This window comes from Vibrio sp. 10N.222.49.C12, from assembly GCF_041475025.1.
GTDB lineage: Bacteria > Pseudomonadota > Gammaproteobacteria > Enterobacterales > Vibrionaceae > Vibrio > Vibrio crassostreae_C.
In genome coordinates this window covers 1-48,335 of record NZ_JBFRVF010000012.1, presented here as the reverse complement: position 1 = coordinate 48,335, position 48,335 = coordinate 1, and the positions used below count along the sequence as shown (strand labels likewise).

General features: G+C 43.7%; 43 protein-coding genes. 28 read left to right on the top strand and 15 right to left on the bottom strand.

From position 1 onward, the window contains the following. Nucleotides 1-148: 148 nt before the first annotated feature. Nucleotides 149-337 (bottom strand): DUF2065 domain-containing protein, encoded by a 189-nt coding sequence (locus AB4583_RS04000; protein ID WP_010434105.1) that lies wholly within the window; start codon nt 335-337, stop codon nt 149-151. Nucleotides 338-509: 172 nt separating this feature from the next. On the opposite strand from AB4583_RS04000, the gene AB4583_RS03995 reads away from it, so the two are divergent. Continuing rightward, on the top strand, nt 510-1,826 hold the full coding sequence (locus AB4583_RS03995; RefSeq protein WP_010434108.1) for an adenylosuccinate synthase: 1,317 nt from the start codon (nt 510-512) through the stop codon (nt 1,824-1,826). 298 nt (nt 1,827-2,124) lie between these two features. After that, a complete protein-coding gene (motX, locus tag AB4583_RS03990; RefSeq protein ID WP_017063177.1) occupies nt 2,125-2,760 on the top strand; it encodes a flagellar protein MotX in 636 nt (211 codons plus the stop codon). Between the two features lie 143 nt (nt 2,761-2,903). Here the strand turns inward: motX and AB4583_RS03985 are convergent, their stop codons facing one another. Further along, nucleotides 2,904-4,313, bottom strand: coding sequence for an amidohydrolase (locus AB4583_RS03985; protein WP_372116520.1), 1,410 nt, complete (start codon nt 4,311-4,313; stop codon nt 2,904-2,906). 247 nt (nt 4,314-4,560) lie between these two features. Here AB4583_RS03985 and rnr point away from each other — a divergent pair, with 247 nt between their 5' ends. The 5 genes from rnr to rplI all read left to right on the top strand — a co-directional run bounded on the left by rnr (nt 4,561) and on the right by rplI (nt 9,488). Beyond that, a complete protein-coding gene (rnr, locus tag AB4583_RS03980; protein ID WP_372116518.1) occupies nt 4,561-7,062 on the top strand; it encodes a ribonuclease R in 2,502 nt (833 codons plus the stop codon). Between the two features lie 187 nt (nt 7,063-7,249). Further along, nucleotides 7,250-7,990 (top strand): 23S rRNA (guanosine(2251)-2'-O)-methyltransferase RlmB, encoded by a 741-nt coding sequence (rlmB, locus tag AB4583_RS03975; RefSeq protein ID WP_017063180.1) that lies wholly within the window; start codon nt 7,250-7,252, stop codon nt 7,988-7,990. 277 nt (nt 7,991-8,267) lie between these two features. Further along, nucleotides 8,268-8,657, top strand: a complete 390-nt coding sequence (gene rpsF / locus AB4583_RS03970) for a 30S ribosomal protein S6 (RefSeq protein WP_004741278.1) — start codon at nt 8,268-8,270, stop codon at nt 8,655-8,657. A 112-nt stretch (nt 8,658-8,769) separates the two neighbouring features. Further along, nucleotides 8,770-8,997 carry a 30S ribosomal protein S18 gene (gene rpsR / locus AB4583_RS03965; protein WP_000090472.1) on the top strand — a complete coding sequence of 76 codons (228 nt, stop codon included), beginning with the start codon at nt 8,770-8,772 and terminating at the stop codon, nt 8,995-8,997. Between the two features lie 38 nt (nt 8,998-9,035). After that, nucleotides 9,036-9,488 carry a 50S ribosomal protein L9 gene (gene rplI, locus AB4583_RS03960; RefSeq protein WP_017069041.1) on the top strand — a complete coding sequence of 151 codons (453 nt, stop codon included), beginning with the start codon at nt 9,036-9,038 and terminating at the stop codon, nt 9,486-9,488. A gap of 162 nt (nt 9,489-9,650) precedes the next feature. Here the strand turns inward: rplI and AB4583_RS03955 are convergent, their stop codons facing one another. Continuing rightward, complete coding sequence (locus AB4583_RS03955; protein WP_372116516.1) at nt 9,651-10,568, bottom strand: DUF481 domain-containing protein; 918 nt, start codon at nt 10,566-10,568, stop codon at nt 9,651-9,653. Nucleotides 10,569-10,744: 176 nt separating this feature from the next. On the opposite strand from AB4583_RS03955, the gene AB4583_RS03950 reads away from it, so the two are divergent. Genes AB4583_RS03950 through AB4583_RS03940 form a run of 3 tightly spaced genes read left to right on the top strand, consistent with a single transcriptional unit; the run spans nt 10,745 to nt 14,457 of the window. Further along, nucleotides 10,745-12,136, top strand: coding sequence for a replicative DNA helicase (locus AB4583_RS03950; RefSeq protein ID WP_016767560.1), 1,392 nt, complete (start codon nt 10,745-10,747; stop codon nt 12,134-12,136). Between the two features lie 6 nt (nt 12,137-12,142). After that, on the top strand, nt 12,143-13,228 hold the full coding sequence (alr, locus tag AB4583_RS03945; protein WP_372116514.1) for an alanine racemase: 1,086 nt from the start codon (nt 12,143-12,145) through the stop codon (nt 13,226-13,228). 23 nt (nt 13,229-13,251) lie between these two features. Then, nucleotides 13,252-14,457: a BamA/TamA family outer membrane protein gene (locus AB4583_RS03940; RefSeq protein ID WP_372116512.1), complete on the top strand. Its 1,206-nt coding sequence runs from the start codon at nt 13,252-13,254 to the stop codon at nt 14,455-14,457. 117 nt (nt 14,458-14,574) lie between these two features. Here the strand turns inward: AB4583_RS03940 and AB4583_RS03935 are convergent, their stop codons facing one another. After that, nucleotides 14,575-14,994, bottom strand: coding sequence for a secondary thiamine-phosphate synthase enzyme YjbQ (locus AB4583_RS03935; RefSeq protein ID WP_017059938.1), 420 nt, complete (start codon nt 14,992-14,994; stop codon nt 14,575-14,577). A gap of 326 nt (nt 14,995-15,320) precedes the next feature. Between AB4583_RS03935 and pgi the strand changes: the two genes are divergently transcribed. Beyond that, nucleotides 15,321-16,973, top strand: a complete 1,653-nt coding sequence (gene pgi / locus AB4583_RS03930) for a glucose-6-phosphate isomerase (RefSeq protein WP_017065622.1) — start codon at nt 15,321-15,323, stop codon at nt 16,971-16,973. Nucleotides 16,974-17,126: 153 nt separating this feature from the next. On the opposite strand, the gene AB4583_RS03925 is transcribed toward pgi, so the two are convergent. Together AB4583_RS03925 and zur are read right to left on the bottom strand one after the other, a co-directional pair. Next, nucleotides 17,127-17,588: a chemotaxis protein CheX gene (locus AB4583_RS03925; protein WP_017059940.1), complete on the bottom strand. Its 462-nt coding sequence runs from the start codon at nt 17,586-17,588 to the stop codon at nt 17,127-17,129. A 17-nt stretch (nt 17,589-17,605) separates the two neighbouring features. Beyond that, entirely contained in the window at nt 17,606-18,064 is a 459-nt protein-coding gene (gene zur, locus AB4583_RS03920; RefSeq protein ID WP_372116510.1) for a zinc uptake transcriptional repressor Zur, read from the bottom strand. Between the two features lie 433 nt (nt 18,065-18,497). On the opposite strand from zur, the gene AB4583_RS03915 reads away from it, so the two are divergent. The 5 genes from AB4583_RS03915 to AB4583_RS03895 all read left to right on the top strand — a co-directional run bounded on the left by AB4583_RS03915 (nt 18,498) and on the right by AB4583_RS03895 (nt 24,205). Then, nucleotides 18,498-18,707, top strand: coding sequence for a hypothetical protein (locus tag AB4583_RS03915; protein WP_017059942.1), 210 nt, complete (start codon nt 18,498-18,500; stop codon nt 18,705-18,707). Nucleotides 18,708-18,731: 24 nt separating this feature from the next. After that, nucleotides 18,732-19,886, top strand: a complete 1,155-nt coding sequence (locus tag AB4583_RS03910; protein WP_017059943.1) for a hypothetical protein — start codon at nt 18,732-18,734, stop codon at nt 19,884-19,886. A gap of 216 nt (nt 19,887-20,102) precedes the next feature. Next, nucleotides 20,103-21,578, top strand: a complete 1,476-nt coding sequence (locus AB4583_RS03905) for a glycerophosphodiester phosphodiesterase (protein ID WP_372116508.1) — start codon at nt 20,103-20,105, stop codon at nt 21,576-21,578. A gap of 43 nt (nt 21,579-21,621) precedes the next feature. Beyond that, nucleotides 21,622-23,985, top strand: a complete 2,364-nt coding sequence (locus tag AB4583_RS03900; RefSeq protein WP_372116506.1) for a hypothetical protein — start codon at nt 21,622-21,624, stop codon at nt 23,983-23,985. An 85-nt stretch (nt 23,986-24,070) separates the two neighbouring features. Beyond that, the gene (locus AB4583_RS03895) at nt 24,071-24,205 is read left to right on the top strand and encodes a hypothetical protein (RefSeq protein WP_346762954.1); all 135 of its coding nucleotides are present in this window, start codon (nt 24,071-24,073) and stop codon (nt 24,203-24,205) included. Between the two features lie 191 nt (nt 24,206-24,396). On the opposite strand, the gene AB4583_RS03890 is transcribed toward AB4583_RS03895, so the two are convergent. Then, nucleotides 24,397-26,409, bottom strand: coding sequence for an RNA-binding domain-containing protein (locus AB4583_RS03890; RefSeq protein WP_372116504.1), 2,013 nt, complete (start codon nt 26,407-26,409; stop codon nt 24,397-24,399). Nucleotides 26,410-26,454: 45 nt separating this feature from the next. Then, complete coding sequence (locus AB4583_RS03885; protein WP_372116502.1) at nt 26,455-27,516, bottom strand: site-specific integrase; 1,062 nt, start codon at nt 27,514-27,516, stop codon at nt 26,455-26,457. Between the two features lie 411 nt (nt 27,517-27,927). Between AB4583_RS03885 and AB4583_RS03880 the strand changes: the two genes are divergently transcribed. Further along, nucleotides 27,928-28,194, top strand: coding sequence for a pyocin activator PrtN family protein (locus tag AB4583_RS03880; RefSeq protein ID WP_240698174.1), 267 nt, complete (start codon nt 27,928-27,930; stop codon nt 28,192-28,194). A 13-nt stretch (nt 28,195-28,207) separates the two neighbouring features. Here AB4583_RS03880 and AB4583_RS03875 read toward each other — a convergent pair whose 3' ends face one another. Together AB4583_RS03875 and AB4583_RS03870 are read right to left on the bottom strand one after the other, a co-directional pair. Then, complete coding sequence (locus AB4583_RS03875) at nt 28,208-28,534, bottom strand: hypothetical protein (protein ID WP_136977481.1); 327 nt, start codon at nt 28,532-28,534, stop codon at nt 28,208-28,210. Between the two features lie 5 nt (nt 28,535-28,539). Beyond that, nucleotides 28,540-29,370, bottom strand: a complete 831-nt coding sequence (locus tag AB4583_RS03870; RefSeq protein ID WP_372116500.1) for a hypothetical protein — start codon at nt 29,368-29,370, stop codon at nt 28,540-28,542. 173 nt (nt 29,371-29,543) lie between these two features. Here AB4583_RS03870 and AB4583_RS03865 point away from each other — a divergent pair, with 173 nt between their 5' ends. The 4 genes from AB4583_RS03865 (at nt 29,544) to AB4583_RS03850 (ending at nt 36,711) form a co-directional block, all read left to right on the top strand. Continuing rightward, nucleotides 29,544-29,930, top strand: coding sequence for a hypothetical protein (locus tag AB4583_RS03865; protein WP_372116498.1), 387 nt, complete (start codon nt 29,544-29,546; stop codon nt 29,928-29,930). Between the two features lie 114 nt (nt 29,931-30,044). Further along, nucleotides 30,045-32,108 (top strand): N-6 DNA methylase, encoded by a 2,064-nt coding sequence (locus AB4583_RS03860; protein WP_372116496.1) that lies wholly within the window; start codon nt 30,045-30,047, stop codon nt 32,106-32,108. Beyond that, entirely contained in the window at nt 32,108-33,472 is a 1,365-nt protein-coding gene (locus tag AB4583_RS03855) for a restriction endonuclease subunit S (protein ID WP_372116494.1), read from the top strand. Before AB4583_RS03860 ends, AB4583_RS03855 begins: the two co-directional genes overlap by 1 nt. Then, nucleotides 33,472-36,711: a type I restriction endonuclease subunit R gene (locus tag AB4583_RS03850; protein WP_372116493.1), complete on the top strand. Its 3,240-nt coding sequence runs from the start codon at nt 33,472-33,474 to the stop codon at nt 36,709-36,711. The genes AB4583_RS03855 and AB4583_RS03850 overlap by 1 nt, the downstream gene beginning before the upstream one ends. A 112-nt stretch (nt 36,712-36,823) precedes the next feature. Here AB4583_RS03850 and AB4583_RS03845 read toward each other — a convergent pair whose 3' ends face one another. The 4 genes from AB4583_RS03845 to AB4583_RS03830 form a co-directional block, all read right to left on the bottom strand. After that, nucleotides 36,824-37,843, bottom strand: coding sequence for an AAA family ATPase (locus AB4583_RS03845; RefSeq protein WP_240698173.1), 1,020 nt, complete (start codon nt 37,841-37,843; stop codon nt 36,824-36,826). Between the two features lie 172 nt (nt 37,844-38,015). Continuing rightward, on the bottom strand, nt 38,016-38,237 hold the full coding sequence (locus AB4583_RS03840; RefSeq protein ID WP_136977473.1) for a hypothetical protein: 222 nt from the start codon (nt 38,235-38,237) through the stop codon (nt 38,016-38,018). A gap of 77 nt (nt 38,238-38,314) precedes the next feature. Beyond that, nucleotides 38,315-39,400, bottom strand: coding sequence for a site-specific integrase (locus tag AB4583_RS03835; RefSeq protein ID WP_136977472.1), 1,086 nt, complete (start codon nt 39,398-39,400; stop codon nt 38,315-38,317). A 271-nt stretch (nt 39,401-39,671) separates the two neighbouring features. Next, nucleotides 39,672-40,739 (bottom strand): site-specific integrase, encoded by a 1,068-nt coding sequence (locus AB4583_RS03830; protein ID WP_136977471.1) that lies wholly within the window; start codon nt 40,737-40,739, stop codon nt 39,672-39,674. Between the two features lie 243 nt (nt 40,740-40,982). Between AB4583_RS03830 and dusA the strand changes: the two genes are divergently transcribed. The 7 genes from dusA (at nt 40,983) to AB4583_RS03795 (ending at nt 48,115) form a co-directional block, all read left to right on the top strand. Next, nucleotides 40,983-41,963, top strand: coding sequence for a tRNA dihydrouridine(20/20a) synthase DusA (gene dusA / locus AB4583_RS03825; RefSeq protein WP_136977470.1), 981 nt, complete (start codon nt 40,983-40,985; stop codon nt 41,961-41,963). Nucleotides 41,964-42,169: 206 nt separating this feature from the next. Next, nucleotides 42,170-42,391, top strand: a complete 222-nt coding sequence (gene pspG / locus AB4583_RS03820) for an envelope stress response protein PspG (RefSeq protein WP_017059950.1) — start codon at nt 42,170-42,172, stop codon at nt 42,389-42,391. Between the two features lie 135 nt (nt 42,392-42,526). Continuing rightward, a complete protein-coding gene (locus AB4583_RS03815; RefSeq protein ID WP_017069029.1) occupies nt 42,527-43,198 on the top strand; it encodes a TIGR04219 family outer membrane beta-barrel protein in 672 nt (223 codons plus the stop codon). Between the two features lie 201 nt (nt 43,199-43,399). Continuing rightward, complete coding sequence (locus AB4583_RS03810) at nt 43,400-43,630, top strand: hypothetical protein (protein ID WP_004735813.1); 231 nt, start codon at nt 43,400-43,402, stop codon at nt 43,628-43,630. A 123-nt stretch (nt 43,631-43,753) separates the two neighbouring features. Then, nucleotides 43,754-45,619 carry an assimilatory sulfite reductase (NADPH) flavoprotein subunit gene (locus AB4583_RS03805; RefSeq protein WP_017059952.1) on the top strand — a complete coding sequence of 622 codons (1,866 nt, stop codon included), beginning with the start codon at nt 43,754-43,756 and terminating at the stop codon, nt 45,617-45,619. After that, nucleotides 45,619-47,346: an assimilatory sulfite reductase (NADPH) hemoprotein subunit gene (cysI, locus tag AB4583_RS03800; protein WP_372116489.1), complete on the top strand. Its 1,728-nt coding sequence runs from the start codon at nt 45,619-45,621 to the stop codon at nt 47,344-47,346. The genes AB4583_RS03805 and cysI overlap by 1 nt, the downstream gene beginning before the upstream one ends. Then, on the top strand, nt 47,339-48,115 hold the full coding sequence (locus AB4583_RS03795; RefSeq protein WP_017059954.1) for a phosphoadenylyl-sulfate reductase: 777 nt from the start codon (nt 47,339-47,341) through the stop codon (nt 48,113-48,115). Before cysI ends, AB4583_RS03795 begins: the two co-directional genes overlap by 8 nt. Nucleotides 48,116-48,127: 12 nt before the next feature. On the opposite strand, the gene AB4583_RS03790 is transcribed toward AB4583_RS03795, so the two are convergent. Then, nucleotides 48,128-48,335 (bottom strand): hypothetical protein (locus AB4583_RS03790; RefSeq protein ID WP_206361182.1); only part of this gene is annotated, 208 nt, incomplete at its 5' end.

Sequence of the window (48,335 nt, the reverse complement as noted above, 5' to 3'; positions counted from 1 at the left end):
TTGTGATCAAGAGACAGCCCATTGTGGGAGCCTTTTTGTTTTCTATGACTTCTTTCAGGAGGAGACATGTTTGTGGATTCACTATTGGGGCGCGAGGGAAGGCGCTTAACAGAGTGGTACTTATAAACAGATTAGTACTTATAGAAACCTAGCGGTAGGTCATGAAAGCGATAACCGCTCCAGCCACCACAAGACAGCCTCCAATGCGGCGCAGTTGCGTGTCTGGTTGCTCGCTCAGTTGCGCGACCATGTTTCTCCAGCCATTGGGTGCAATCAAGGGGCCGAGCCCTTCCACAATAAGTACGAGCCCAATAGCGAGCCAAATTGATTGAGACATGGTTCTGCCTTTTGTCTGTAAAAAAGCAATGATATCAGTATCTTTACACATCTGCCCCCAGTTATGGCTGGTTTATTTTTGTACAGCGTTAACGTTTATGAACAAAAAGTGACTGCAAGAAGTGTGATTCAGTGCTAGAATCCATTTTTAATTAGCAACAGAAATTGGAAAGATGGGAAATAACGTAGTCGTTCTAGGCACCCAATGGGGTGATGAAGGTAAAGGTAAAATCGTTGACCTTTTAACTGAAGATGCAAAATACGTGGTTCGCTACCAAGGCGGTCACAATGCAGGTCACACACTTGTAATTGACGGTGAAAAAACCGTTCTTCACTTAATTCCATCAGGCATCCTACGTAATAACGTTAAATGTGTTATTGGTAACGGTGTAGTATTATCGCCTGACGCACTTCTAAAAGAAATGAAGCCTCTTGAAGATCGCGGTATTCCAGTACGTGAACGTCTTTTCATCTCTGAAGCTTGTCCTCTAATTCTTCCGTACCACATTGCAATCGACAACGCGCGTGAAATCGCTCGTGGCGCTAAAGCTATCGGTACAACGGGTCGTGGTATCGGTCCTGCTTACGAAGATAAAGTTGCTCGTCGCGGTCTACGCGTTGGCGACCTTTTCGATAAAGAAGCATTTGCTGAGAAGCTAAAAGAAGTGATGGAATTCCACAACTTCCAACTAGAGCACTTCTACAAAGCTGAAACAGTAAGCTACGAAGAAGTTCTTGAGCAAGCGATGAGCTACGCAGACATGTTAACTGCGATGGTTATCGACGTAACTGACGAACTAGACGCAGCACGTAAGCGCGGCGACAAGATCATGTTCGAAGGTGCTCAAGGTACGCTACTAGATATCGACCACGGTACTTACCCATACGTAACGTCTTCTAACACGACTGCTGGTGGTGTTGCTGCAGGTTCTGGTTTCGGTCCTCGTCACATCGGTTACATCCTTGGTATTACTAAGGCTTACTGTACTCGTGTTGGTTCAGGTCCATTCCCTACTGAGCTATACGATGGCCTTGAGAAGCAAGACCCAGTTGGTAAACACCTAGGCGATGTTGGTCACGAGTTTGGCGCAACAACTGGTCGTCTACGTCGTACTGGTTGGTTCGATGCTGTTGCTATGCGTCGTGCAATCCAAATCAACTCTCTATCTGGTATGTGTCTAACTAAACTAGACGTTCTAGATGGCCTAGAAGAACTAAAAATCTGTACTGGTTACAAGATGAAAGATGGTTCTATCCTAGAAGTTTCTCCAATGGCTGCTGAGTCATTCGAAGAAGCGACGCCAATCTACGAAACAATGCCTGGTTGGTCTGAAAACACATTTGGTGCTAAATCTATCGACGCGCTTCCACAAGCTGCTCTAGATTACATCAAGCGTATCGAAGACCTAACTGGCGTTCCAATTGATATCGTATCAACTGGCCCAGATCGTAACGAAACTATCATCAAGGTTCACCCATACGGCGCATAATGCCTGCTGAGTGATTACCAGGCACGAACAGTGCTTTGATAATAAAATAGTTTTCTAAAAGCCGACTTTATTAAGTCGGCTTTTTAATACCTGCAATTTAGCCGTTCACTCTTTGATGGTGATCTTTTAAGCGTCATCAGGCAAAATATTGCCCATTAGCGGCAAGTTTTGTCTAAAGCCGTCGGGGTTATTGCCGATACAGATATCATGGAAAGTGAAGTTCACCCTGTTTTGTGCGTGTAGAAATCCTCTGCACCCCTCAATAGATAACTTTAGCGACAGATAATAGAGTGCAGGTATGAAGCTACGAATTGTGGCAGCTTCATTAATAATGGCGCTGAGCTCACCCTTGAGTCATGCTAATTTGGCTGATGTGGGAGAGCCCGTTCCAATATATACAGAAGCTGAACTGATTAATTTAATCGAAAATAATCAACATCTAGAGCGAGTGAAAGCTGATAAGTGCCAGTTAGTTGAAGATATCGTTGCTCGTGCAACGCGTATTAGCTTGCCTTCTTATGAGTTTTTATACGGTGATATGTTGGCTTGGGGTGTGTGTGTTCCACAAGATGTAGAGCTTGGCCTTTACTATATGGAAAACGCGGCACATCAAGGTTTACCCGCTGCATTAGAGCAGTTAGGTCGTTATTACTCTCGTGGTACTTTGGTACAACAAGATCAAGAGCGTGCGATTCCGTATCTACGTGAAGCGGCCTCTATGGGCAACTTAAGTGCGAGCATTCACTTAGCGGAACTCTTGTTACGTGACTACGGTAGCCCATTGGATTATGAAGATGCTTACCGTTGGTTGTATAACTCGGTAACCGCAGATCAAAGACAACACAGACGTATCACTGTGCTTCGTAGCGGACTGGAACAGAGAATGCCAGACAATATTATTGCTCGAGCAAAGCGTCGAGACGTGTTCTGGTAAGACAGATTATTGAATGAGCAATGATGATTAATGACTGCACTCGTTAATCATCTAAAAAACTCGTATTAAAAAGGCCTCGCTGAGATTCATCAGCGAGGCCTTTTTTGATCTGAACGGAAAACCGTTTATCTAATTCGGTAGCGTTATTGAACCACCTCACCAGACTCAATCACCGTTTCACGAACAACCTTGGTGAAATCGAGTGCTTCTTGACGAATCTTATCTTCGTCTACCGTTAGCATGTCGCGATCTTGCATGATGATCTTGCCATCAACGATGGAATGACGAACATTGCCTGAGTTAGCTGAGTACACCAGTGCTGAGTATGGGTTGTAGACCGGAACCATATTTGGCGCCTTAGTATCGATCACTATGATGTCAGCCAGTTTGCCTGCTTCAAGAGAACCGATCTTATCTTCCATGTGCAGCGCTTTTGCTGCGCCCATGGTCGCCATGTCGATCACTTTGATCGGCGGCATCGCAGCACGATCTTTGTTAACTGACTTGTGAACCTTAGCGACTTGGTTGAACTCATCAATGGTGCTCAGTGTGTTACCAGACATTGGGCCATCAGTACCTAAACCGATACGCACGTTCTCGTCATACATCTTAAGGGCAGGTGATACACCTTTTGCTGACTTGATGTTAGCACTCATGTTATGAGCTACACCCATATCCGATTTCTTCACCAGTTCGATATCATGATCGTCAACAAGGATCATGTGTGCACCCACCAAGTTCTTGTTGAGTGCGCCAATGCTGTCCATGTATTGAACCGGGGACAATCCATCAGAACGCTCTGCGATTTTCTCTTCTTCACGGTGTGATTCTGCAAGGTGAATCATTACTGGAACATCTAATTCTAGGGATAGTTTAGATATTTTCTGAAGGATCTCTGTGGTGTTGGTGTAAGGCGCATGCGGGGCAAACGCTGGTGTGATGCGTGGGTGATCTTTGTATTCTTCAATGAAGTTCAACGCGTACTTAATGCCTTCTTCGGCGTTGGCCGCATCGGCGACTGGGAACTTAATCACCGTTTCACCTAGGATGGCACGCATACCGATCTTATCGACGGTTTTTGCGACTTCATCTTCGAAGTAGTACATGTCGGCGTAAGTGGTCACACCGCCTTTCACCATTTCAACGTTACCTAGGTTGGCACCAATGCGTACCATGTCTCGCGATACTAGCTTCTTCTCTAGCGGGAAGATGTAGCGGTGTAGGCGATCTGGCACATCATCGGCCAACGAACGAAAAACTGTCATTGATACATGAGTATGGGTATTGATGAGACCTGGCATAACGATATCGCCATCAACGTCTAACACTTGCTTAGCTTGGTACTGCTTCTCTAGTGAAGCATCACCAACCGCAATGATTTTGTTGTCTTTGACGACAACAGTACCGCTTTCATAAACCGTTTTGTCTTGGTTCATGGTTAGAACCATCGCATCGGTAATCATCAGGTCAGCCTTTTCCATTGCCGAACTTGCGAATGGGAACAGCGCTAGGCTCGCCATAGCTGAAGCCAATAAAGTGCGTTTTAGTTTCATATCATACCCAGAACAGGAGTTGGTAAAGTGCGTGGATAATAGTGTATTTCATTCATGGCGCAAACGTTTGTTTTATCGTTTGCTTGAAATTTTGATGATAATCCACGTCTATGAAGCGATGTTTCATAAAGTGAAGATATGTATCAATCTGAGGTTATTTGAGTGTTTTCTAAAGCATATCTGTAGCTTACCCCTAGCATCAGATATACTAGGGGTATATACCTTCCTTGCTTAAGCAGGCCCGCCTATGTCAAAAAACACACCAACGTCAGAAAATACGACAGCGACAACCACTGTTGATCCTTTTGCCGACCGAGAGTCGAAAAATTACGATAACCCAGTACCAAGCCGAGAGTTCATTATTTCGTTTCTAACAGACGCGAATATTCCGATGAACCGCAACGATCTATTCGAAGCTTTGGGTCTTGCTGGAGAGGAACAATATGAAGGGCTGCGTCGTCGTTTACGTGCAATGGAGCGTGATGGACAGCTTATCTTTACTCGTCGTCAGTGCTACGCATTGCCTGAGAAGATGGAACTGATCAAAGGCTATGTGATTGGTCATAAAGACGGTCATGGTTGGGTTCGCCCAGACGGCAGTGTGGGTAAAGACAATGATATCGTGCTGCCGCATCATCAGATGAAAACCATCATGCACGGTGATTACGTATTGGTTCAGCCTACTGACAACAGTAAGCGTGGCCGTCGTGAAGGTCGCTTGGTTCGTGTGCTTGAAGAGCGTAAAACGCCACTTGTTGGTCGCTTCTTCCTAGAGTACGGCCATTCTTACGTTGTTGCTGATGATTCGCGTATTAGTCACGACATCCAGATCCCTACTGAGCATAAAGGCGGTGCTCGAATGGGTAATGTGGTTGTGATTGAAATTACGGATCGCGGTGGTCGTTCTCGTAACATGATGGGGAAAGTAACCGAAGTTCTTGGTGAAAACATGGCGCCGGGTATGGAAACGCAGATTGCGATCCGTACTCACCAGATCCCACAAGAGTGGCCTGAAGCGGTAGATAAGCAAATCGAAAACCTAGGTGAACATGTTCCTGAAGAAGCAAAAGAAGGACGTGTAGACCTGCGTAAACTGCCATTGGTTACCATTGATGGTGAAGATGCGCGTGACTTCGATGATGCGGTTTACTGTGAAGCGAAGAAAGGCGGCGGCTGGCGTCTATGGGTAGCGATTGCTGACGTAAGTTACTACGTTCGCCCAGATACAGCGCTAGACAAAGAAGCGATTAACCGTGGTAACTCGGTATACTTCCCGTCACAAGTCGTGCCAATGCTGCCAGAAGTGCTTTCAAATGGTTTGTGTTCATTGAACCCTCAGGTAGACCGTTTATGTATGGTGTGTGAGATGACTATCTCAGACAAAGGTAAACTGTCAGGCTACAAGCACTACGAAGCGGTAATGAATTCTCATGCTCGTCTTACTTATAACAAAGTAGGCGCGATCTTAGATGGCAATGAAGAATTACGTGAGCGTTACGAACCTGAAGTACCACATCTTGAAGAGCTTCATAAGATGTATAAGGTGCTTAAGAAAACGCGTGACGAACGTGGTGCGATTGAATTTGAAACGGTAGAAACTAAGTTTATCTTCAATGCGGATCGTAAGATCGACCGTATTGAACCGGTAATTCGTAACGATGCACACAAGATCATCGAAGAGTGTATGATTCTTGCGAATATCGCATCGGCATCTTACGTAGAAAAAGCGAAAGAGCCTGCGCTGTACCGTGTTCACGAAACTCCGGGCGAAGAGCGCTTAATGGGCTTCAAGAGCTTTTTAAGTGAATTAGGTTTAACACTGGAAGGTGGTCTGTCGCCATCACCAGTAGACTATGCACAACTGATGCAACAGATTAATGAACGTGAAGATCGTGAATTAATCCAAACTATGCTGCTACGCTCAATGAAGCAAGCGGTATACAACGCGGATAACGCGGGTCACTTTGGTTTAGCTCTTAAACGCTATGCTCACTTTACCTCGCCAATTCGTCGTTACCCAGATTTGCTATTGCACCGTGCGATTAAGTACCTTATTGCGAAAGAAGAAGGTCGTAACAGCGAACGTTGGACGCCAACTGGTGGTTACCACTACACTTTCGATGATATGGACTTCTACGGCGAGCAGTGTTCAATGACTGAACGTCGTGCTGATGACGCAACGCGTGAAGTAAACGACTGGTTGAAGTGTGAATACATGCAAGACCATGTCGGTGAGGTGATGGATGGTGTGATTGCCAACGTGACTGGTTTTGGCTTCTTTGTTCGTCTAACTGAACTGCACATTGATGGCTTGGTACACATCTCAGCGCTAGCGAATGATTACTACCAATTTGATGCTGTTGGTCAGCGTCTAGTGGGTGAAAGCTCAGGTAATATCTACCGCTTGGGTGATTCGGTTAAAGTGAAGGTTTCTGCGGTTAATTTAGAAACTCGCCAAATCGACTTTGACTTAGAAGACACTGATCGTCAGCCGCGTGGCAAAGGCAAAACAGCCAAGAAGCGTGCAGCAGAAGCGATGAAAAAGGCGAAAAGCAAGAAGCGCTCAGCAGTGAAGAGTAATAAGCCAGGTGTATCAGCGAAGCCTATGGTTGAGCCAACTAAGCGACCTGACGGAAGCAGCGAAGGCTCTGCTAAGAAGAAAAAGCCAGCGAATAAAACCGGTGCTGCTAAAGCTCGCGCTAAGAAAAAGCGTGCAGCAAGCCGTAAGCCAAAGGCTGATAACTCTTAAGACTGATAAATCTTAAGGCTAATAAGGCGCTCTGCTAATCAGGTTTAGCGCCTACTGATTTAGTGTGAAATGACTTTAATGCGAGAGTATCAGGCACAAGACGCATACTCTCGAAATGAACAACACAGAGGTGGACACATCGGCATTGATGTCATTCATCTCTGAGCAATAAGAGTAAGTTGAGACAATGAGTAACGAATTTATTTACGGTATTCACGCGGTGAAAGCCGTACTAGAAAAAGATCCTGCACGTTTTATCGAAGCGTATGTATTGAAAGGTCGCCAAGACGAGCGTCTTCTTCCATTACTGAACCAACTGCAACAGTTTGGTGTGTCGATTCAACAGATGGGTCGTAAGCCGTTGGATGAAAAAGCACAAGGTGCGAATCACCAAGGTCTTATTGCTAAGGTGAAGCCTGCTAAGCAGCTTAATGAAACTCACCTAGACGATATCCTAGCGCAGCACGAACAGCCTTTGCTGTTAGTTCTAGACGGCGTAACAGACCCTCATAACCTAGGCGCTTGTCTACGTAACGCGGATGCCGCAGGTGTCGCTGCTGTTATCGTACCTAAAGATCGCTCTTCGCCGTTAACAGCAACGGTAAGCAAGGTTGCATGTGGCGCAGCTGAAACGGTTCCTCTCGTGCGCGTAACCAACCTAGCTCGCACAATGCGTGCACTGCAAGAGCAGGGCGTATGGTTTGTGGGTACGGCAGGTGAAGCAACGCATGATATCTATCAAGCGAAGCTAACGGGTCCTCTTGCGGTAGTTATGGGTGCAGAAGGTGACGGTATGCGTCGTTTAACTCGTGAAACTTGCGATGATCTGATTAAGATTCCAATGGCAGGTAGCGTATCGAGCTTAAATGTTTCTGTGGCGTCGGGTATTTGCCTGTTCGAAGCGGTAAGACAGCGTTTAGCTCAGTAATGCGTTAACGCTGCTTTAAGTCTATGAATTTATTAGCGCTCACCACTTGCTGGTGGGCGTTTCTTTTTAGGCTGTTATAGCAAAATCCATCGGTTTGTCGGATGGCTAGATGGCGACAGAAAAACTGTTTCATTATTCACCAAATAGCGCTTGCCAATACCGGGTTCTTTCTATAACATTTGCCGTCCTTAAAACTCGGTCATTTATCTTTAGTTCCTTGCTTCCTCTGGACGACCGGGCCACTCGTGGAAGCTAATAATCCGTAAGGAGCAACCAAATGCGTCATTACGAAATCGTATTCATGGTTCACCCTGATCAAAGCGAGCAAGTTGCTGGCATGATCGAGCGTTACACTGGTTCTATCACTGAAGCTGGCGGTACTATCCACCGTCTAGAAGACTGGGGTCGTCGTCAAATGGCTTACCCAATCAACAAGCTTCACAAAGCTCACTACGTTCTTATGAACGTTGAAGCTGGTCAAGAAGTGATTGACGAGCTAGAAACTGCTTTCCGTTTCAACGATGCAGTTCTACGTAACATGATCATGCGCACTAAAGGCGCTGTGACTGAGCAATCTATTATGCTTAAGCAAAAAGAAGAGCGTGCAGAGCGTGCTCCTCGTCGCGAAGAGCGTACAGAAGCTAAACCAGAAGCAGCTGCTGAGTAATTCTTTTTTGGCTTAACGCCTTAAAAAATTCTCAACTTGTTTTAGGTCATTGATAGTTATTTCGATAATTGTGAAAGACCGCTTTACTAAATTTAAGATCAGGAGATAGCCCATGGCTCGTTTCTTCCGTCGTCGTAAATTCTGCCGTTTCACTGCAGAAGGCGTACAAGAGATTGACTACAAAGACGTAGCAACTCTTAAAAACTACATCACTGAAGCTGGTAAAATCGTACCTAGCCGTATCACTGGTACAAGCGCTAAGTACCAGCGTCAACTAGCTCGCGCTATCAAGCGTTCTCGTTACCTAGCTCTACTACCGTACACTGACAAGCATCAGTAATCGGTAATAGTTAATAATAGTTTAAGAGGACTAAGATAATGCAAGTTATTCTACTTGATAAGATCGGTAACCTAGGTGGCCTTGGCGACCAAGTAAACGTTAAATCTGGTTACGCTCGTAACTTCCTTATCCCACAGGGTAAAGCAGTTATGGCAACTAAAGACAACGTTGCTATGTTCGAAACTCGTCGTGCTGAACTAGAAGCTAAAGTTGCTGAGCAACTAGCTGCTGCTAAAGCTCGTGCAGAGAGCGTTAACACTCTAGAAGGCGTTACAATCGCTTCTAAAGCTGGTGACGAAGGTAAACTATTCGGTTCTATCGGTACTCGTGACATCGCTGACGCTATTACAGCGGCAGGTGTTGCAGTAGCTAAGAGCGAAGTACGCCTACCTGAAGGCGCTCTACGTAACATCGGCGAATTCGAAGTAAGCATCCAACTTCACTCTGAAGTTTTTGCTACTGCGAAAATCGCTATCGTTGCAGCTGAGTAATTTCAGTACCAAGACGAATTCTTTCTTTTGAAAGTTTTAAACACCAGCTTCGGCTGGTGTTTTTTTATGTCTGGAATATAGGAAAAGGTAAGAGAGGGTTACATTAGGTTAAAAGCCTACTATGATCCAAAAGCTCTGATGGCTGAACAGCCAGCTATGGAATTAGAATTGAAAGAGTAGGTTAATCGACAGCACAGAGTCTTGTTTGCTTAAGCCTTCAGGCACTTTATCGTGGTACTGGCGAGAGTGAGCGATCTTCAGCGCGATATTGTCAGTAATATCGTTGATGGCTTCTAACTCAGTATCAAACTTTAGGTTACTGTGACCAGATACAAGCGTCACGTCGGCCTTGAGCTGCAAGTTCTTCAATACCTGCCAAGACGTATTCACGTTGCCACGAAAAATCGCTTCTTCAACAATCTCAGGGAAGATGATGTCATCATCGTCGATCTCATCGAGGTTTGGCTCTTGGTAACGAAAACCTGGGCCCACTTCGACTTCCAATACAAACTCTTCGGTATTCGAAAACTGGTAACCCAGACCACTCGAAATTGTGTAGTCCTTAAAGTAAGCACTGTATCTCGAGTCGACTCCTTTGAAACTGCCGTAAAGGTAGGTTTTAGGGCTTAACTTGTAGTCACTCTGAGCTGAGTAAGTCGATTGCCTTTTATCTTCTTCGCCATCTTTGTAGAGGTTGTAGTATTTCCATTCACCACTGGTTCTATGACGGCCAGCCGTGTACTCACCGTTAAGGCGTGAGTTAAGCGCTCGTGAATCAGAGTTACCAGTATGCGACTGATATCCAAATTCGACTTCCGTTTTTAGCGGGCTCGGTAGTTCTGTATCACTTGTATCACTCGGTGCGATATCCAACTCTTTTTCTTCAGGTGTCGGTGCAACGACGATCGGCTCAGAAGTAGGTTCTGAAACTACTATAGAGTCGAGGATTGCATCAACAGAGGTATTAGCATCAACAGAGTCTTTAGTATCATCAGCTAAGGCCAACGGAGTGCTCAGGAGACCGATGCTTAGAAGACTAGAGCTTAGAATACCAGTGCTCAGAGCCAATAATTTGGACACGCATACCTCTAGTTATACAGTGAGTGAATGGCAGGATCGTAATGCTACCCTTGGTTAATTCCGTCAGCAATAGGTAAATTCTTCCTGAAGAATAAAACAAACTCATAGGATCGGATTACAAACGGATGTTCTTGGGTATAATGAACGATCATTATTAGTTATTGAGTGTAGTCATAGTGGATACCAAAAGTCAGAAATCAGCCAACGATCAGGTGGACGCCATCAAGGTCCCGCCACATTCATTAGAAGCTGAGCAATCTGTTATTGGCGGTTTGTTATTAGATAACGAACGCTGGGATACAGTTGCCGAAAAGGTTGTGGCCAAAGACTTTTATAGCCGTCCTCACCGTCTGATCTTTGAAGCGGTAAAGGATATCCTTGAAGAAAGTTCTCCTCTGGATCTTATTACACTCTCTGAACATTTAGAGCTGCGTGAGCAACTTGAAGAAGTGGGTGGCTTTGCTTACCTTGCTGACTTAGCGAAAAACACACCAAGTGCCGCAAACATCAATGCGTATGCGGATATCGTAGCGCAACGTGCACTTGTTCGTAGCCTGATTGGTGTCGCGAATGAGATTGCTGATTCTGGTTATGACCCTCAAGGTCGTACTTCGGAAGAGCTGGTTGATCTTGCTGAAAGTAAAGTCTTCGCGATTGCCGAAGGCCGTGCAAGTGAAAACGAAGGTCCACAAAACGTTGATAGCATTCTAGAGAAGACGCTAGAACGTATCGAGATCCTATACAAAACGCCGCAAGATGGTGTGACAGGTGTCGATACTGGCTTCAACGACCTCAACAAGAAAACAGCAGGCCTACAAGGCTCTGACTTAATTATTGTTGCTGCTCGTCCATCGATGGGTAAAACCACATTTGCGATGAACTTGTGTGAAAACGCGGCGATGAAGCAAGACAAACCGGTTTTAATCTTCTCGCTAGAGATGCCAGCCGAACAGCTGATGATGCGTATGCTTGCGTCACTTTCTCGCGTAGACCAAACCAAGATTCGTACTGGTCAGCTAGATGATGAAGATTGGGCTCGTATCTCGTCGAGTATGGGTATTCTGATGGATAAGAAGAATATGTATATCGATGACAGCTCGGGTCTAACGCCAACAGAAGTGCGTTCTCGTGCTCGACGTATCGCTCGTGAACACGATGGTATCTCTATGATCATGATAGATTACCTTCAATTAATGCGTGTACCTTCGTTATCTGATAACCGTACTCTTGAAATCGCCGAGATTTCTCGCTCATTGAAAGCGTTAGCAAAAGAGCTCAACGTTCCGGTTGTGGCACTTTCTCAGCTTAACCGTTCCCTAGAGCAACGTGCTGATAAGCGCCCAGTAAACTCGGATTTGCGTGAATCAGGTTCGATTGAGCAAGATGCCGATTTGATCATGTTCATCTATCGTGATGAGGTTTATAACCCAGATAGTTCCTTGAAAGGCATTGCTGAGATCATCCTTGGTAAGCAACGTAACGGTCCGATCGGTTCTGTTCGTCTTACGTTCCAAGGCCAACACTCCCGATTTGATAACTATGCAGGCCCTGCATTTGATGATGAGTAATCGCTAATGACTTACATGAAAGCGGCGACGGCGAGCATTGACTTAAACGCGCTCGAACATAACCTGAACCAGATAAAGTCGAAGGCTCCTCAGTGCAAGGTCATGTCTGTTGTGAAAGCCAATGGCTACGGACACGGCTTACTGCATATAGCCAAGCATTCAAAAAGCTCTGATGCTTTTGGTGTGGCGCGTATTGAAGAAGCGTTACAACTTCGTGCTGGTGGCATTGTTAAACCTATTTTGTTGCTGGAAGGATTTTACTCTTCGGGCGATTTGCCAATCTTGGTGACCAATAACATTCAAACGGTGGTGCATTGTGAAGAGCAATTAAGCGCGCTAGAGAATGCGGATTTGGAAACACCCGTTGTGGTATGGCTAAAAGTCGACAGTGGTATGCACCGATTAGGTGTTCGCCCTGAGCAATACCAAAACTTTGTTGAGCGTTTGCATCAATGTGCGAATGTTGCCAAACCTCTACGTTACATGAGCCACTTCGGTTGTGCTGATGAACTGGATAGAGCAACCACCGTTGAACAGACAGAGCTTTTCTTGTCGCTTACTGAAGGTTGTGAAGGGGAGCGTTCACTTGCTGCCTCTGCGGGTTTACTCGCTTGGCCAGACAGCCACCTTGATTGGGTTCGTCCGGGAATCATATCTTACGGTGTCTCTCCGTTTGTTGATAAATCAGCGCAAGAGCTTGGATTTTTGCCTGTGATGACCTTGACCTCACACCTAATTGCCGTTCGCGATGTGAAAGCCGGTGAAAGTGTGGGTTATGGCGGAAACTGGACCTGTGAACGTGATACCAAGGTTGGTGTTATCGCAATTGGTTACGGCGATGGTTATCCTCGCACTGCACCTAACGGCACCCCAGTATTCGTTAATGGACGAAAAGTACCAATCGCAGGGCGTGTGTCCATGGACATGCTAACAGTTGACCTTGGTCCTGATGCTACGGATAAAGTGAGTGACGAGGCGACGCTTTGGGGTAAAGATTTACCTTCAGAAGAAGTGGCTGAACATATCGGCACTATCGCTTACGAGTTAGTCACTAAGCTGACTTCGCGTGTTGCGATGGAATATGTGAAGTAATCATGGATCTTGATAAGTAAATTATGTTCAAGCGAACGACTCGAAGCTGGCTAATGTCTGCAATGACATTACTCGGTGTCAGCTTTTCTTCTTCCGCTGTGAGTGAAGAAAAAGATTCAGCCTTTGTTCCTTTCTACTTCAGCACCGAAACCATGGGTAACACCTTTGGGGTTGCGGGTGTCGCAAAGGGTGTTTGGCAACCTCAAGCCGCTCTGTTTGGTATGGCACTCTATTCAGACAAAGACAGTTACGTCGGTTTTCTATCGGCTTTTAACTATGCCTTGTCTGAGAACGTATTGTTTAGCACTCAGATGTATCAAGCGCGCTTCAACGACAACCCGTATTACATTGGTTCTCAAGGCGATAATGATTCATCTATCGATGACAAAACCATTGCTGATGGCTTAGAGCAAAACTATCAGTTTGAGTTTAAGTATTTGCTACCTTGGGGCAACGTTGCAGAACACGGTTTACTCGGTGCTTTTCAGCCAATCAAAGATGTGAGCTTTGCTTCGCCAATCGAATCGGGTGTCAGTTCGATTCTATTTACGCCTTTTTATACTGCTCGTGAGTTGGAAGGTTTAAATAATACCGAGGAGGCAACAGGCTTTAGTTTGGCGTTTAATTGGGATAACCGTGATAGCACACGCAACCCGACCAGAGGTTCTCAAACTAACCTTGAGTTCACCACTGGCGCAGAGAGTTGGTCTAACGATGACTTGTGGCTTAAGTGGACCTTCCAAAATAGCCAGTACTTCGCTTTAGGTCCTCTAGGGGACTTATTCGATCAACAAGTTTTAGCATTTGATTTCTATACCGCTGACACGCCAACGTGGGATAACTGCTCTGGGCAAGATTGTGCTCGCCCACCAGAAACGGAGCAAGCTCGATTGGGTGGCTTGTATCGTTTACGAGGTTATACCGGAGGTCGTTATCACGGTCGCTCTGCAGTTCATTATTCTGCTGAGTACCGAGTACTTCCTGACTGGCAACCACTTGGCGATATCCCACTGATAAACTACTACGATTTGCCTTGGTGGCAATGGGTAGCGTTTGCTGAATTAGGGCGCGTTGCCGATGAGTACGACATCAAAACACTGCACTCGGACATGAAATGGAGCTTAGGTGGCGCGGTGCGTTTCCAAGTGGAAGGTATTGTTGTACGTGCTGAGTTGGCGCGAGGTGGTGACGAAGGGGCCTTTAGGGTTATGATAAACCAGCCCTTCTAAAGCTTTCGGCCTACAGTAGGCCAAATACTATTTTTATAAGAGTGGTCGTGGAAACACACCACTCTTTTTTATTAACAAGATATTGTTTTTATTAAGGAGATCTTGTTTTCAAGCAGTCTACTCACCTTGCATCGTAGCAATCACAGTTCGGCTTCCACCACAATCTCGGTGCTCTCCTAAGTAAATACCCTGCCATGTTCCTAAAGCTAAACGACCATTGCTAATTGGTATTGTCACACTGGTGCCAAGTGTCGATGCTTTAATGTGGGCAGGCATGTCATCATCGCCTTCATAGGTGTGTCTGTAGTAGGGCGCTCGCTCTGGGACAAACTTATTAAAGTGCGACTCCATATCGGTACGGACGGTAGGATCAGCGTTCTCGTTTAGCGTGAGGCTGGCAGAGGTATGTTGGATAAAAAGATGTAATAAACCAACAGATAGAGAATTGATATCGTGTATCTGTTGTTCAATTTCATCAGTAATGAGATGAAATCCACGCTTTCTTGCATTTAGGTGTATAGTCTTCTGAATCCACATACGCCATCCTTTATAATGTATTTGGAAAAAAAGTGGTTTAACGCTATCTTTTGAACTTGAATTTATCAGGTATCGCTCACATTTAATTATGTTAGAGCTAGAGTCTGTACCGATTCTTCTGTCAGGAAATCTAATCCTGATTTATCTCAAGGTACAGCTCTTCATATGCGGCATAATACGTCGTGAAAAAAAATTACAAAGAATCTTTCAGTGGTGACGCGGTTTGGTCATCACAGAAAAATATAAACTTTCGCCTAATCGGGGGTTCTATTCATCACCCAGGTGACGTTTAGAATAAAACCTACAGTAACATCGGGATAGATACCATGTTGAAAAATATCAACCCAACGCAAACACAAGCGTGGAAAGCTCTAACGGCACATTTTGAGTCTGCTCAAGATATGGATATGAAAGAGCTGTTTGCTCAAGATGCAAAGCGTTTCGAGAGCTTTTCTACTCGTTTCGGTTCTGACATCTTAGTGGATTACTCTAAGAACCTTATCGATGCTGAAACTATGCAGCACCTATTTGCTCTTGCGAACGAGACTGAAGTTAAGTCTGCAATCGAAGCAATGTTCGGTGGTGATGCAATCAACAAGACTGAAGGTCGTTCAGTACTTCACACTGCTCTACGTAACCGTAGCGACAAGCCAGTAATGGTTGACGGCAAAGACGTAATGCCAGCAGTTAACGCTGTACTAGCAAAAATGGAACTGTTCACACACCGCATCGTTTCTGGTGAGTGGAAAGGTTACACAGGTAAAGAGATCACTGATGTTGTAAACATCGGTATCGGCGGTTCGGATCTTGGTCCATACATGGTGACTGAAGCACTAACGCCATACAAAACTCGCCTAAACATGCACTTCGTTTCTAACGTAGATGGCACTCACATCGTTGAGACACTTAAGCCTCTTAACCCAGAAACAACGCTATTCTTAGTGGCATCTAAAACATTCACGACTCAAGAAACAATGACTAACGCGCACTCTGCACGTGATTGGTTCTTGGCTGAAGCGGGTGACAACGCACACGTAGCTAAACACTTCGCAGCACTATCAACTAACGCAACTGCGGTCGCTGAGTTTGGTATTGATACTGACAACATGTTCGAATTCTGGGACTGGGTTGGTGGTCGTTACTCACTATGGTCTGCAATCGGTCTTTCTATCTCACTATCTGTTGGCTTCGATAACTTCGTTGAGCTACTAGAAGGTGCTCACGAGATGGATAACCACTTTGCTTCAACTGAGTTTGAAAGCAACATTCCAGTAATCCTTGCGCTTATCGGTATTTGGTATAACAACTTCCACGGCGCTGAGTCAGAAGCAATTCTACCTTACGACCAGTACATGCACCGTTTTGCAGCTTACTTCCAGCAAGGCAACATGGAATCAAACGGTAAGTTTGTAGACCGTGAAGGCAACCCGGTAGAGTACCAAACAGGTCCAATCATCTGGGGTGAACCTGGTACAAACGGTCAGCATGCTTTCTACCAACTGATTCACCAAGGCACTAAGCTGATCCCATCAGACTTCATTGCTCCTGCTATCAGCCACAACCCAGCATCTGATCACCACCAGAAGCTAATGTCTAACTTCTTTGCTCAAACTGAAGCACTAGCATTCGGTAAGACAAAAGAGACAGTGGAAGCTGAATTCCTAGCGGCTGGCAAAACAGCTGAAGAAGTGGCTGAGCTTGTACCTTTCAAAGTATTTGAAGGTAACCGTCCAACGAACTCTATTCTTGTTAAGCAAATCAACCCTCGCTCTTTAGGTAACCTAATCGCGATGTACGAGCACAAGATCTTCGTTCAAGGCGTTATCTGGAACATCTTCAGCTTCGACCAATGGGGTGTAGAACTTGGTAAGCAACTAGCAAACCAAATTCTTCCAGAGCTTGCTGACGATGCTCAAGTAACGTCTCACGACAGCTCAACTAACGGTCTAATCAACGCATTTAAAGCGCTTAAAGCTTAATTGAGTTGATAGCACCAAAAAAACGCCAACCTTCGGGTTGGCGCTTTTGTATCTGTATAGCAAGCATTGGTTAAATCGCAGGTAATAAAAAAGGCTGGCATGATGCCAACCTTCTTTGAGTTGATACTCAGTACTGCTAGAAATAAACAGCTGTTATTCGAAACAGATCTCGATGAAAGCATTACCCCATTGAGATGAGAAAGGCATGATGATGATTGCCCCATCACACTTGTGACGAATCGTATGACCTTTACCGGAAACCACGATTGGTGTTGCCATATCGAAGTCAAAACCGCTTTCCGCAAGAATACGTTTCGCACCGCCAGTCACCATGTTAGTGATTTCACCCACCATATCGGTCACTTCTTCGTTGAGGCCGTTTGGTCGTTCACCAAGCATGTTTTCCATGATTTCGAGAGCGAGACCTTCATCAAAGGTGATCGACATAGAGCCACGAGATTGTGTACCCACCATACCAATTAGGCCGGATACATCACCACGAGCGATTTCATCTTTCTTAACTCTCGGTTTTTGTGGCTTCAATTCTAGAGAAGCCATCGTTTTTAATACGTTCATTAAAGAAGCTAAAAACGGGTTTACAAATTCAGCGCGCATAATGTTCTTCTATAATCTTATTCTTTCATCTCGGAGGAGCAAGATTGGCAAATGCCATGCGATTCAATGACATGATTCGTCAATTGAAAGCCATGCTTCTCAGCGTTACTGGCGAGTAGGGTGACAAGCGCATCGTCCTGCAGTTCTATCACAGTGCCACATTTATCGCAGATCAGTAGTTGGGAGAAATGTTTGTTGGCATTGCAAGAGCAGCAGCATATGAAGCTATTGGTTGACTCAACTCTGTGAATGAAACCTTGCTCCAACAAGAAATCCAAAGCGCGATATACTGTAGGTGGCTTGGCTTGCGGTTCACTGACTTTCAACTGCTCTAATAATTCATAAGCACTGGAGGCTCTTTTATTAGAGAGGATGAGCTCAAACACTCGCTTTCTTTGAGGTGTTAATCTAACGCCTCGCGATGCGCATATCCCTTCAACTTGCTCTATTAATGTGTGGTCCAAATTTTTCACCATTCAATCGGACATCCCTAATCAAACCTTATTTCTAGGTTACTACGTTTTGGGAGCCAATGATTTCTATTAAAGTCAGGTACAGAGCGTATTGTGACCCACGACTTTGAATAAGACAAGGTAACTCAAAATGACAGTGTGACTCAAGGCATAACTGATTAATGAGGTTGAATTAGAGATCTGGTGAATAGGTTTATAAAAAAGTATGAGGTAAAGTTGATATGACATCTTCATTTGAGTTCAATTTAGCTCAATTAATTTTTCTTACAATAATGTGCTGTTTTAAATCACATTTCTTATCGCATATTGTTCCTTATTCGCTAAAATCGATGCCTAATATAGACTAGAAGAAGACTATTGACCCCTCCTGTCAACATGAGCTTGTCATGGTGTATTGTAGTTTTAGTCTTTAATTTCAAATGCTTGGAGTTAAGCTGTGGAGCAAGTAAACAAAGAATCATTTCTGAAACTATTGTCCATCTATAATCAAAGAGAAAAACGTTATCAACAACGTTTGGATGACTTTAAGGCCATGAGGGATAAGCTTGAAGAAGTGGAAGAACCAAGAGTTAAAAAAAATGAGCTATACATCAAACTGGCTATAGCCGCAGCTATTATTTTAGTCATCGCCTTTATCTTTATTTAAGTCGTCAAATTGGAAGGGAATAAAATGAAAAAGCATTTTGACGCTTTGGCTAAAGCTTCATTAGAAAGTAGTCATCTTAACCTTGGTGAATGGTATGAAAGCTATGGTTTAGCACTGCACTTATTCAAGTCTGATAGCAAAATTTACACAAAGGCGATGAAAAAGCGAGACGGTCATAAAAAGCACATTGCAAAATATATTGAACCTAAGTTACTCACCACGGAAGGAGTAACTGAGGAGTTTAAAAAAATAATGCGTTGGAAGACCTTTGTTGAACGATGGGACGCATATTACGAACCTATTGCAAAGCCTCAAGATCGCGTGCATCACTTGTCTGCAGTATTGGAGGCTTTGTCCGATGAAGATGTTCCACGAGCTTTAATCGAAATCGATAATTTGCCGGTTGACTACTTGATCAACGATACTTTTTGGGGCGAGGTCATTCTCTTTATCGTTGCCGCAAGATCAGGAGATCAAGAGCAGGCCCGATCAATAACGCAAGAACTGTACAACATGGCGCAGAGCGATCACAACACAGCGTTACTTAGCCATTTGTTACCAGCTTTATGTAAGAAATATTTAGATGAAGAGTATTATCCATGGCAAATGAAGGCTCGTGTAGTGAACTGGAATGGAGAAACTTATCATTGTGTTCCGGTATTAATACACAACTTTGATGCTTTTGGTGGTCAAGAGTACATAAACCATACTCCTGTCAGACAACGTGCTCGCGTTGAAAGAAAACATAGCGTGGATTACGTGTATTCTACAGACCGTTATGGAAACCGAGGTCAAAGCATCGCGAGTGCGACTGCTAATGTTGGAATCGCCGTAGCGAGTGCGACAGGTAAAGTTATCGGCCATACTTTGCTTTTGGGCGCCGCAGGGGCGATATATCTAGCGTTAGCCGGTAAGATTCGAGTAAATCACTACAATAATTCCAATCATAAGATAGTCTTAAATCGTAAGACCGAGATGCCTGTCAATTCGTGTGGTTATATCGTGACTAAACAGAACAGTACTATTGAACCATGGCAGGATGAAGAGGGGAGCGAAAGCATAGACAATAGCTTTTCGTTTTTGAACTTCACAGATGGTTTGGCTTATCCATGTCGAAAGGGGTATGACATCCCAGATGAACAAGGGCTTATTCAATTATTATTTGATGAAATAATGTAATCATGATTTGTATTTATGAGTTTTTGAGCCTTTGCTTTCAATCAAATTGAACCATTAAATACGTCCACTCCAACAACATATCAACAACCGAAATCAATGGTTGGAGTCATCATATATTAGCACTTTGCGGTCTCCGTGCTTGGAGGCCGACTTTGTCGTGCTCAGCGTGTGAAACCCAGTTATGTCACATATAAGCTACCAACGGATAAGGATCTCATGTTTTCACCACCTTCACGTGTAACCACGCTTTCAAGAGGGCTGCTTGTCACTACTATTGCTCTTATTCAGGGATGTTCATCTACAGATAAAGTAACACCACCACAACCAACCTTGGAGCGAGGGCTTGGATTACCTGCAGATGCAAAACTAATCTCGAATCATAACTCAGCAGAGGGGCGAGAAATGTTTCGTGATATGCAGTTGGCGTTAAAATCGCGCAATCTTTATCAAACCATGGGAGGGGATATCTCTTACATCAAAGGACAGTGCCCTATTGATGTTATCGCCCACCGTGGCAGCTCTAATTATGCTGAAAACTCTCGTAATGCGATTCAAATGGCGGCGGTAAGTGGTTTTGATGGAGCAGAAATTGATGTGATGCTGACGCGTGATAAAGATTGGGTTGTACATCACGACATAGAAACAGGAAGAGCAACCGCTCGAAGTGATGGTAAGCGATATCGCGTGAGTCGTATGAAGAGTAGTGAGTGGAACTCTCTGAGTGGAAGGAGCCCTGACGGAACATTAGATGGGTATCGTCCCGCTTATTTCAATGAAGCCGTGAATGATTGGTACCATTACGCAACGATTGAACAACCCCTTAATATTGAAATAAAAACATCAGATGGCTCCATGGAAGATTTGTTTAAACTCGACGAAATGGCCAGACAAAGTCTCCCCTATAGAAACTATTTTTATTCATCAATGGATATGGACGTTCTGAAAAAAATGCGGGAAATCAATTCAAGTGTTTATCTTGGGTATGTATGGGAGCCTCATTCGGCGTCGGTTGCTCAGTTTAAGCGGGATGCAAAACGAGGCATGGGTTCTGATGATTATTATCAGAAAAATAAAAAGAATATCGATCGCGCCTTTGTTATGGAGGGGCGTTATCGTAAGCATAAGCCCAAACATTCCGCTAAAACGGTAAAACGAATACTTGGCCCCAATAGTGGCTTACATGTTGATATAAGAAGTTACCAACAATACGCCACAATTTATAGCCGTGCGAAGGCGCAAGGCATTAAGGTGGTGACTTATACGATTAACGGAACGGATTACCACCAAGATCAATTGGTCTCGTTAGCTAAGGCAGGTCGACCTCTGCCAGATGAGGCGATCATGGATACCAGTAAGTTCTCTATTTGTCAGCAGCTTGCTCCACAGCTTGTCGTTCAATCAAATGGCTACCAACCCACAACGTTAGCAGGCGAAACCGTTGCTGGCCTACCCAATGACGCTGATTTTCACCGACTCTATGAACAAATAGATTACCTCAAAGATGGCCATTACATCACTAACCGAGGTCTCATTAGGAGTGTGTCATATTCCAAGCCTGCTAGCGTGAAAGGTGTGAAAAAAAGAACGCAAACAACGCAGAGCGCGAAGCCAGCAGTGCTGTTTGATATTCAAGATGAAGATTTAAATTTAAGTAACGATGCGATCAGCATTTCGATGCCGACAGAAAAATGATGTTTGATGAGAACAGGGATAGACAAATTATGGAAGCGTTAAGATGAAACCAGTTCCTAGCCAGGACGTAATAACCACAAATAATAAGAAGCCGAAATGGTTGGCTATTTTGTTGTTTTTTTGTTCACTTCTTTATCTTTTTCCTGAAGTCGTTTTCAACGCCAAGTTGGTTGAAATTGCGGGTGGAATCGATGTTAGTGATGCTCAATTACATAAAACGGAGCTATTTGGCCGAACCATCTCAGGGATCGGGGTGACTTTAATTGTTGCGGATTTTCTACTTAAAGGATGGCTGACCACGACGAAGTTTCGCGCTATTTCATCGTTGGTCGTGATTACAGCTTTGGTTTGGCCAACGGTTTTTTTTGGTCAAAAGGCGGTAATAGATAAATGGTTGATTGAACCGAGTAGTGCAAAGCAGAGACAGGAGGCTTTCTTTTCCTCTGTACTGCGATCTAGTTTAGCGATGAATGCGATTAATATCGAAGGGATCCCTTATAACTCAGAGGCGAGTACCGAGTCGTCAGAAATGACTTTTCTCGCTTTGATCGGTGGGTTGGTTTACAGCAATGATGCATTCTTAAGTCATATTGATGATAAGAAAGTTCAAATTTTGGATCGTTATATTCAAAATCGAGCAAACGCCAATTTCGATGAGCACTATGCGAACTATAAAGTATTACGGAGTGAAGTTCAGCAATCGTGGCATCAATATCAAAAACATGTTGGGGCGTATAATCAGACGGTAGAGTCTCGCCATCAAAAGGCCAATCAAGCGTGGGAAGAGGTCGAGTCGACCGTCGCGACGGGGTATCGTGATTATCAACAGGCGAGTAAGGCCTATTTAACGAGAGCAGAGGCGAGAGCACAAAGAGTTGCACAACCTATTTTTGACCTATTTGATGATAAAGAACGCTGTTATAAACGCAAAGGAAGCTCAAGAGCCAATTGTATCAGCCGCATTGAAGATCGCTATGAACGCTTATTAAAAGATAACTCGATTCCCCACCAACCGATGGATTATTGGTTAGAGAAAACCTTTCGACGAACGAAAGGTGAAACATCTTGGGGGGAAGCATTCGGTTCTCTAGGCTTATCAGTTATCCAAGCCGGTATTGAGCAGGCGACAGGGCAAGCTGGAGAAGCCATTCAAGATAAAACGTATACCAATAGTGTCGCTCATTACACACCACGAATACTGGCAGTGTGGCAAAAACAGTTCTTAAAAGAGACCGGTTATCCTATGGGAATCGACTCTATGTCGGAGTTTCGCTCCCACTCTACAACAGCAAGTAAGGTTCGTACTCAAGTTCATCGAAAGGGGATCCATTTAGACTCCAATTGGCAAATAAACCAAATTAGCGTGTTTAAAAATGCAGTCAGAAACAAAGTTATGAAGGACACCAAAGCTCGTTGGCATGCCGAAGCAAAGCAGCGGGGTTACGACATTGAACCGAACTTATCTTGGAATGATTTTCAAAAAGTAGCCGAAGTTCAGCAACAAATAAAGAATCGTATGGGCGAACGTTATTACGTCGAGCCCATGATGGCGACGTGGAATAATAAGCAATTTTACCAACAGGTTATTGTTCCAAATGTGAGGCGTGAGAGAGATTATTGGCTAGGTTATATTGAGGCGTCACGCGCTCAGTTTGCTGATGATGGCCCTTATGCTGAACAAGGCAAAGCGGCATTGCGTTCTATCATTGTGCCGCCAATATCAATGGGACTATCGCTATTTCTCGTTGTCCTAACGGTGTTTAAGCTGCCAGGAAAATTTATCGTGTTGATGAATTACCATAAACCACGGCCAGCACCGAACTTGAAGAGCAAGGCTCTGAATATAGGCAGCTCGTTTATCGTCATATTCGTTATTCTTGTTGTGCCTGTGAATGTATTTTCATCCAAGTACACTCAAACGGACTCAACGATTGGCTTTTTCTTAGAGCAAGTCAGTGACACACTATCTCCGTCGGCTTCTTATGCCGTTCGTTGGGTGATACATACTCAACCGTTGATTCATCCACTTGGCGCTCAAATAGACAAAAGTATGCGTATTACTGATGGGTTTTCTACCTCTTTGGAGCATTCGGTAGCGGAGTTGGATGGTGTTTTTGCTCGTTATTTAACTCAGCGTGCTGAGAGCGAACCGGTGAGTTCAGCTAAAAACAATAATGAAGCCCAAACGGAGTTTCCTATGTACATCAATTCAAATGCACAGAACCAACCGGGTTTTAAGGTTCGAATAATGAATATTAAGCCTAGGTACCAAGCCGGTATGCGATTGCCAGAGGGTAATTATGATGTTGAGGTCCGTGCCAATGGATACCAACCAAAGCGTTTATGGGTAAAGCACAGTAAAGGAAAAGCCTCTCACCGAATCGAACTTGAAAAGTTGGTTATTTAAGTCCGCGTCATAGAAAGTGAACAGAAGAAAATGATCTGCTCCTTCCACTAAAAAGGGTTTAGCGTTACTTGGCGCGGGAGCTGCTTTGGTATCTGGTCACCCTGAACTTATCACCGCGAGCGTATCGGCAGACGGTGTTCAATTCGGTGGCATTATTGGCGCAAGTGCTCCAATAGTATTTGGCCTGTGGGAAACCCTACGCAATGAATTTAAGGGTTAGCTATGAGCGAGTTACAAATTTTGCCCCTGCTATCTCAGCTGGGGCTTAAGCCTGTGGAAATAGTACTCTTAGGAATGCTTTGGCAGAACATCAGAAGTACTAATGTATTAATGGATAAGCTCGTTAAAAAAGTTAATGACCTAGAAATGAAGTTCAATCAATTATCTAGGTTTTATTGAGATTATTGAGTCTTAGTTTTTTACCGTATAACTTTGCATTGGATTATTCGGAGTATTTGGAAAGGCCATTTTGAGTAAATCCTCATTAATCATAGGTTTCAAATGACTTTGTCGTATGTTTTGGCTAGTTCGGTTAACTAACTTTGCTAACTCTCCAATTGGTATATATTGGTCTTTACATAATGATATCAAGATGTTTCGCATATCCTCTGGGGCTAACCTCTTATTTTCCATGGCAAGCTTGGCAATACCCTCTAAGTGCTCTTTAAAGCTAGGCTCAAGCTTATTAATATCATCCACGAATGGGCGTTCAAAGCGTTCAGAAATAATGCGACCTTGTACATCTCTCTTTTCTTCGTTTGGCAATTGTTTTGTGTTATGCGTTAAGCCTGTTTCGTTATGCGTTAAGCTATCGTCGTTGTGCGTTAAGCTACCGTAGTTTTGCGTTGAGTTGCTATCTAGGGTTAACGCATTTAACTCAAGTGAAGGTGCGAAAACTTCATCAGGTGTAGGTAATGATACCCCCGGAAGTGTGTAAGACTTTTGTTTCTGTTCACCGTTAGAAACTAAAAAACCTTTAGTTTCTAATTTTGGTAGAGTTAATGTTACTTCACGTGAGTGCTTGGTTGTTAGTTGGCAAGCTCGTTCATGATTGATCCAGCCTTCGATTGCAGCTGTAGCTACAATTAACTGTTCAAAGTCTCCTAAAGCATTAAACTTATAGTCAAAGATTTGTAGTAGTTTAGCGCGAGTAGCATCTGGTATTAAACTTGCGGTAGATAGTTCAAGTATAGTTTGAGGCGGAGTTGGTTTTTCCCATAATTTTGGTGTGCGCCAATTGACAGATTTCCAACCGCTGAATATTTTGGGCATACCTGATCCAGCACGTTCACCTAAGCCAATCAGAAGAAACATTTGGTGTAAAAGTCGGTTTCGGCAATCACTAACGCCGCCTGCTATCACATCTTCAAGTGGTATTCTCATGAGCCCAGGGTTTCGGAACCCGAACATATCAGGACGTTTGACGATTAGAATAGATACACGATCTGTAAAGTCTGAATGGACAATACTATTGACGAGAGCTTCACGCAGAGCAATGTGAACTGGTGTGTCTGCTTTTCGTTGACCAGCTTCGACTTCAAAAGGAACTTTGATTTCTGAGGATAGCTTTCCATATACTTTACGGTAGAAATCAAAAAGATTACCTGACCAAGTACCGTCGGGACAAACACGGTCAACCCATCTGAGTTCTGTCTTTGCCTCTGGCCGTTCTTGAAAATCAACAAAGTAATTCGGAGCGGCTGCGGAAATTGCTTCCCAGTTACCAAACATCAGAACACCTGCGAGAGTAAGCCCTTCTTTACCATTCTCTCTGTTTTTGATCCACCCACCTATTTTTTTAAATAGGTCGAAAAGTTCATATTCAAGGTAAGGATGCTGTGGACTATGAGCAGCCAGCAAGTTGCGATAGGTTTTAAGGCTATCTATATTTATATCCTCAATAAAACTGTAATGTTCGGAGAGGATTTCACTATCTCGGCTGTCATGGAGTTGTTCAGCTATCATTCGTTTGACAGTTTCGTTATCACACTTACGATCTCCATCATGAATTCGCATGTAAGTGTTACCAAAAGGCGTCTTTTTGAGGTGCACTGGTTTTTGGTTTCGCGTAGCTGGAGGTATATGAATTGCCATAACAGGCTTGCTTTTGAGCTGAACTATTTGTACATCATCATCTGATATGACGTTGGCGCTAACACGATCACGATCATTCAATTGATTAAACAAGTCAATTTTTACTTTCTCTGGCTCAGCGACACCCACAGGAATAAACTCTTGATTGAGTTCTTGGACTCCAAGTATTACCCAACCACCTCTACTGTTAGCCATAGCTGAATAGGACGACCAGAAGTCTTTTGGTAATGCTCCTTTACCATCTCTGCCTCCTGCCAATTTAAACTCAACTTGATTTGACTCCGACAGTGTTTCTAGGTCGAGGATGTCATTGATGGTGGTAATGCTCATGCTAATCCTGATATTTGACTCAATCTGTAAGTATGATACTTCTTGTTATTTGGAATGCAATTTGTGTGGGTATAATTGCGTATAAACCTGCCACAATATATTCAAATTCCGATGACCAGTAACTTGAGCAACCTCTTCGATTGAGTAGCCTTTTTCAAACAGCCTGCTAGCGCCCTCTCTTCGCAAGTCGTGATACCTCAAGTCTTCAATGCCTAATTCGTTTCTTACTCGCTGAAAGCCTGCGCTCACACTTCGTGAGTTGTATGGAAAAATGAGTTCACCTTTGTTTGGTTGCTTTAGTGCGATCTCAAATGACTCGCCAAGTAACGGAACAATCATGTGATTTCCTTCTTTTTTCCTTGGATCCTTTCTATCTCTAACGAGTATCGTTTTATGTTCTTGGTTGAGGTCTTCCCAACGTAGCTTGCAGACTTCGCCAATTCGCATACAAGTGAGAATGCTGAATTCAAGAATGTCGGTGAATGGGATTCGAGTTTTGCCGTTTGGCCGGAAAGACTCACGTTGTTCCAATCCATGTTTTAGTCGTTTCAGTTCTTCGGAAGTAGGGCGGCGTGTTCGCTTTTGGCTTTTGCCTATCAAGCCCATATCAATAAGTACCGGAACTGCTTCATCAAATATCGAGAAATTCGCAGCAATATTGAATACAGGCTTCGCTTTTTTCATCACTGAACGGAGATAAGCAACATCGTGATAGACAGTTGCTCCTCCAGCTCCTCCACCTTTCCGGTTTTTACAGTGTTGGATTAAGTCGCTAGTTCTTAGCTTGTCGCTTTCAACCTTGGATATGTCACAGTCACGAAGAAGCTTAATTACGTATTGCTTCGTTCGTCCTGTTTTATCCCATAAATCAGGCTCTTCCATAAACTTGTCCAGAAGTACGTACAGCGGTACGGATTTCTGTCCGGATTCGTCAGGGTTTTCTAGCTCAAGAACCCGCTTATTTGCATAGGTTCTAGCTAGTTCTTTTTTCCTGAATGTTTTCGATTCCCTGTGTATAATCGCCGAATTCTTTTTGACTACAATGTCCACTGTGAAGCGTGATTCACCGCTTTTAAGTGTTCTTTTTTTAATGCTAAATGATGCCATTCGTCCTACTCCATCGATACGTACTATATGCGTACTGAAAGGGTGAGTTTGGGGCAACTCTAGCAAATTGCTGTATATATATACAGTGTATAGATTTCGAGTAACACCTTATGAAACCTGACAATACTAGTAAATACGCGGCTAACCGCTTATCCGTTGCACCCATGCTCGATTCGTAGCACTGATCTGGTTTGGCCTACAAAAACAGTGTGTTACATCTGCTTTGAGAAGTTGAGGGGATGGTTAGGGGACTGTTACTTGTCATAAAAATAAAAGCACCGTCTTACCCATACTATCCCCCTTTCTGAAAAATTCCAAAAAAATGCTTTATGGGCGTGAAAAAGTGCAGCTAAATATTATTGATAGAGCGTGTCGCAGTATGACCGACGATAATAAATTAGGAGCATCACTTTGAATTCCATTTCCACTCAAGCATTACTAGCAGCCAAATATAACAATGAGCCTCTTATTCCATTGGAAGTGGTTGCCACAACCTATTTAGGACTGACAGCGAGCGTGGCGAAACGGAAAGCATATCTTAATGATCTCCCTTTTCCTGTTATTCGCTTAGGGGATTCTCAGAAAGCTCCGTGGTTGGTCGATTTTAACCACCTTGCAGTTTATGTAGAGCGTTTAGCTACAGAGTCGAGATGTGACTGGCTTCGCATGCAGGTTTAGGCTGTAGAACGAATTAGCCCGTCACTTGACGGGCTTTACATTCGGCGGCTCTTTTCTTTTGTCGAGCAACACGTTGCTCCATTGCAACCTGAAACTTTTTCGTTTTTTCCACTCTTGCTATAAGAGTTATTTTGAAAGCATTTATTTTCCCTGCATTCTCCTCTTTACCTGCGAGAAATTGCTTAATCATGGCATCCGTCCAGTTACGCTCTTGCTTCAACCCAGTTTTTGATATCCATTCTTGATGCCAAACTTGGCGATAATTTTCTGTTTGTTGGCGACCATATTCACGCCTTTCAGCTTCAGAATATCGGTGCCATCTTCCGTTGTAATAAGGCATAAGTTCTATTTTATTTTTTGTTTTATTTTAGTTAATTGTTCTTGTTGCAGCTTCGACAGTGAGTGAGAAGCGAGAGATTCATAGGTTTTCATGAGTCGATTCTCTTGGCGTCGTTGTTGCCTGTCGTTAAGCTCTTCTTTCGCTTTTAACCACTTATCAAATTGGCTTTGCAATTTGGCGATAAGCTTTTCTATTTCTAGTGCTTGATTGGCTTTGTCATGCTGGTATTGCCATGTTGACAATCTGCGGCCTCTTTCTGCTTCAAGTGGTTCATAACTTTTGTGGTTAATACCGACATGTTGCAAAACCGCATGGTTGAAAGTTTGCTTCAAGAGTCTTGTCGCGCCCTTTTTTTGCAGCTCTTTCAAAACACGCTCTCCAACCACCTTACCAATGATCAGGTGGACATGATCACCAGCGCCCTTTAGACCTTCTTGGTTTTGCTGGTGTAATACAGCGCGGATCTGCTGTCGATATTGTGCGAACTCAGCTTTTGTCAGCTTGCAGTATTTAGCTAGCTTGATGCAGCAGTCGCTCGTAATAGCTCGCCATTGCTCAACAGAAGGTCTGTAGCCCTTCGGCAGAGTCAAACAGTATTCCATGGCGTAGCTAGAGAGCGGCCGCCCGCCCTTGCGTTTGAGTTGTTGTCCAAGCCTAAATTTTTCGCCAGCTAGAGCAATTTGGTGGGATGTTTCGGCACAACCGAACAGTGAGATAAGTGCGTCACTATGCTTGTGATTAGCGTGTTGTTCGCTCAGTAGATAACGCTCGCGTATCATCACACCATCACTTTGGAGTTTCACAGGCTGGCTGATAAGAGTAAAATTTTTAATCATTCGATTTGTTTTTTAGAAGACTAGAAATTATTTTCACCACTTGCAAATAACCGAGCAAAAACATCAAATGTTTTTTGCGGTTCCAGATAGGACAACCCACTGCGTTCTCATGTTGTCCACTGGTGAGAGGGAGACCCTCTCAACTCCCCTTGCTATGCTGTAGCGGTTCACTTTTGCAGTTCGTAAAAAAAGTTTTTATCCTTGAAATAAACGTTATGGATAAACCTATACCATCTAAAAAACTGTTTAGTTATGCCTACGATCTTGAAGAGTTTGAAGGTACATCAGTAGCTGATCTAGTTATTGAAAAAGCGCGCCTTGCAGGGTTCATTACTGATAAGGATTGCGAAGAAGATCGACAAAACCTTGCGTGGATAATGCGTGTTACTAAACTTGCTGATCATGCATATAATCTAGATGCAGTCGCAGATGGAGAGTCAATCGAAGTTAAAATCGCTAACTTGAACCTGCTTACACAGCAGCGAGATGAAAAGATAGTAGAAATACTGCACCTACTAGCAAAGCGTGTCTCAGATGCTGCTCCGCCATATAGGCTTTGATTACTAGACTTGATAGCACCTTTTCATAAGGTGCTTTTTTGTGATATGTCGCTGTTACCTTTGGGATAGTGGGGTACAATCAGCATAATTTTTCTTTCAATGTGCTGATTACTCATGTCTCAAAACACGACTAACAACTTCTCTTCAACAGCAGCGTTTTTATGGTCGGTGGCTGACCTCCTACGTGGTGACTTCAAACAATCTCAATACGGTCGCATTATTCTGCCGTTCACACTACTAAGACGCCTAGAGTGTGTACTAGAAGCAACCAAACCAGAAGTTATTGCTAAGTTTGAAGCAGTAAAAGCCATGCCAATAGATGCGCAAGAAAAGCTACTTACGCACACCGCAAAGCTGAGCTTCTACAACACCTCAAAGATGGATTTAAACCGCCTTGGTGAAACAGGCGTGGCAAGCAATCTAGAGAGTTACATTCAGTCATTCAGCCCTAACGCTCGTGAAATCTTTGAACACTTCGACTTCTTTAACACCATCGACAAGCTTGAAGAAGCAGATCTACTCTATAAGGTTGCAAAGCAGTTCGCTAAAACAGACCTACACCCAAACACCATCAGCAACTACGGTATGGGTTTAGTGTTTGAAGAGCTAATCAGACGATTTGCTGAAAGCTCGAATGAAACAGCAGGTGAACACTTTACCCCAAGAGATATTGTTCGCCTGACTACATCACTAGTCTTTAGCGATGATGATGAAGTGCTAACCCAATCAGGCTTAGTGCGCTCTATCTATGATCCAACAGCGGGCACAGGTGGCTTCCTATCTTCTGGTATGGAGTACGTGCATGAGCTAAACGAAAAGGCATCACTGTCGGCATTTGGTCAAGAGCTTAACCCTGAGTCTTACGCTATCTGTAAAGCGGATATGCTTATCAAAGGGCAAAAAGTCGATAACATCAAACTCGGTAACACCCTATCAAACGACCAACTGCGTACCGAGAAGTTTGACTACATGCTGTCTAACCCGCCATTCGGTGTAGATTGGAAGAAGATTCAAAAGCACATCAACGATGAACACACAGATAAAGGCTTTGGGGGACGCTTTGGTGCGGGTCTACCTCGTGTTTCTGATGGTTCACTGTTGTTTTTGATGCACCTTGTTAGCAAAATGCGTCCACAGCATGAGGGTGGTTCTCGTATTGGTATCATCCTTAACGGCTCGCCACTGTTTACAGGTGGTGCGGGTAGCGGTGAGAGTGAAATTCGTCGCTATATCTTAGAGAACGACCTACTTGAAGCGATTGTCGCTCTACCTACTGATATGTTCTACAACACGGGTATTGCTACCTATGTATGGATACTCTCTTCGAATAAAGGGGCAAGCCATAACGGAGCACGCAAAGGCAAGGTTCAGCTAATCAACGCATCAAAAGAACGCGCTAAAGTTGGTGGTCGAGGTCGCAGCGGTGGTGCAGAAGTTGAGGGAGATGATGAGCACGTATTTTACTCAGCAATGCGTAAGTCACTTGGCAGCAAGCGTAAAGAGCTAACCGAAGAGAGTATCGAGACTATCGTAAGAACCTACGGTCAATTTTCTGAGAGCGGCTTTAGTAAGCTGTTTGACTACAAAGAGTTTGGCTACCGCAGAATCACGGTTGAGCGTCCACTACAACTGGCTATTTATCCAAAAGATGAAGCTCGTCTAGAAGCCCTGCAAGCTGATAAAGCATGGGCGAAGCTAGATGAAGCACTACAACAAGCAGTTCTTGATGCGCTAGCCTCTTTTGATGAAGAGAAGCTACTGTCTCGTGACATTTTCAATAACACCCTAAAAGCTAAACTAGCACCAGCGAAATTAAGCGCAGCACAGCTAAAACTTATCGTGAAACACCTTGGTGAGCACGATGATGCAGCGGAAGTGTGTAAGACTAAAGGCAAGTTAGAAGCTAACCCAGACCTACGTGATAACGAGAACGTGCCGCTTACAGAAACGGTTGAGGATTACTTTGCGCGTGAAGTATTGCCACACGTTCCAGACGCTTGGATTGACGAAAGCAAGACCGATGAGAAAGATGGTGAAGTAGGTATTGTCGGCTATGAGATTCCATTTAACCGCCACTTCTATGTGTATGAACCACCAAGAGCATTAGAAGCGATTGATGCAGATTTGGATGCGGTATCGGCTGATATTATGCAGTTTCTTCAAGAGGTGCATTCGTAATGGCGGGTCGTTATAAAGCTTATACTGAGTATAAAGAATCGAATTATGAGTGGTTAGGTGAAGTTCCTAGGCACTGGGATGTTGCTTATAGTAAGTGGCTGTTTAGTGAAAGGAATAACAAGGCTAATCAATCTGATGAGATGCTTACGGCATCTCAAAAGTATGGTGTAATTCCTCAAAAATTATTTATGAAGCTTGAGCAACAAAAGGTTGTTCAGGTTCAGAAAGGTCACGACATCCTCAAGCAAGTGAAGAAAAATGATTTTGTCATCAGTATGCGTAGCTTTCAGGGAGGAATTGAGTTTTGTGAATATGATGGCGCAGTCAGTTCAGCATATGTCCCACTAGAACCCAAAGAAGAGCTTAGCCTTAGTTACTTTAAATACTTGTTTAAAAGCAAACCATACATTCAAGCTTTACAGGCTACAACGAACCTTGTTCGGGATGGGCAGGCTCTCAGGTATAACAATTTTCTACAGGTAAAAATACCTGTACCTGAGTACAGTGAAGCTAAAAAAATAGGCTCATTCCTCGATCACGAAACAGCCAAGATCGACACCTTAATCACCAAGCAAGAAAAGCTGATTGAACTGTTAAAAGAAAAACGCCAAGCGGTGATTTCTCACGCTGTAACAAAAGGGCTTAACCCTGACGCACCAATGAAAGATTCTGGTGTGGAATGGTTGGGTGAAGTTCCTGAGCATTGGGTTGTTTGTTGCCTCAAACATATCAAAGGTGAAGACAAAGGCTCTTTTGTCGATGGCCCATTTGGTAGCAACTTAAAATCTGAGCACTTTGTCGATAATGGTGATGTATATGTAATCGAGAGTAACTTTGCTACAACTGGATTGTTAGATACAACAAAGTTAAAAACGATCTCTACAGAGCATTTTGAAACCATAAGCAGAAGTGAGACAACTGAAGGGGCGATTATTATAGCCAAGATAGGTGCTAGGTATGGTATGAACTCGGTAATGCCAACTCTCGATAAAAAAGCTGTAGTATCTGGGAACTCCTTAAGCCTAAAAGTCAATGAGCAAGCAATGGATGTTCAATATTGTCACCATCTGCTAACACACCTGAAGCAAGAGGGTGCGATGGATGATGGTGTGAACGTAACGGCGCAGCCAGCATTGTCTTTAGGTCAACTTAATAACCTCCCATTCTTACGACCATCAAAAGATGAACAACAAGCAATTGTTGATTTTGTCCAAAAACAAGAAAAATCTCTCTCGTCTCTAATATTAAATGCTGAGAGGATGATCGAATTATCTAGAGAAAGGAAAACAGCCCTAATCTCAGCAGCAGTAACAGGCAAGGTTGATGTGCGTGACTTCACCTTGAAAAACGGGGAGGCAAACTAATGTCAGATGCAGCGCAGGAAAAGGTATTTCAAAACGACATCCTTGACCAAATGCAGTCTCACGGTTGGCTGGTGGGTGAGTCAAACAAATACAACAAAGAGTTGGCACTTTACCCTGAAGATGTCATTACCTTTGCTAAGCAGTCACAACCTGAACAATGGGATAAGCTAGCCAAGCACTACCCAGAGACAGACCGTAACCCAACCGCTACAGCAGACGCACTACTAAAGTCACTAGAGCGAGAACTGAAAAGCAAAGGCACGCTATGGGTTCTGCGTAACCAAGTGAAAGATCGCGGCGCGAAGTTTAGTCTTTGTAGCTTTAAGCCAGACCATGATTTAAACCCTGATGCTACTGCTCGCTATGAGCAAAATATCTTGCGTGTTGTACCTGAGCTGGTGTACTCACCGCATACAACCCCAGAATTTAAGGGTGATAAGGTTGCGAAAAGATACAGAATTGATTTAACGCTATTCGTTAATGGTATTCCTGTCGCTACCTGTGAGTTGAAATCTGAATTTAAGCAGTCGATTGATAATGCCAAAGTTCAGTACATGAAAGACAGGCAGCCAAAAGATCCAGTAACCAATAAGCCAGAGCCACTATTAACCTTTAAGCGTGGTGCATTGGTTCACTTTGCGGTTAGCCAGTACAATGTAGCAATGACCACTCGCCTAAATGGTAAAAGTACATTCTTCCTACCGTTTGACCAAGGTACAGCCGATGGTGGTGCGGGCAATGAACAACCCGCTAACGAAAGCGAATACGCTACCGCTTACCTTTGGAATGAGATCTTCCAGAAAGACAATCTATTACTGATTCTTGGTCGCTACATTCACCTCGAAGTGAAAGAAGAAGAGCAACTAGACGGCTCAATCAAGACCAAAGAAACCATGATTTTCCCTCGTTATCACCAGTGGGCGGTAGTATCAAAGCTACTGTACACAGTCGATATGGAGGGAACGGGTAATAAGTATCTGATTCAACACAGTGCTGGCTCTGGTAAATCTAACTCAATTGCATGGTTATCCCACCAACTGGCATCGAAACACTACTACACCGATCATCCAGAGCTAAGTAAGCAAACGGGTGATAAGGTGTTTGATTCGGTTATTGTTATCACTGACCGAACGGTACTGGATAGCCAACTGCAAGACACTATTTATCAGTTCGACCATAACGAGGGCATGATTGCTCGTGTGAATCGAGAGGAAGCCCAAGGCAGTAAGTCTAGCCAATTAGCAGGAGAGCTAAAGGCAAGCACTTCGATCATCATTGTGACCATTCAAACGTTCCCTCATGTGCTTGAAGCCATCCGTAAAGACTCAACTCTTGCGGGTCGTAGTTATGCGGTGATTGCCGATGAAGCACACTCAAGCCAAACAGGTACTACAGCTCGTAAGCTTCGTGAAGTGCTTATGGCTGAACAGCTAGAGGGCGATGAAGAGCTTGATAGTGAAGATATGCTGCGTTTGTCTCTTGAAGCTCGTAAAGGCTCAAACAAGATCAGCTACTTTGCGTTCACAGCAACACCAAAAGGTAAAACACTAGAGCTATTTGGTCGCCCTGAAGATTCAGACGCACCACTAAGTGATGACAACAAGCCTTTACCTTTCCACGTCTACTCGATGCGCCAAGCGATTGAAGAGGGTTTCATTCTAGATGTTCTGCAAAACTACACCAGTTATCGAGTTGCCTACCAATTAGCACACGACAACCCAGCGTCAGACCAAGAGGTAGACAGCAAGAAAGCCGCAACCAAGATGGCGAAGTGGGTTCGTTTGCATCCGCACAATATCGCTCAGAAAGTAGAAACCATCATCGAGCACTTCAATAGCAAGATTAAGCACTTGTTAGGTGGTGAAGCAAAAGCGATGGTTGTTACCAGTAGCCGTTTAGAAGCGGTGCGCTACAAGCTTGCCTTTGAAAAGTATGTCGAGAGCAAAGGCTATGAGAACGTGAATGCGATGGTGGCGTTCTCAGGTGAGGTGAATGACCCAGACTTACCCGAAGAGCAGTTCACTGAAAAGACCATGAACCCTAGTCTCAATGGTCGAGATATGCGTAAAGCGTTTGATACTGCTGATTATCAAGTGATGCTGGTGGCGAACAAGTTCCAGACGGGTTTTGACCAACCTAAGCTGGTGGCAATGTATGTCGATAAACCACTAAAAGGTGTTGAGTGTATTCAGACGCTTTCGCGACTAAACCGCACTTATAAGGGCAAAGATAAGACGTTTGTTCTCGACTTTGTGAATGACCCAGAAGAGATTCTGGCTGAGTTTAAGGTCTACTTCCAAACGGCTGAACTAGCTGGTGTATCAGACCCAAACATTGTCTATGACCTAATGAACAAGCTTGCGGAAACGGGCATCTACCAATGGTACGAGGTTGAGTCTTTCGTTGAAGCCTACAATAGCAAGCAAGCGAACCAAGCAAAACTCGCTAACCTTTGTAAACCAGCCGTAGACCGTTTCACTATTCGCTATAAAGAAGCCACACTGGTTCTTCAATCGGCTCAGGCTGAACTGTCTAAAGCGAAAATTGAGAAGAACGATAAGGCGATTAAGTATTGTGAGAACAGCGTAAAGAATGCCAAAGAAGCACGAGACATTCTTGAGGTGTTTAAGAAAGACTTAATCTCGTTCTACCGCTACTACGAGTTCACTTCACAGATCGTAGACTTCGATGACTTTGAGCTAGAGAAGCTAAGTGTATTCGCTAAGCACCTACACCCACTACTTCGCCTAGATGTTGTTGAGGATGATGTAGACCTATCAGATGTTGTAATGACGCACTACCGCCTACATGAACAGCGTGAAGCAGATTTGCAGCTAGGCTACAAAGTGGGTGAAGAGCAGAAGCATTACCTAGCTCCAACTAAAGAGGGTTCAGGCGCTACACCGAAAGACCCGAAAACCGAGCTACTAAATGAGATCATCGAACGCATGAATGACCTGTTTATCGAAGATGGGCTATCAGAAAACGATATGCTCAACTACGCAAACACCATTGCAGGTAAAATCTCAGAAAATGAAGTTGTAATGGATCAGCTCCGCAGCAACACCAAAGAACAAGCTATGCTGGGTGAATTCCCTAATTCAATCAACAATGCCGTTATTGAAAGTATGGACGTTCATAACGATATGGCAATGAAGCTACTGTCGAACGAAGCTGTAGCGAAAGGTTTTGCAGGGCTGATGTTTGACGTATTGATGAAGGGGTTGGGTAAGTCTTAGGCTTAGTTTTTGGAGGAAGCCAGTGAGAGGCACTGGCTTCTCTTTTGTCAGGACATTCCGTTCTTTCAGTTGATTAAATAAACGTAAAGAACGGAATAAACGGTTATAGGATCTAAGCGCTGGTGATTAGGTAGTAAAATTTTTTACGCCCAGTTTTGCCTCCCATTTTAAAATCAATGAGCTTACCTGAGAGCTTATCAATGATTTCAATACACTTATCACGACCGTAATCGGTATGCTTGACTAGATGATCCCTTAGTTCGGTTTTGTCTGATTCAGTGGTACTAAGTTGCGTTGTAATGAGTGAAACAGCATCTTGATACTGGTTCATAAACCTAGAGAAATTGCTTTCTTCGTCACGCAAAATCTTCTCTTGAGAGTAAGTATCAGAGTCGACGTTGTAGACAGAATCAACCATATCAACGTAAGACATACTCTCAGACTTCTCATACGCGTATGTGAGTTCGAGCGCATTATTACCGCGAAGTTTTTGGTTTGTCAGTTTGATGTATTTCGTTTGTCGTCCTGATTGATCCATTTTTTCATCTTCAATGTCCATCATATAGATGCAATCGACATCCTCCATGAGATCTGACGTTCCAGAGTAGACCAAGCTATTATTCAGATCGCGATTTTTGTTGGTATGACCTAAGCCGATAAATGTACCGCCTTTGAGAATGAATTCGCTTACTTTGATACCAAACATACGCATGTTCTTCTTGTCCATGGTGTCGGCAAACTTTTTCAGTGTGTCGACAATGATAACAACGTTATTTGCAGCATTCTCGGCCGTTAATCCATCCAAAATTCTAAGCAGTGAATGCGATTTGAAGCCGTTGTAGCCGGGAACAAGCGTGTGGACACCAATACTAGCTAAGATTTCAGTTTTCTCAATAACACCATTCTGAGAATCATCCGCATTGACGTAGAAGGCTGATAGGCCATTAAGACGCCCTGCACAGTAGGCTTCTTTAAGTTGATTGATGATTAGTAAGGTTTTACCTGCGTTCGGTGGAGCGAAGAGGGTGTTTGATTGCCCTTTAAGGACGAACCTATCCAAAATAAAAGAGCTTTCAGAAGCTTCTTGTTTGATTTTTTCTAGGTCTTCGTTGATAGAAAAAGCAGTAAGCATTTTCATTGTATTTGTGAGGGTGTTTTTCATTTTAGTTATATATCTAGGTTCAATATTTAAGTTATGGGAAGGCTCTGTATGAGAGCGTTTCTGTGAGGTAAGTAGCTGTATTTTCTTAATCTCAAATTAAGGCGAGTAAAGTGACTCGCCATACAGTTCTAATAAGTAAGGACTAGCAAACGCGGTGTGGGAAATCTTTGAAGCCGTTTTCCATAACAAATACCTTGTCTTCACCATTGATCACCCAGCGCAAGCCAGCGTCAGCCCAGTCGCCGTTCGATTGTTGATATTCAACAGAAATAATGAAAGACAGGTAGTTACCATTGCGGTCTGTGTAAGCGCGCTCTAATGGGTATTTAGTGCGGATATTTCCGTGGGTGCTGTATGTGTACATAGTTTTTCCTTTTTTTAGGTAATAGTGATCCCTCCCCGATTAGTGGGGATGAGATAAAAGAAGATTTAAATTAAGAGTTAAGCGGCTAAACGACTGGGTAGTGTCGGGTAGAAGCGTAAATAGATGTTGTTTAGGATGTTCAAATCGCGATGACCAGAAACTTTCGAAATCGCAGGGAGACTCCAGTTTGCTTCATACAGACGACATAGCGCTTCTGCCCTAAGGTCGTGAAAGTGCAGGTCTTCAATCTCTAGCTTTGTCATTGTTCGTTGCCAAGCGGCACTTACTGAATCTGCTTTATAGGGAAAAATAGGATCACTATCTTTACCGCGAGGTTGTCGTTCAATAATTTCAATCGCTTTAGGCGACAGTTCAAAAGTTGAATGTATTTTTTTATCTTTGTTAGGTGTTTTACGATTGCTGATTGTTAGGGTGCGATTTTCAGTATTCCAATTTCCCCAACAGATTTTCTCACTACAAATCTCTCCACGTCGTGCTGCTGTTTCTAGTGCAAACTCAAAAACATCTAGCATATGTATTTTATGGCGAGAGTTGAGGCTCTGCTTTTTAAGTTCTAGTGCAATTGAATTCAGCTCATCTTCCGTAGGGCGGCGAGTTCTTTCCTCACTGCGAGAGATATAGCCTTTACGTCTTGCTGTCGCCATAGCATCAGCATAACCACCGAGTTCAACTTCTAGCCGCAGCATTGTTTTGCAGTTTTGTAGGGTTGAGCGCAGCACTGACAGGTTATGTGCTACGGTTTGAGACTTGTTTCCCCATGTTACGTGCATATCTTTCGCTAAATTGAACCAGTGATAGGCTTCTAGTTGGTTGGCTGGCGCAATACCAAAGGGAGTAAGGGCAATTCGTTTCAGTAATGATGCACTCTCAGCTTTCAAATCAATGAAAAGTGGGCTACTGATGCACGCATTGATAACATCCGACATAGATAGATGTTTTTGCGTTCCGTAGAAGAAACTGAAATCACCATTCTTAAACATGGTGTCTAGCTTTTTTTGGAAAGCTTGCGCCTTTGATTTGCTTGAAAAGGTTCGTGCCTTTTGGCTAACAAGAGAGTCAGCGTGAAGAGTTCGCGCTCGTACTTTGTGTTTAGTGCAGTGTTTGTTTTTCGGGTTCGATTTCTCAATAAAAGTAGATGGCATTGTCCATCTCCAAGTTAATGCCGTTTAACGGCGTTGGAGTGAATTTAAACTATCAGCAACCGCAAGTAAAGGGGGTCTTACTGATAAAATTTATGAAAATCAACAACTTGCAAGTAGTTTTTACTTGCAATAAAGCTTGGGTTTTAAGTGATTCAAGCACTTATGTTCGGGTCTTAACGATAAATTAAGTATTTAAATTCTTTAAATAACAGAATTAATTTGTGAGTTGAGTCAGAATAAACCTGCCATGTGGCAGGCTTAAGGAGAGAGTTTATCGGCTGTGAAGGTCACCAACCCCTAATCGTAGGTAGATATTATTGAGGACATTGATGTCCCTGTGCCCCGTGATTTTAGATATTTCTACAATGTTCAACCCTCGTTCAAACAGTTGGCATGCGCCTTCAGCACGGAGATCGTGATAGTGCAAGTCAATGATGCCTTGCTCTTTGCACATCCGTTGCCATGCCGCGCCTACTGAGGTTGCTTGATAGGGGAAAATACACTCTTCGGTTTTAGCTTGTCGTCTAATGATTTCTAGTGCTTCAGGAAACAGAGGAATCGTGCAGTGGTTACCTTTTTTCCTTCGGGGATCTTTTCGATCACGAATAGTCAATGTGCCGTCTTTGAGGTTCAAATCGTCCCAAGTGACACGAGTGATCTCTCCAAGCCTCATGCAGGTTAGAATCGATATGTGGAAGATATCAACGAGTGGAATATGTGATGCTCGATGGCTCTGGCGTTTGTGTAATCCTTCTTCAGCGAGCAATAACTCCTGTTTGGTTGGGCGGCGATCTCGTTGATTACTACGGCCAATCAATCCGTACTGCACTAGAGTAGGGATTGCTTCATTATGCGCATGAATATTGGCTTTGTACCCAAACATAGGCCCAGCGACGTTGATGACACTGCGTAGATAGGTGATGTCTTGATACACGGTTTGGGGGAGTGGTGCTGTTGGTTCTTGCAACCTCTCTCGGCAATGTTTGACTAAGTGGTTGGCACAAAGTTGATCAGCTTGGACTAACGCAATATCGTAGCTACGTAAACGCCTTAACACTGCGCTTTTGGAACGGCCAAGATCTTTGGAAGTAACGTAGTCATTTAAGTAGAGGGTGATGAGATCGCCAATTAAGATGCTTCTCTTTGGGGCATCAAGAGTAGGAATACCCTGCTCATCTAGCTCTTTAACGATTTCTTTTGCCCATTTGGTGGCATCAGTTTTTTTGCTAAATGTTTTTGACTTTTCAAACACTCGTTTGTTGTGACGTGTTGCTCTAACACGCGCTTTATACTTGATCCCAGAATTGCGTTTAATTTTTTCGATGTGAATTGTAGCCATAAGAACCTCTTATCTGTTGATGAAGAGGTGCTCTATCTTTATGTCTCTTGTGATCATTGAAGCACCAGCGACTGATCGCTATAATCCGCTCCTTGAATACTCGTTTGGGGGACAGTTAATGTCCCTCATTTGTCCCCCGATCTGTCCCCTAGTGTCAAAATAGGCTGAAATCGGATGAAATATATAGCAATGCCCCTATGTGGTATTAACTGTAACTCACTAAATTGTAAGGGTTTTTGAAATATGTTCGCACCATCTCGATTCTCGGTAGCACCCATGCTCGATTGGACTGACCGCCACTGTCGTTACTTTCACCGTTTGCTTTCTCAGCAGACTCTTCTGTACACGGAAATGGTAACAACGGGCGCGATCTTACATGGTAAGGGCGACTTTCTAGAATATAACGAGCAAGAACATCCTCTTGCACTTCAACTCGGTGGTTCAAACCCGGTTGATCTGGCGGCTTGTGCCAAGCTTGCTGGTGAACGCGGTTATGATGAAGTGAATCTTAACGTAGGTTGCCCTTCAGACCGAGTTCAGAATGGTCGATTTGGTGCATGCTTGATGGCTGAGCCCGAGTTGGTGGCAGATTGTGTTTCAGCGATGAAAGAAGTCACTGATATTCCAATTACCGTGAAAACGCGTATCGGTATCGATGACCAAGACTCTTATGAGTTTCTAACTAAGTTTGTTTCGACGGTTTCTGAAAAAGGTGGCTGTGAGCAATTTACTATTCACGCGCGTAAAGCGTGGTTGAGTGGCCTTAGCCCGAAAGAGAACCGTGAGATCCCACCGCTAGATTACGATCGTGCATACCAAATCAAGAAAGATTTCTCTGATCTGGTGATTGCCGTGAATGGTGGCATTACGACTCTTGAGCAAACTAAGGAGCACTTGCAACACCTTGATGGTGTGATGATTGGTCGTGAGGCTTACCATAGCCCATTTATTTTGGCTGAAGTTGATCAACAGATCTTTGGTTTAGACACACCAATTAAGAAGCGCTCACAGGTTGTCGAAGAGATGTACCCGTACATCGAGCGTGAACTTTCAAATGGCGCAAGTTTAGGCCACATCTCTCGTCACATGCTTGGTTTGTTTCAAAGCATGCCTGGTGCAAGACAATGGCGTCGCTACATCAGTGAAAACGCACATAAGAAAGGTGCAGGTATTGAAGTGATGCAAACAGCATTGGCTAAGATCCCTAAAGAGCTAAATGTTTAAGCTCCCTCTAAGTTAAAAACTTAAGGTTAAATTCGCCACTAGAGGCTAAATTTACCACTGTAAGTTTCTGAAAAGCCACGCATGAAGATGTGTGGCTTTTTATTTATCTGATAAATAAGGGTTTTATTGGTTTGGCACACTTGGTATGGAAGCTGCAATGTTAGAAAGTAGGAAAGATAGGTCATTAACTCATTAGGGAGACCATTATGTTTGAATTAATATTTGTTCTTATTTTCGTTGCGACTCTACTTGTCACTGGTATTACGTTTATGACGGTATTGGCTGCAACCGGAGTGGCGTTATTAGTCATGTTGGTCTTAGGTATGATGGGCGTCGTGTTTAAGTTACTGCCTTGGTTGATCGTGATTGCAATCGGTGTGTGGTTTTTCAAAAATTTTGTACACAGTTCTAACCAGAGACGTTACTAAGGTCATCGTGCCGTCAAATCTTTACTCGTCAGCGGTTTATCGTTTTGGAATTTAAGATGTGTGGTAGAATTTTCCCCAATAATCTATGAATGTGCATACAATTAGCACAACGATATGGAATTGGAGCTATCTCAAATGAATAAAATGCCATTAATTGCTTTAGTGGGAATGCTATCTTTAAGCTCGGCAGTGTCTGCTGAAGAAGAGTTTTCTTACACGGCTAAAGTCGGTGCCGATATGTGGTGGGGAAGTACAAAGCTAAACGAAGTTAGACAAGATGATGACTCTAACTCACCTTCGTTGTATTTCGCATTTGAGCATAATGCCCCGATGCTACCAAACGCTAGCTTTCGCTATACTTCTGTTGATGCAGATTCATTGGCTTTCGATAAGTACGATTACACCTTCTATTACACGTTGTTAGATCACAAGCTGATGAACTTCGATGCGGGTGTGACGTTTACTCAATACTCAAACTCGAATTACATTGAACCAAAAGCAACAGGTGCGAGAACATCGACGTTTGATGAGTTCACGTGGAGCTTCTACGGTAACGCAGAGATCAATGTGCCGGACACCAACTTCGATATCATTGGTACGATGGAGTTCGGTGATAGCAGTGGTATTAAGAGCACTGACTTGATGGCGGGTGTTCAGTACCGAATCCCTGTATCAGAATCTGAAATTGCCCTGCGTGGTGGTTACCGTGTTATCGATTTAGATTCGGATGAGTTCTTTAGCTCAGAACTAGGTAAGAGCTTTGTTATGGTCGATGGCTGGTTTGCTGGTGCTGAAGTGCGCTTCTAGGCCATATAAAGCAAATTTAGAGCGAATTTTAAGAACGCCACTTTATTAAGTGGCGTTTTTTATATCTATTGGTTACTTGAGTATATATCTTTCTGGAATTAGTTAGCACATTCATCACTTTCGACCATCCTTAATACAGAGAGCCAATTTGCGTCTATTCTTATAAGGTCTATGTAGTGAGGTCAAAGCAAGGGATGGAATATGACACTCAATGAATTACGAAATTTATATAGAGAAAACCTGTTAGTTGAAGCTATCATAGAGCCCTCAATTCAAGAAGGGTCTTGGGTTGTGGAGTTTCGCCATATGGGAGGTGGCTTTGTTCTGCTTACTGATGTTCATGGTGAAGAGTGCCATTACGCGGATTTAGACCTAGCATCTAAATCGGCAATGGCGGTTGGCTTTCAGCAAGTGCGTATTGAAAACCAGTAAGTCAATTTGCGTTTCAATCGGTTTTTACTTCCAAAAAGTTATAAAACATACTTTTCTATTCTTTCTTGTTATTAAAAGGAGTGGTTAATCTATCGTCACGCAATGATTAGGGATGTCGTGACCATGTCTTTAAATAAGAAAGAGTCTTCACAAAATAATAATGCACAGTCTGGGGCTAATGAGTTACCTGGGCTAGCAGCACCACTTAATGACCAACAATTGGGTCATCTTCAGCAAACTGTTTCTGAACTGTCTTCACAGCAACTGGCATGGGTCAGTGGTTACCTTTGGGGAGTGAGCCAAGCTCAGCCTGTCGGTGCTGCTGCGCCAATCGCTCAAGCGGCCGCTGCAGTAGCGGCTAAGCCAGCGGGTAAGCTCAGCATTATCTTCGCTTCTCAAACCGGTAATGCTAAAGGCGTCGCTGAATCGCTAGAGGCAGAAGCAAAAGCCTTAGGTATCGCCGTCGAGCTTTTCGATGCGAGTGATTATAAAGGTAAGAACCTAGCCAAAGAGACACACGTCATTTTCGTCGCTTCAACCAATGGTGAGGGCGAAGCCCCTGATAACGCGATTGAGTTGCATGAATTCCTTCAATCGAAGAAAGCGCCAAAATTATCAAACCTACAATACGGTGTGATTGGTTTAGGTGACTCAAGCTATGAGTTCTTCTGCCAAACGGCTAAAGACTTCGATAACTTCCTCGCTAAGCTTGGTGCGAAATCGTTTGTAGATCGCCTTGATTGTGATGTTGATTACGAAGAGTCAGCAACGGAATGGCGCGCTAAAGCGTTATCACAAGTTCAAGAAACGCTATCGACAGGTGCCGAGGCTGATATCGTTCAGTTACCAGTAGGCCAAGCAGCTGCCGGTCATTCGCAATACACCAAACAAAATCCATATACAGCGACACTATTAACCAGTCAAAAGATCACCGGTCGTGACTCGGGTAAAGATGTTCGTCATATCGAGATTGATCTTGATGAGTCGGGCATTACCTACCAACCCGGCGATGCGCTAGGCGTATGGTATGAAAACAGTTCAGAACTCGCAAATCAGATTCTTTCTAAGGTTGGGTTATCGGGTATCGAAAGTGTCGATGTCGATGGTGAGAATCTATCTATCCATAGTGCGCTAGTGAGTAAATTTGAGATTACCACTTCAAACCCTCAACTTGTGACTAAGTTTGCTGAGTTATCGGGCAGCAAGAAGTTAATCAAGCTGGTGGAAGATAAAGACAAGCTTCGTGAATACGCGGGTAATACTCAAGTTGTCGATGTTTTAGCTGAGAAGAAAACTAAGCTATCGGCTGATGAGTTAATTGGCCTGTTACGTAAGCTGACACCGCGTCTCTATTCTATTGCATCAAGCCAAGCAGAAGTAGATGAAGAAGTTCACTTGACGGTTGGTTTGGTTGAATACCAAAAAGGCGAAGAGTCTCGTTTAGGCGGAGCTTCTAGCTTCTTAGCTCAACGCCTTGAAGAGGGTGGTGAAGTGAAGGTGTTTGTTGAGAACAACAATAACTTCAAATTACCACAAGACGACAATACACCAATCATCATGGTCGGCCCGGGTACCGGTATCGCACCGTTCCGCAGTTTTGTTCAAGAGCGTGAAAACAATGATGCTGAAGGAAAAAGCTGGTTGTTCTTTGGTGACCGTACCTTTACTCAAGATTTCTTATACCAAGTTGAATGGCAAAAGTACCTCAAGTCTGGCGCGCTAACTAAGCTCGATGTTGCCTTTAGCCGTGACCAAAAAGAAAAGGTTTATGTTCAGGACCGTTTAATCGAACAAGCAGAGCAGGTGTGGCAATGGCTGCAAGAGGGCGCGTACCTCTATGTCTGTGGCGATGCGACTCGAATGGCTAAAGATGTTCATGAAGCGTTAGTTTCGATAGCGGAAAAGCATGGCAACCAGAGCCGCGAGCAAGCTGAACAATATATTAATGATTTACGTAAAGCGAAACGTTACCAAAGGGATGTGTACTAATGAGCAAGCAAGTAATAGAGCAAGAAGTGCTAGGTCAAGTACTTGGACCTTTGGCTGACAATGAGCGTCTTAAGCGTGAAAGTAATAACCTACGCGGTACGATTGAACAAGATCTCCAAGACCGCATAACAGGTGGCTTTACTGCTGATAACTTTCAGTTGATTCGTTTCCACGGTATGTATCAACAAGACGACCGTGATATTCGTAACGAACGTACCAAACAAAAGCTCGAACCGTTACATAACGTCATGCTTCGTGCTCGTATGCCTGGTGGCATCATTACCCCTAAGCAGTGGTTGGCGATTGATAAGTTCGCAGACGAAAGTACCTCTTACGGTTCAATTCGTCTAACAACTCGTCAAACGTTTCAGTTCCACGGTGTCTTGAAGCCGAACATTAAGTTGATGCACCAAACGCTAAATAGCATTGGCATTGATTCAATTGCGACAGCGGGTGATGTAAACCGAAATGTTCTATGTACGACAAACCCGGTTGAATCTGAACTTCATCAAGAAGCTTACGAGTGGGCGAAAAAGATCAGTGAACATCTATTACCGAAGACTCGTGCTTATGCAGAAATCTGGTTAGATGGTGAAAAACTAGAAACAACGGATGAAGAACCTATCCTTGGTAGCAACTACCTACCGCGTAAGTTCAAGACGACGGTTGTCATTCCTCCGCAAAATGATGTGGACGTCCATGCTAACGATCTTAACTTTGTTGCTATTGCTGAAGACGGAAAGCTGGTGGGCTTTAATGTGTTAGTCGGTGGCGGTCTTGCTATGACACATGGTGATACCTCTACTTATGCACGTAAAGCTGACGACTTTGGTTTTGTGTCATTAGATAAAACGTTAGATGTAGCAGCGGCGGTGGTAACGACTCAGCGTGACTGGGGTAACCGTTCAAACCGTAAGAATGCAAAAACCAAATACACACTAGACCGTGTTGGTATTGATGTATTCAAAGCAGAAGTAGAAAAGCGTGCAGGCGTAGAATTTTCTGAAAGCCGTCCTTATGAGTTTACTGGCCGTGGTGATCGCATTGGTTGGGCGGAAGGCATTGATGGTAAGCACCACTTGGCGTTATTCATCGAGAATGGTCGTTTACTTGATTTTCCGGGTAAAGCTCTGAAAACAGGTGTTGCTGAAATAGCGAAGATCCACAAAGGTGACTTCCGCATGACTGCAAACCAAAACCTAATTGTTGCAGGTGTACCTAAGAGCCAAAAGGCAAAAATTGAAAAGCTGGCACGTCAATACGGTCTGATGGATGATGCCGTTTCCGAGCAGCGTAAAAACTCAATGGCTTGTGTGGCATTCCCAACATGTCCTTTAGCAATGGCTGAAGCTGAGCGTTTTCTTCCTGAGTTTGTAACGGATGTTGAAGACATTCTGAAGAAACATGGATTACCAGAAGAAGATAACATCATCCTTCGAATCACAGGTTGTCCAAACGGTTGTGGTCGTGCAATGTTGGCTGAACTTGGTTTAGTGGGTAAGGCTCCGGGGCGTTACAACATGCACCTAGGTGGCAACAAGGCCGGAACTCGTATCCCTAAGATGTATAAAGAGAACATCACTTCAGCTCAGATCTTAGAAGAGATTGATTCGCTGGTGGGACGTTGGGCTACGGAACGTAACGACAATGAAGGGTTCGGTGATTTTACAATCCGAGCTGGCATCATCGAAGAGGTGATAATTTCAAAGAGGGATCTGCATGCATAATTCTGTCGCTTCAAAACTGAAGTTAGCAGAGCTACTCGCATTGACTAAGACGGAGCAAATACTTCGTCTTGGACAAATCAACGCAGAGTTAGAGCAGCTAACCGCATTAGAAAGAGTTAAGTGGGCTTTAGATAATTTAGAAGGGACACATGTTGTGTCTTCTAGTTTCGGAATCCAAGCAGCATTGATGTTGCACCTAGTGACCCAAGCAAAACCAGATATTCCGGTTATTTTGACTGACACAGGGTATCTATTTCCGGAGACCTATCGCTTTATTGATGAGTTAAGTCAGAAGTTGACTCTAAACCTTCAAGTCTTTCGCGCCCAACAGAGCCCTAATTGGCAAGAAGCGCAATATGGAAAACTTTGGGATCAAGGTATAGAAGGGATAGAGAAGTACAACAAGCTTAATAAAGTTGAACCGATGAGAAGAGCGTTGGATGAGCTCGAGGCTGGGACATGGTTTTCCGGTTTAAGAAGAGAGCAATCTCAATCGCGTGCAAATTTGCCAATCTTATCTATCCAAAATGGTGTGTTTAAATTTTTGCCGGTAATCGATTGGACGAATAAAGATGTTCACTATTACCTAGAAGAGCATGGTCTCGGTTATCACCCGCTTCGAGAGCAGGGTTACCTTTCTGTTGGAGATACACATACAACTAAGAAGTGGGAACCGGGTATGACTGAAGAGGAAACTCGTTTTAATGGGTTGAAACGCGAATGTGGTCTCCATGAAGATGATGGAGAGCAATATGGTTCTGGGATTTAGACTCGTTGCCATTTAAAAAGCTGCCATGAGGCAGCTTTTTTGTTTTCTAGGATGAAAATCAGAGCAATTGTGGATAAGTCTGTGGTTATTTTGTAAGTACTCTGTAGTTAAACTTGCACAAATAAGGCTTTGAGTGTTTATTCGCCATGTAATCGTTATTTTTGCATCTTTCTTTAATAAACACTTGCCAATGTGATGAACATCTCTATAATGCCGCCTC

Coding starts and splice junctions, on each gene's coding strand:
- AB4583_RS03810 (WP_004735813.1), top strand. CDS start 43,400: ATGACACTCAATGAATTACGAAATTTATATAGAGAAAACCTGTTAGTT.
- AB4583_RS03840 (WP_136977473.1), bottom strand. CDS start 38,237: ATGTACACATACAGCACCCACGGAAATATCCGCACTAAATACCCATTA.
- rnr (WP_372116518.1), top strand. CDS start 4,561: ATGTCAAAAAACACACCAACGTCAGAAAATACGACAGCGACAACCACT.
- AB4583_RS03995 (WP_010434108.1), top strand. CDS start 510: ATGGGAAATAACGTAGTCGTTCTAGGCACCCAATGGGGTGATGAAGGT.
- cysI (WP_372116489.1), top strand. CDS start 45,619: ATGAGCAAGCAAGTAATAGAGCAAGAAGTGCTAGGTCAAGTACTTGGA.
- AB4583_RS03805 (WP_017059952.1), top strand. CDS start 43,754: ATGTCTTTAAATAAGAAAGAGTCTTCACAAAATAATAATGCACAGTCT.
- AB4583_RS04000 (WP_010434105.1), bottom strand. CDS start 337: ATGTCTCAATCAATTTGGCTCGCTATTGGGCTCGTACTTATTGTGGAA.
- AB4583_RS03925 (WP_017059940.1), bottom strand. CDS start 17,588: ATGCGCGCTGAATTTGTAAACCCGTTTTTAGCTTCTTTAATGAACGTA.
- AB4583_RS03885 (WP_372116502.1), bottom strand. CDS start 27,516: ATGGCATCATTTAGCATTAAAAAAAGAACACTTAAAAGCGGTGAATCA.
- AB4583_RS03900 (WP_372116506.1), top strand. CDS start 21,622: ATGAAACCAGTTCCTAGCCAGGACGTAATAACCACAAATAATAAGAAG.
- AB4583_RS03795 (WP_017059954.1), top strand. CDS start 47,339: ATGCATAATTCTGTCGCTTCAAAACTGAAGTTAGCAGAGCTACTCGCA.
- rpsF (WP_004741278.1), top strand. CDS start 8,268: ATGCGTCATTACGAAATCGTATTCATGGTTCACCCTGATCAAAGCGAG.
- AB4583_RS03940 (WP_372116512.1), top strand. CDS start 13,252: ATGTTCAAGCGAACGACTCGAAGCTGGCTAATGTCTGCAATGACATTA.
- dusA (WP_136977470.1), top strand. CDS start 40,983: ATGTTCGCACCATCTCGATTCTCGGTAGCACCCATGCTCGATTGGACT.
- zur (WP_372116510.1), bottom strand. CDS start 18,064: ATGGTGAAAAATTTGGACCACACATTAATAGAGCAAGTTGAAGGGATA.
- alr (WP_372116514.1), top strand. CDS start 12,143: ATGACTTACATGAAAGCGGCGACGGCGAGCATTGACTTAAACGCGCTC.
- AB4583_RS03935 (WP_017059938.1), bottom strand. CDS start 14,994: ATGTGGATTCAGAAGACTATACACCTAAATGCAAGAAAGCGTGGATTT.
- AB4583_RS03870 (WP_372116500.1), bottom strand. CDS start 29,370: ATGATTAAAAATTTTACTCTTATCAGCCAGCCTGTGAAACTCCAAAGT.
- AB4583_RS03855 (WP_372116494.1), top strand. CDS start 32,108: ATGGCGGGTCGTTATAAAGCTTATACTGAGTATAAAGAATCGAATTAT.
- AB4583_RS03860 (WP_372116496.1), top strand. CDS start 30,045: ATGTCTCAAAACACGACTAACAACTTCTCTTCAACAGCAGCGTTTTTA.
- AB4583_RS03845 (WP_240698173.1), bottom strand. CDS start 37,843: ATGCTTACTGCTTTTTCTATCAACGAAGACCTAGAAAAAATCAAACAA.
- pspG (WP_017059950.1), top strand. CDS start 42,170: ATGTTTGAATTAATATTTGTTCTTATTTTCGTTGCGACTCTACTTGTC.
- rpsR (WP_000090472.1), top strand. CDS start 8,770: ATGGCTCGTTTCTTCCGTCGTCGTAAATTCTGCCGTTTCACTGCAGAA.
- AB4583_RS03890 (WP_372116504.1), bottom strand. CDS start 26,409: ATGAGCATTACCACCATCAATGACATCCTCGACCTAGAAACACTGTCG.
- AB4583_RS03985 (WP_372116520.1), bottom strand. CDS start 4,313: ATGAAACTAAAACGCACTTTATTGGCTTCAGCTATGGCGAGCCTAGCG.
- AB4583_RS03910 (WP_017059943.1), top strand. CDS start 18,732: ATGAAAAAGCATTTTGACGCTTTGGCTAAAGCTTCATTAGAAAGTAGT.
- AB4583_RS03905 (WP_372116508.1), top strand. CDS start 20,103: ATGTTTTCACCACCTTCACGTGTAACCACGCTTTCAAGAGGGCTGCTT.
- AB4583_RS03835 (WP_136977472.1), bottom strand. CDS start 39,400: ATGCCATCTACTTTTATTGAGAAATCGAACCCGAAAAACAAACACTGC.
- rlmB (WP_017063180.1), top strand. CDS start 7,250: ATGAGTAACGAATTTATTTACGGTATTCACGCGGTGAAAGCCGTACTA.
- AB4583_RS03875 (WP_136977481.1), bottom strand. CDS start 28,534: ATGCCTTATTACAACGGAAGATGGCACCGATATTCTGAAGCTGAAAGG.
- AB4583_RS03815 (WP_017069029.1), top strand. CDS start 42,527: ATGAATAAAATGCCATTAATTGCTTTAGTGGGAATGCTATCTTTAAGC.
- AB4583_RS03830 (WP_136977471.1), bottom strand. CDS start 40,739: ATGGCTACAATTCACATCGAAAAAATTAAACGCAATTCTGGGATCAAG.
- pgi (WP_017065622.1), top strand. CDS start 15,321: ATGTTGAAAAATATCAACCCAACGCAAACACAAGCGTGGAAAGCTCTA.
- AB4583_RS03850 (WP_372116493.1), top strand. CDS start 33,472: ATGTCAGATGCAGCGCAGGAAAAGGTATTTCAAAACGACATCCTTGAC.
- motX (WP_017063177.1), top strand. CDS start 2,125: ATGAAGCTACGAATTGTGGCAGCTTCATTAATAATGGCGCTGAGCTCA.
- rplI (WP_017069041.1), top strand. CDS start 9,036: ATGCAAGTTATTCTACTTGATAAGATCGGTAACCTAGGTGGCCTTGGC.